Genomic DNA, 57,671 nt, shown 5'->3' on the forward strand with positions numbered 1-57,671 from the left:
TTTAATCATATTTGCATCGGTATTCTCCAATTGATTATAGACCATTCGAGAATGACTATTTGTAACATTGATAAGTTTCATCGCGAAACACCTTCTTCCAACAGAATACGTTATAAGATAATTATATAAAAATTATTAAAAAAAAAGAAGGAAATTGCTCGAAATAGATGAATAAATTAAAAAAATTTACAGAGAGAAAAGGGATCCCCACGTTTTGCGGGAATCCTTTTTTCACAGTTACTTATCTTCTTTAGCCAATCGTTCAGGCTTTGATGTAATGACGATATGATCTTCTTTATCCAGTTTCGCTTTTAATTCAGTAATGGTTGGATGATCAAGATAGAATTCGGCAACGCCGTCCTCAATTGTTTCTTGGATCGTCCGACGAAGTGGGCGAGCTCCCATTGCTGGATCGTAGCCTAAGTCAACCAATTTTGCTTTGACATTGTCTGGTACATCGATGGTAATTTTTTGTGAAGCTAACATTTCATTCACATCGTCTAACATCAATGATACGATCTTCATCAAGTTTTCTTTCGACAATGAACTGAACTCGACAATTGCATCGAAACGGTTCAAGAATTCTGGTGCAAAGAAATCTTTTAGTTGACCTAAGACCGAACGGGTTACGCCGTCACGAGCAGCACCAAAACCAACATTGGCTTCGATTTTACCAGTTCCAGCATTACTTGTCATAATAATGATTGTGTCCTTAAAGCTGACTGTCCGACCTTGAGAATCGGTCAAGCGGCCATCGTCAAGGATTTGCAAGAACATATGCAGCACATCCGGATGGGCTTTTTCGATTTCGTCTAACAAAATCAAGCTGTATGGATGACGACGGACTTGCTCAGTTAATTGACCGGCTTCTTCATAGCCAACATAGCCCGGAGGTGAACCAATCAATTTAGAGACGCTGTGTTTTTCCATGTATTCACTCATGTCAAAACGAATCATTGAATCACTTGAGCCAAATAATTCTTCGGCTAACTGACGAGCTAATTCTGTTTTACCAACACCCGTAGGTCCCACGAATAGGAAGGAACCGATTGGACGATTTTTCTTATTTAAACCAACCCGATTACGGCGAATGGCTTTCGCGACCTTTTCAACTGCTTCATCTTGTCCGATGACGTGATGCTTCAAATCTTCAGATAGATTCTTCAATTGTGTTTGTTCTTTTTCTTTTAATTCGCCAACTGGAATACCTGTCCGTTTTTCAACGATTTGTTCCATATCTTTTTCAGTGATGACCGGTGTTTCTTCATCGGTTAATTGGCGATCTTTCATTGTTTGTAATTTATTAATTTGATCACGGTAGTAAGCAGCTTTTTCAAAATCTTCTTCTTTAGAAGCTTGAGACTTTTGTTGTTCTGCTTCAGCTAATTTCTTTTCGATCGTTTTTGGATCGACGATTTGGATCGTTAAATTCTTCTTCGAACCTGTTTCATCTAATAAGTCGATGGCTTTGTCGGGTAAGAAGCGATCTTGGATGTAACGATTTGAAAGTTCAGCCGCTGCTTTGATGGCATCATCAGTGTATTTTACATGATGATAATCTTCATAGCGAGGTTGCAAGCCTTTCAAAATCTCGATTGTTTCTTGAACAGAAGGTTCTTCGACGCGAACAGGTTGCATCCGACGTTCTAAAGCGGCATCTTTTTCAATGATCCGGTACTCATTTAAAGTCGTAGCGCCAACCATTTGTAATTCGCCTCGAGCTAACGCTGGCTTTAGAATATTTCCAGCATCCATGTTGCCATCACCGGCAGCACCAGCGCCGACAATTTCATGCACTTCGTCAATGAAAAGAATAATGTTTTCAGCTTGGCGAATTTCGTCGATTAGTTTTTGCATCCGTTCTTCAAATTGTCCGCGGATTCCGGTCCCTTGAACGAGCGAAGCGACGTCTAAACGAATGACTTCTTTGTCCATTAATTTCTGTGGTACATCGCCGTTGACGATTTTTTGAGCTAAACCTTCAACTACAGCTGTTTTACCAACACCAGGTTCACCGATTAAAACGGGATTGTTTTTTGTCCGGCGATTTAAAATTTCAATCACTCGCTGAATCTCATCATCTCGTCCAACTACGGGATCAATATTACCTTCACGTGCTTGACCGGTGATATTAATGCCGTACTCATCAAGTAAACCACCGCCGCCATTTCCGCGAGGGGGTTGATTGTTCATTCCATTTCCACCACCAAATTGAGTCGGTGGTGTTTGATCTGCAGCGCCTTGTCGTTGTTGCATTTGTTGCGACATTGAGCGGAACAAATCGTCTAAACTTCCAAAACCAAAAGGATCATTTCCTGCCATTTGTGGCGCACCTCCAGCTTGATTCTTCAATTTTTGATAGCAACTTTGGCAATAATCTAATTGCTTTCGCTGTCCATTAACATTTGCATATAAATGAATCGTTGCTTCATTTTCGTGACAATTTTGGCAAAGCATCTTTTTCACCCTTTCTATACTTGTTGTTTCTATTGTACATCGAGTAAGCGAATCTCGTAAAAAGATACGCTGGTCAATAGTTTGACTATCACTGACCATGAATTTATTATAGCGTGATTTAAAATAAAAGCAAACAGTTTGTCTCAAAAATTAGCAATCAAGCAGAGAGAGTGCTAAAACGTTGTCTGAATGGTTTTTATGGCACCTCCGTGTTATGGAATAAAAATGAAAACAAAGAAAATCAATAGGTAGAAGAACTAGCTAAGATATTTTAAGAAAGGGCATACATTCAGCTTGAATAAATCGATTAAAATTGTTGTATCAAGTGCAAAAAAATGGTAATCTAAGAAAATGAAGGGCCCAAAATTGTCTTTGTTATCATTAAAGCCCTAACATAAAAAAACATTTTTTTTATAAAGGAGAACGGTCAATATGGAAAAAAAAGATTTTCACGTAGTAGCAGAAACAGGGATTCATGCACGTCCTGCAACTTTATTAGTGCAAGCTGCAAGCAAATTTAACTCTGATATCAATTTAGAGTATAAAGGGAAATCAGTTAACCTTAAATCAATTATGGGCGTAATGTCTCTAGGTGTTGGCCAAGGTTCTGACGTTGTTATCTCTGCTGAAGGTGCTGACGAAAAAGAAGCAATGGAAGCTATCGAAGAAACAATGAAAAAGGAAGGATTATCTGAATAATGGTTGAATTACTAAAAGGTATTGCCGCAAGTGATGGCGTAGCCGTTGCAAAAGCTTATCTGCTAGTACAACCGGATTTATCTTTCAAACAAAATACTGTAGAAGACACTGCTGCCGAAGAAAAGCGTTTAGACGACGCTTTGGCGGCTTCTTCTGCTGAATTAGAAAAAATTCGGGATAAAGCAGCGAAAAGCTTAGGTGAAGAAGAAGCACAAGTTTTTGATGCTCATTTAATGGTTCTTTCAGATCCAGAAATGATTGGTCAAATTAAACAACATATTCAAGACAACAAAGTGAACGCTGAAAGCTCACTTAAAGAAGTTACTGATATGTATATCGGCATGTTCGAGGCGATGGATGACAACGCTTATATGCAAGAACGTGCAGCGGATATCCGCGATGTTACAAAACGTGTATTGGCGCACCTTTTGGGTGTTACTTTACCTGATCCATCAATGATTGACGAAGAAGTTATCGTTGTCGCGCATGACCTTACTCCAAGTGATACCGCGCAATTAGATAAAAACTTTGTAAAAGCCTTCGTTACTGATATTGGCGGACGTACATCGCATTCAGCGATCATGGCTCGTTCATTAGAAATTCCTGCAATCGTAGGAACCAAAGAAATCACTTCTAAAGTTAAAGAAGGCGATGTTCTAGCGGTAAACGGAATCATTGGGGAAACAATTGTGAACCCAACGGATGATCAAGCAGCTGAATACAAAAAAGCCGGTGAAGCTTACGCTGCTCAAAAAGCAGAGTGGGAAAAACTTAAAAATGCTGAAACAGTGACTGCTGACGGTAAACACTTTGAATTAGCAGCGAATATCGGTACACCAAAAGATCTTGAAGGCGTTCATAACAATGGCGCTGAAGCGATCGGCTTGTATCGTACCGAGTTCCTATACATGGACTCTTCAGATTTCCCAACCGAGGACGATCAATTTGAAGCTTACAAAGCCGTTTTAGAAGGCATGGGTGACAAACCAGTCGTTGTTCGGACAATGGATATCGGTGGAGATAAAGAATTACCTTACTTGACTTTACCTCACGAAATGAATCCATTCTTGGGTTACCGTGCATTACGTATCAGCTTATCTGAATTGGGCGATGACATGTTCCGTACACAATTACGCGCATTGTTACGTGCTTCGGTTCATGGTAACTTGCGTATCATGTTCCCAATGGTCGCTACATTGAAGGAATTCCGTGCGGCGAAGAAATTGTACGAAGAAGAAAAAGAAAAATTGGTCAAAGAAGGCGTGAAGGTTTCTGACACAATCCAAGTCGGAATCATGATCGAAATTCCTGCTGCAGCTGTTTTAGCTGATAAGTTCGCGAAAGAAGTAGACTTCTTCAGCGTTGGAACCAATGATTTGATCCAATATACAATGGCAGCTGACCGTATGAACGAACGTGTTTCATACCTTTACCAACCATACAACCCATCAATCTTACGTTTGATCAAGAACGTCATTGATGCAGCGCACGCTGAAGGTAAATGGGCTGGTATGTGTGGCGAAATGGCTGGCGATCAAACTGCTGTTCCATTATTAATGGGTATGGGCTTAGATGAATTCTCAATGAGTGCGACTTCTATTCTTAGAACTCGTAGCTTGATGAAACGTCTAACTACAACTAAGATGGCTGAATTAGCTGACAAAGCATTGAAAGAATGCGATACAATGGAAGAAGTTCAAGCTTTAGTTGAAGAATACGTAAAATAGATTTTGTATAAAGAAGCCGTAAAAGGATTTGTTCCTTTTACGGCTTCTTTTTTGTATTCAGTAATTATTTGTTTCTTTGAATTCCGTAAAATCAGACCATAGGTTGAGATAAAGCGGGAAGCCTTATGATATAATTGATTTGTTTTTGAGGGGGCAGTTTATGAAAATTTTACTTTATTTTGAAGGTCAGAATGTTATCGGAAGATCCGGGATTGGTCGAGCGCTCAGTCATCAAAAAAGAGCGTTGGCATCTGCTGGGATCGAATATACCCTAGATCCTAATGCGACTGATTATGATATCTTACATATTAATACGTATGGTTTGAAAAGCTATCACTTAGCGCGAAAAGCCAAAAAAATGGGTAAAAAGGTGATTTACCATGCGCATTCGACTGAAGAGGATTTTCGGAATTCATTTGTCGGTTCTAACCAACTCGCTCCGCTAGTAAAAAAATGGCTCGTGGGCTTGTATGGAATGGCAGATCACTTGATCACTCCTACACCGTATTCAAAAAAATTATTACGTAATTATGGCTTGAGGCAGCCTATCGCAGCCATTTCAAATGGGATTGATTTAAAACGATATTATCCTGATGAATATAAAGAAGCCGCCTTTCGCAAGCATTTTCATTTAAGCGAAACGCAAAAGGTCGTTATCTGTGTCGGTCTATTTTTCGAACGTAAAGGAATCATCGACTTCGTTGAGATCGCAAAAAAAATGCCTGAATATACGTTTATCTGGTTTGGTGCTGTTCCCATGCTTTCGATTCCGGCGAATATCCGCCGCATCGTTAAAAAAGATCATCCAGCCAATGTGTTGTTCCCTGGCTATATCAATGGCGATTTGATTGAAGGAGCCTATTCTGGTGCAGATCTCTTTTTCTTTCCTTCTTATGAAGAAACGGAAGGAATCGTGGTCCTCGAAGCGTTGGCCAGCCAGCAGCAAGTCTTATTGAGAAATATTCCAGTCTATCAAGGATGGATGCAGGATCAGCAGAATTGTTATATGGGTAATAACAATCAGGAATTCAAAGAGTTGATTCGTCAGCTAGTCAATCATCGGCTGCCTAATTTAACGTTAGCTGGTTTTAAAACCGCGCAAGCTAAAAGTATTACGGAAATTGGGCAAGAATTGAAGACGGTTTATCAGGCAGTCTTGCAATTACCTTACGATCATCAAATATATTCAAAGGTCACAAAATAGTTTGGAGGTTTTGACGTGCGGATCGGTTTTTTTACAGACACTTATTTTCCCCAAGTCAGCGGGGTAGCTACTTCAATTAAAACGTTAAAAGAACAGTTAGAAAGCCAAGGACATGAAGTTTATATTTTTACTACGACTGATCCTGAAGCAGAGGATTTTGAAAAAGATATCGTACGGATGCCGAGTGTTCCCTTCGTCTCTTTTACGGATCGTAGGATCGTGGTAAGAGGGATTTGGTTCGCTTACCAAATCGCGAAAGAATTAGATTTAGAAATTATTCATACCCATACCGAATTTGGTGCTGGATTTTTAGGGAAAATGGTCGCCAATCGCTTACGTATTCCGGTCGTTCATACGTACCACACTATGTATGAGGATTATTTGCATTATATCGCTAACGGGAAAGTCGTTCGGCCTACCCATGTAAAACACTTTATTAAAATGTTCGTCAATCACTCTACAGGGGTTGTCTGTCCTAGCCAACGAGTGGTGGATACGTTAAAACGCTATGAAGTGGATGTCCCTATGAAGATTATTCCGACAGGCATCGAAGTTGGGCGCTTTATCCGGCCAGATATTACTTCTGTCGAAACCGAAGCCTTACGTGAAAAATTAGGCATTCAAAATGGAGAATTGATGATTTTATCGTTGAGTCGAATCTCTTATGAAAAAAATATTCACGTTATCGTTGAGCAATTCCCGGAAGTTCTGATGAGCTTTCCTAACGCGCGGCTAGTGATCGTCGGTAAAGGACCTTATCGTGATGAGTTAGAAGAATTAGTGGAGCAATTAGGGGTTCAAAAGTATGTTCAATTTACTGGTGAAGTGCCCCATGAGGATGTTGCTTGTTATTACCATGCGGCAGATTATTTTGTTAGCGCCTCGACTTCTGAGACACAAGGGTTAACCTACGCTGAAGCGATTGCTTCTGGCACCCAATGTGTGGTAGAAGGAAATGATTACTTGAACCAATTAATCGATCATGAAACATTAGGTGCTACTTTTGAGCAGGATGAAGATTTTAGTGATACATTGATTCATTATATTCAACAGCAGATTAAGATGGACCCGGCGATTCAGGCTAAAAAAATGATCGAGATCTCCGCCGAACGTTTTGGCTCTGAAATTTTTACCTTCTATCAAGAATTGATCCATTACTATGGAGAAAATCATGATGAAGAACGATTGCCGAAGCGAACTGTTCGGAAAATGCGGGTTCGGATTGCTTCATTAAAAAATAGCGAGGATAAGTAAAGGCGAAATCCATCTCTTGATGTATACTGGAGATGGATTTATTCTTTTATGTGGAGGTTAGTGGAATGAAAATCGGATTTATCGGAACAGGCGTGATGGGAAAATCCATCGTTAAACATTTTTTAGCAGCAGGACATGAAGTGGCCGTTTATAATCGGACGAAAAGCAAAACGGATGAATTAGTTAAACAAGGCGCAGTTTGGCAGGACACTCCTGGAGAAGTTACTGCAGTAAGTGAGATTATTTTTTCAATGGTGGGCTACCCTAGCGATGTAGAAGAAATTTATTATGGTGCAAAGGGAATTTTTTCAGTTGATAGTAATAATAAAATTTTTGTTGATTTAACGACATCTACACCGACTTTAGCGGGAAAAATTTATCAGACAGCCAAAGAACGAGGAGCGGCGGCATTAGATGCGCCGGTATCAGGTGGCGATCTTGGTGCGCAAAACGCGACTTTAACAATTATGGTCGGTGGTGATCAAGCGACCTATGATCAGGTTGTACCACTGTTTGAGATCATGGGTAAAAGTTATTCGTTGCAAGGTACAGCTGGAGCAGGGCAACATACAAAGATGGCCAATCAAATTATGATCGCGGGAACTATGACTGGAATGACCGAAATGTTGGTCTACGCGAAAGCGGCGAATTTAGAGATGGAGAAAGTTCTAGCGACATTAGGCGGTGGAGCAGCCCAAAACTGGTCGATGGCGAACTATGCGCCACGGATCCTAAAAGAAGATTACAGCGCTGGTTTCTTCGTTAAGCATTTTATTAAAGACTTAAAAATCGCTTTAGATGAAGCAGAAAAAATGCAGTTAGATTTGCCTGCAACAAAATTAGCGACGGAGCTTTATGAGCGTTTAGCCGATAAAGGATTTGAAAATGACGGGACTCAAGCTTTAATCAAACTATGGTGGTCGTAATCTTAAGTTAGATTTAGCGAAAAATTCATAAATTAATTGATGAAAATCAATGCAAGATACGATTGGATTTGATACAATAAGACAGAATTGAGAAGAAGGGGGGCATCTAGATGAAACATTCACAATTAGTTGCCATTATTAAACGCTTAGAAGCTATGACTGAATCAACTGATAATGAAGTACAATTACGTCGTTTTGAAAAAGAAGGCGTAGAGAAATGTACTGTAACTTATGATAATACGACAGAAACATTCGAATTAACCGAAAGCGACAGTAAACAATCTTATCAATTTGATAACATTGATATCGTTGCTATGGAAATTTATGACTTGATTCAATAAAACGGGGAAACCCGTTTTTTTGTTGTTTGATTTTTTCGTAAAGGTTTTCAGCTTATTTTTAATTATAAATTCATGAGGAATTCCTTTTTTTTGCCAAAACCAAGGCCATATCTTTTGAAATTATCTTCCTTTAGTCAGAAGATATCATATGGGAGGCAATGTTATGTTAGATAAAGAAGTTTATAATCAATTATTTAAACCGTCTTTTTCTCAGAAAACAGAAGTTACTTTTTGGGATGGTTCGGTAAAAGAATACGGGAGTTCTGAAGGAGAAACGGTCTTTAAAATTATTTTCAATGAGAAGATTCCGGTAAAGGAATTAATCAATAATGCTTCCTTAGCATTAGGTGAAGCATACATGGAAAAGAAGATCGAAATCGAAGGTAATCTGCAAGCGTTGATTTACGACGTTTACAATCAGGCAAATGGTTTTTTCCATAATACGAATTTTAAAAAATGGCTGCCAAAAGAAAAGCATACAAAAAAACAGTCCGCTCACGATATTCATAGCCACTATGATTTAGGCAATGATTTTTATGAGCTGTGGTTGGATCGGACGCTAACTTATTCTTGCGCTTATTTTGAAACACCAGAGGATAGCTTAGAGCAAGCGCAAATCAATAAAGTGCATCACATTTTGGATAAATTATTTATCCAGCCTGGAGAAACATTATTAGATATTGGTTGTGGTTGGGGAACACTGATTTTTACTGCTGCGAAGGAATACAAAGTAAAAGCTAAAGGGATCACTTTGAGTGAAGAGCAGTACCTGCATATCCAAGCAATTATCAAAGAAGAGCAGCTAGAAGATAGTGTCTCAGTTGAATTGATGGATTATCGTGATTTGAATGGAAGCTTTGACCATATCACTAGTGTTGGGATGTTCGAGCATGTTGGCGGAGAGAATCTGCAAGAATATTTCAAAGTAGTGGAAAATCATTTAGCACCGAATGGGACCGCGCTGATTCATGGAATCAGTCGCCAACAAGGTGGGGCAACGAATGCCTGGATCAACCAATACATTTTCCCAGGGGGCTATATTCCCGGTGTGACAGAACTCGTTGGGCATATTACTGAAAATAATCTGCAATTGATCGATCTAGAAAGTTTGCGCCGTGATTATCAATTGACTTTGGAACATTGGACACAAAATTTCCATCAAGTCGCTGAACAAGTGATGGAACAAAAGGATGAAGCCTTTTACCGAATGTGGGATTTGTACTTACAAGCCTGTGCCGCTTCATTCCAAGCTAGTAATATTGATGTCATTCAGTATTTACTGGTTCATCCAAATAATAATAACGTTCCGATGCATCGGAATGTTTAAATTAAAAAAGAAGAGTTAGCTGTATTTCAACAGTTAACTCTTCTTTTTTTGGGGAAAGCGGGGATATCGCTCAATAAAGCTAAAAATTCCTATCAATATACTTTGATTGCCAAAGTATTATAATAAAGGACAAGTGATTGATCTTTTGCGTCAATCATTAATTTTTAATTAATTGAAAAAATTTTGTTGCATTCAGAAAAAAAATAAGATATAGTTTGAACATCAAATGATTTGATAATCAAACTAATTAGGTGATGACATGGAAAGAAACTGGGAAGAACTGAATACCTATTTAGTTTCAATTTTCAACGACGTCTTGTCGATTGAAGAAAACGAACTAAAGAAATCGCAATTTAGTGATTTGACGATTACTGAGATGCACACCATCGACGCGATCGGGATGTATAAGAAGAAAACCACCACTGAAGTCGCTAGAGAATTATTGGTGACAGTCGGTACACTTACAACCTCGATCAATCGTTTAGTGAAAAAAGGCTACGTTGAACGAATCCGTAGTGAAGATGATCGCCGGGTAGTGAAGTTGGGCTTGACTAAAAAGGGCAGACTCGTATTTCGGATTCATCAGCATTTTCATCATGAGATGGTAAAACGTGCCATTAAGGATTTGGATACGGATGAGCAGGAAGTATTCCTAAAAGCGTTAGTCAATCTATTTAGTTATTTAGAGGAGATAAAATGATGAGCTTCGGAAAAATTCGTGCGACAGCCCGTTATCTACCTGAAAAAATTGTCACTAATGACGACTTAGCTGAATGGATGGACACCTCAGATGAATGGATTCAATCACGTACAGGAATCAGACAACGCCATATAGCAGAGGCTGAAAATACTTCTGATTTGTGTTTCAAAGTGGCGGAAAAGTTGATTGCCAAAACCGAAATTGATCCGTTGAGTTTAGACTTTATTATTGTGGCTACGATGTCACCGGATTACACCTCGCCTTCAGTTGCTTGTCAGGTGCAAGGTCAGCTGGGCGCGAACAACGCGATGGCTTTTGATGTAGCAGCGGCTTGTGCAGGATTTGTCTATGCGTTAGCGACTGCGGAGAATTTTATGCGTGGCGGGATGCAGCGAGGAATCGTCATCGGCGGCGAGAAAACATCGAAGCTCTTAGACTGGCAGGATCGGTCTTCAGCCGTTCTTTTCGGCGACGGAGCCGCAGGTGTTTTATTGGAAGCTAGTGAAGAAGCTTCTATTATAAAGCAAATGCTGCGAGCAGACGGGGAAAGAGCGAATGCGTTGACTGCTGGTTTTCGGCTGAACAGTAATGTTTTCCATGATGGTCCTGAAATTAGTACAGCTTTAGCCATGGATGGCCGTGGAATTTGGAATTTCGCTTTAAATGACGTGACTAAAAGTTTGAAAGAATTTATCGGTGAAGAATCTGCAGATTATTATTTACTGCATCAAGCCAATAAACGAATCATTGAGAAAATCGCTCGCAAAATGAAAGAACCGATTGAAAAATTTCCGATGAATTTAATGAACTACGGGAATACTTCAGCGGCGAGTATTCCGATTTTATTGGATGAGCTCGTTGAAGCAGGGGTTCTAAGCTTAAACAGCAATCAAAAAGTGGTATTGACAGGCTACGGCGGCGGATTGGCATGGGGCAACCTATTGATCCAGCTGTAAGTTTGTTAAAAAATATAAAACTAAAACTTAAAATTATCGGAGGAAACAACTTATGACATTCGAAAAAATTCAAGACATCATCGTGGAAGAACTAGGAGTAGAGAAAGACGAAGTGAAATTGGAAACGAACATCCAAGAGGACTTAGAAGCAGATAGCTTAGATTTATTCCAAATCATCAACGAAATCGAAGACGAATTTGACGTGAAGATCGAAACAGAAGACGGCATTAAAACAGTAAAAGATTTAGTTGAATACGTTGAAAAACAACAAAACGCTTAATTAATAAAATTTCGGGAAAAGGCTAGGCGTAAGGCCTGGCCTTTCCTGCTATTAGGAGACGATCATGAAAACAGCATTCTTGTTCAGCGGGCAAGGCGCGCAATATGTCGGCATGGGTAAAGAGTTATATCAGCAAGAAAAAAGCGTAAAGGAAACGTTTGAAGAGGCTAGTGATTTTTTAGGCTTTTCGATGGAAGAATTGTGCTTTGAAGAGAATGATCAGCTAAATGAAACCAAGTATACGCAGCCAGCGATCTTGACAGTCAGCACCGCCTTTTTACGAGTGTTGAAGGAAAAAGGTTTTCAAGCGGATGTCGTTGCGGGACTGAGCTTAGGGGAGTACACGGCCTTAGTTGCCTCAGGCGCATTAGTTTTTAGCGACGCTGTTCAGTTAGTTCATCAACGGGGACAATTTATGAGTGAAGCAGCCCCGACTGGTAGCGGGAAAATGGTAGCGGTCATGAATACAGACGCTGAAGTGATTGAAGCGTGTTGCCGTGAAGCCTCGGCTTTAGGAATTGTTTCACCAGCAAACTATAATACTCCGCAACAGATCGTGATTGGCGGCGAAGTCGCCGCAGTCGAAAAGGCGGAAGAATTATTGCAAGCGGCGGGAACAAAACGGATGATCCCGCTAAATGTCAGCGGTCCATTCCACACGGCATTGTTGGAACCAGCCAGCAAGCGATTAAACAAAGTCTTGCAGACAATTTCTTTTAAAGAAATGGAGCTTCCAGTCATTTCAAACACTACCGCAAAAATAATGCCGCAAGCAGAAATCGTTTCGTTGCTGACGAAGCAAGTGATGTCGCCAGTGCGCTTTAGTGATAGTGTCATTACCTTGAAAGAGCTTGGTGTGACGCAATTGGTTGAGATTGGTCCAGGGAAAACATTAACTGGCTTTATCAAAAAAATTGACCGCAGCTTAGCTACTAGTCGAGTGGAAGACGCCAAAACCTTGGCTGAGACGATTGACTTTTTAACTGAATGATTGATCCGAATGATGAGATGAACAACCGAATGAATTAGGAGGTCCGAATGGAATTAACAAATAAAACTGTCTTTATTACCGGCAGCAGTCGCGGAATCGGCTGGGGCATCGCGAAAGCTTTCGCCAAAGCCGGCGCAAATATCGTTTTGAATGGTCGGAAAGAGATTCCGGCAGAAAAAATTGCTGAGATCGAAGCCTTTGGGGTAAAATGTACGACTATTTGCGGCGACATCAGTTCTTTTGAAGACGCAGGGAAAATGATCAAAGACTGTGAAACCAATTTAGGCACGATCGATGTCTTGATCAACAATGCGGGGATCACAAAAGACCAGCTGCTTTTACGAATGAAGCCGGAAGATTTTGACGCGGTATTAGACATCAACTTGAAGGGGACATTTAACATGACCCAACAAGTATTGAAACAAATGATGAAAAAACGTGCGGGCGTCATTATCAATCTCTCCAGCGTTGTCGGCTTGATCGGCAATGTTGGTCAAAGCAACTATGCCGCCAGTAAGGCCGGTGTGATTGGTTTTACTAAAGCGGTCGCTAGAGAAGTCGCGCCCCGTGGGATCACGTGCAACGCGATCGCTCCAGGATTTATCAAAACAGATATGACAGATGAATTAAATGATAAAGTCAAAGAACAAATGGAAGGTCAAATTCCGCTGAAATGCTTCGGCAGTGTGGAAGACGTGGCAAATGCCGCGTTGTTCTTAGCGCAAAACAGCTACATCACCGGTCAAGTCTTGAACGTTGATGGCGGAATGGTCATGTAAAGAAAGGACGGAAGAAAATGAATCGTGTCGTAATTACAGGCTTTGGTGTTGCCTCACCAATTGGTAATGATGAAGAAACATTTTTAAAGAATTTAAAAGCAGGAAATCATGGTTTTGGACCAATCACACGCTTTGATGCTAGTGAAACTGGCATTACTTTAGCTGGTGAAGTCAAAGAATTTCCTTTAGAAAAATATTTTGTTAAAAAAGATACGAAACGCATGGAAACATACTCACTGTATGCGATCTATTCAGCGCTTGAAGCGTTAGAAATGAGCGGGATTAACACGGAAGAAGAAGATATGCAACGTTTCGGCGTGATGATCGGTTCTGGTGTTGGAGGCTTAGGAACGATTCAAGACCAAGTCATCAAAATGGATGCTAAAGGACCGGGTCGTGTTTCACCAATGTTCGTCCCACTTGCTATCGTGAATATGGCGGCTGGAAATGTCGCGCTACGAATTGGAGCAAAGGGAATTTGTACGAGTACCGTAACGGCTTGTGCCAGCGGAACGCATTCTATCGGTGAAGCCTTCCGTAATATTAAACACGGTTATTCCGATGTGATTATTGCCGGCGGGGCAGAGTCTTGTATCAATAAAATTGGGATTTCTGGCTTTGCGGCTTTAACGGCTTTAAGCACTTCAGAAGATCCGACACGCGCGTCAATTCCTTTTGATAAAGAGCGTGATGGCTTTGTAATGGGTGAAGGTGCTGGCGTTTTAGTGCTTGAATCGTTAGAACATGCCCAAAAACGCGGCGCGACTATTTTAGGCGAGATCGTTGGTTATGGCGCAACTTGTGACGCTTACCATATGACGGCACCGTCACCAGATGGTGAAGGCGCGGCTCGGGCAATTAAAGAAGCAGTCAAAGAAGCGGGGATTGAACCAGCAGAAGTCAATTACGTGAACGCTCATGGTACGAGTACCCAAGCAAATGACAAAGCAGAAAGTAAAGCAATTGAAGCGGCTTTGACAGAAAATGCTTATGTCAGCAGTACAAAATCATTGACCGGACATTTATTAGGCGGAGCCGGCGGTGTGGAAGCCGTAGCATCACTGATGGCCTTGCAACATCAATTTATTCCACCAACTGCAAATATCCAAGAAGTCGATCCAGAAGTCAAAGCCAATGTTGTGATCAATGAAGCTAAAGAAACAGCTGTCAATTACGCAGTAAGCAATTCTCTAGGCTTTGGCGGACACAACGCTGTGATCTGCTTGAAACGCTGGGAGGCATAAGCATGGAAATCAATGAAGTCAAAGAACTGCTGAATCAGTTTAACGAGTCAAACTTAACCGAGTTTGATTTGCGAGAAGGCAGCTTTGAATTGTATATGAATAAAAACCAAACGAGTCGTCAAACAGTGGCACCTGCACAACCGGAGCCGGTCACTGAGACAGCGGCACCAGTTCCAGCGGCTAACACAGAGGCAGAAAGTGCGCCGACTGTTACAAGCACTGGCGAAGGTCAAGTGATTACATCGCCGATCGTCGGAATCGTCTATTTACAGCCCTCACCAGAGCAACCAGCTTTTAAATCGGTGGGTGAGACGGTCAAACAAGGCGAGACGGTTTGTATCATTGAAGCAATGAAATTATTGAATGAGATCACTAGTGAATTCGATGGAACGATCACTGAAATCTTGGTTGAAAACGAAGATGTAGTTGAATACGGGCAGCCTTTGTTCCGTATTAATTAATTCAGATTGGAGCAAATAAGATATGTTAACGATTGAAGAAATTAAAGAAATCATCCCACATCGCTATCCGATGTTATTGATTGATCGTGTAGAAGAATTAGAAGCAGGAAAAAGCATCAAAGCGAAGAAAAATGTTTCCGTCAATGAACCATTTTTCCAAGGACATTTTCCTCATGAACCTGTAATGCCGGGTGTATTAATTGTTGAAGCGATGGCCCAAGCCGGTGCGGTCGCATTATTATCAATGGAAGATTTTAAAGGGAAAACAGCTTACTTTGGCGGGATCGATAAAGCGAAGTTCCGTAAAAAAGTAGTGCCTGGTGACACTTTAATCTTAGAAGTTGAATTAACAAAAGTCCGTTCTTCAGCTGGCTGCGGCAAAGGCATCGCCTATGTCGATGGTAAAAAAGTAGCCGAAGCAGAACTGACTTTCATGATTGGATAGATGCCGATGTTTTCAAAAATTTTGATCGCCAACCGTGGCGAGATCGCTGTCCGAATTATCCGTGCCTGTCGTGAATTAGGAATTCAGACAGTAGCGGTTTATTCTGAAGCGGATAAAGAAGCGTTACATACGGAAATGGCTGATGAAGCAATTTGTATCGGCCCTGCCCGTTCCAGTGAATCTTATTTGAATATGCAAGAGATTTTAAGTGCTGCGATCGTGACCAATGCTGAAGCGATCCATCCAGGCTTTGGGTTCTTGTCCGAAAATAGTTTATTTGCGACGATGTGCGCCGAGTGCAATATTAAATTTATCGGACCTAGCGAAAAAACGATCGACGCGATGGGAAATAAAATCCATGCTCGTCAATTAATGCAAAAAGCCGGCGTCCCAGTGATTCCCGGTAGCGACGGCGCGATCGCCACATTGGCAGAAGCCGAAGCGTTAGCTGAAAAAATCGGTTATCCAGTGATGCTGAAAGCGGCAGCAGGCGGTGGCGGAAAGGGGATTCGTAAAGTTCCGACCAAAAGCGAACTGGAAAAGAATTTCTTATCTGCAAAATCCGAAGCGAAAGCGGCTTTTGGTGACGACTCAATGTATATGGAAAAAATTATTTATCCAGCACGTCATATCGAGGTCCAAATTTTAGGTGATCAACAAGGCGACGTGATTCATTTAGGAGAACGGGATTGTTCATTGCAACGGAACAATCAAAAAGTCTTGGAAGAAGCACCCTCGGTAGTCATTGGCGAAGAAACTCGTAAAATGCTGGGGGATATCGCCGTCAAAGCGGGAAAAGCCGTCAATTATGAAAGTGCCGGAACGATTGAATTTCTAAGAGATGAAGACGGAAGTTTTTATTTTATGGAAATGAACACGCGGATTCAAGTCGAACATCCGATTACGGAAATGGTGACTGGGATCGATATTGTCAAAAAACAAATCAAGATCGCGGCTGGTGAACCATTGGGCTTGAAGCAGTCTGATGTGACATTCCAGGGCCATTCTATTGAGTGCCGCATCAACGCGGAGAATCCGGCCTTCAATTTTGCGCCGTCTCCCGGCAAGATCAAAACCTTATTGTTGCCAAGCGGCGGGTTAGGTCTGCGAGTAGATAGCGCGATGTACAGTGGGGTGACAATCCCGCCGTATTATGATTCAATGATTGCAAAGATCATCGTTCATGGTGAAGACCGTTTTGATGCATTGATGAAGATGCAGCGGGCATTAGGGGAATTCGTTTCAGACGGAGTGATCACCAACGTTGAGTTTCAAATGGATCTAATCAGTCATCCAAGTGTCTTGTTTGGCGATTATGATACCAGCTTTTTACAAAAAACATTTTTACCTGAGTGGCAACAAAGCGAGTAGGAGGAATTTAGGTGGGACTTTTTAATAAGAAAAAAAACTACATTCGGATCAATCCTAACCGCGACAGTGCGCCGACAACGAAGCCAACTGTACCAGACGATATGTGGGCGAAGTGCCCGAATTGTAAACGAACATTGTACAAAAAAGAAATGGGCGCTGAAAAAGTTTGCCCGCATTGCGGCTACAGCTTTCGGATCAGTGCTTGGGAACGATTGGCGCTAACGATTGATGAAAAAAGCTTGATTGATTGGAACAACGATTTACCTCAGAAAAATCCCATTGATTTTCCGGATTATTTAACGAAGATCGAAAAGACTCGTGAGACAACCGGTTTGGATGAGGCGGTTCTGACAGGAAAAGCCACGATCAATGGTGAAACTGTTGCTATCGGTGTGATGGATGCCAACTTTATTATGGGAAGTATGGGAACCGTCGTAGGGGAGAAAATTACTCGTCTATTTGAACAAGCTGTCAGCGAAAAATTACCAGTTGTACTGTTTACTGCTTCTGGTGGTGCTCGGATGCAAGAAGGGATCTTTTCTTTGATGCAGATGGCAAAAATCTCTGCGGCTGTGAAACGGCACAGCAATGCTGGGCTTTTATACATCACGGTCCTAACTGACCCAACGACTGGTGGGGTAACAGCCAGCTTCGCGATGGAAGGGGATATTATTCTAGCTGAACCGCAAACCTTAGTCGGTTTTGCTGGACGTCGGGTTATTGAACAGACGATTCGTCAACAATTACCAGATGATTTCCAAAAAGCAGAATTTTTATTGCAGCATGGATTTATTGATCAAATCGTTCCTCGTTTAGAGCTGCGGGAACGTTTAACACAATTATTAGCGCTTCATCAACAGAAAGGCTGGGGTGAGAAATGAGTCTGACTGCTGGAGAAATTGTAAAATTAGCTCGACACCAAGAGCGCTTAACCAGCCTTGATTATTTCGAAAAAATCTTTACTGATTTTCAGGAATTTCACGGGGATCGTTCGTTTGGTGATGATCCTGCAATCGTTGGCGGGATCGCCAAGCTTGCGGGAAACCCAGTCACGGTCGTCGGCATCCAAAAAGGCGCAAATCTGAAAGAAAATATGGATCGCAATTTTGGTCAACCGAATCCCGAAGGCTATCGCAAGGCATTACGCTTAATGAAGCAGGCGGAGAAATTCAATCGTCCGGTGATTTGTTTTGTAAACACGCCCGGTGCTTTTTGTGGGGTTGAAGCCGAAGAACGGGGAGAAGGCGAAGCGATTGCACGTAATTTGATGGAAATGTCGGATTTAAGTGTACCAATCATTTCGATTGTGACTGGTGAAGGCGGCAGTGGTGGAGCATTAGCTTTAGCTGTTGCTGACGAAGTTTGGATGATGGAATACAGTATTTATGCGATTTTATCGCCAGAAGGCTTTGCCTCGATCCTTTGGAAGGATGGAAAGCGAGCTGATGAAGCAGCCGAGCTGATGAAAATCACCGCTGCTGAATTATTGGAGCTTGATGTGATCGATCGAGTGATTCCCGAAACGCTAAAAGGAAAAAAACTTAGCGAAGACAAAATCATTCGCATGATGCAAAAGGCTTTAATTGAAAAGCTAACCGAGTTAGCAAGCTATTCAAAAGAAGAATTAATCGAGAAACGTTACCAACGTTTCCGTAAATTTTAAGCGACGGCAGAAGCCACCGCTTTTTTTATGCGTCAAAATGAATATAAATCTAATAGATACCATTTTTTCGCACAAATTTAAATAAATATTCATTTATATCTAGAAATTATGAAATAATATGCTATACTATTTTCAATATAGTAAACGGAGGTATGTAAATGAAAAAGATGATGAAGGTTGTTTTAGCGGGAGTAATTTTATTGTCATTAGCGGCATGCGGCAGCAAAGAAGAAGCGGATAAATTGGATACGATTAAAGATAAAGGTGTCATTAAGGTCGCCACGTCCCCGGATTATGCGCCTTTTGGTTTTCATACGACGATTGACGGGAAAGACAAGATTGTCGGGGCAGATATAGAAATGGTTGAAGCAATCGCCAAAAAAATGGATGTCAAAGTGGATTGGGTCGATATGAGTTTTAATGCAGTTTTGGCGGCGGCCAAAGAAGGTAAAGCTGATATTGCCGTCTCAGCGATATCGGTAACTAGTGAGCGGGAAAAGAGCTTTGATTTCACGACAGATTATTATACCTCTCCACAAGTAATCGTGATTAATAAACAAAATGCTGACAAACTAAACTCAATCGAAAGTTTTGCGGGGAAACAAGTTGGGGCGCAAAAAGGAACAATTCAAGAAAATATCGTAAAACAGCAAATGAAAGATGCAAAATTAGTCTCAATCGAAAAGCTGCCAAATATTTTTCTTGAAGTTAAAAATGGTTCGCTAGATGGACTAGTTGTAGAAAAAACCGTAGCTGATGCGTATGTGAATCAAAATCCAGAGCTGATGATTGCTGAAATCCCATTAAAAAGTATGAAGGAAGACTCTTTGTGCATTGCAGTGCCAAAAGGAAACGAGAAATTGGTGAAGGAGCTAGATAAACATATCAAAGAAATGAAGGCGGATGGAACGATCGACAAAATGGTAGAAGAAAACAATCAGTTAGCGCAAAAAGGCGGAGAATAAAAATATTTATTCATTCAAACGTTGCATATATACACTAAAAATCAATTAATTTCACTGTGTATCGATATTTATACACTTTTTACTTGTTTTATGAAAATTTCATGCTATAATAAATTCATTGAAATAAGCTTTCAAAAATAATGACCTACATTAGGAGGAACCAGGATGAAAAAGATTACCGGCATAGTTATGACATTATTAGCATTATTTACTTTAGCAGCATGTGGTGGAGGCAGCGATAAGACTGCAGATTCCTCATCAAATACAAAATCAGAAGACCAATTAGCAGCAATCAAAAAAGCGGGCGTCTTAAAAGTCGCTACTTCAGCTGACTACGCCCCATTTGAATTCCATACAATGGTAGATGGCAAAGATAAAATTGTTGGGGCAGATATTGACTTAGTCAATGCGATCGCCAAAGAACTAGGCGTGAAAGCGGAAGTTTCTGATATGAGTTTTAATACGGTCTTGGCTTCATTAAAAGAAGGTAAATCAGATATCGCGATTTCAGCCATCTCAGCAACGAAGGAACGGAAAGAACAATTTAACTTTACAGATAACTACTACAATCCACCACAAGTTTTGATCATCAACAAAAAAAATCAAGACAAGTTTACGAGTGTTGATGCATTGAAAGATAAAAATGTCGGCGCCCAAAAAGGCTCGATTCAAGAAGACATCGTGAAGACACAGCTTAAAGATTCAAAACTTGTTTCAATCGAAAAAGTACCGAACATGGTGATTGAAGTAAACAGCGGATCATTAGACGCAATGGTTGTTGAAAAAACAATCGCTGAGTCTTATGTAGAACAAAATCCAGATTTAATGATCGCTAACATTGATTTAAAAGCCTCTGATGATGAAGCTTTTGCAATTGCATTACCAAAAGGTAGCGATCAATTCCAAACTGAATTAAATAAAATTATCAAAAAATTAAGTGACGAAGGCAAGATTGATGAATTTGTAAAACAAAACCATGAACTAGCCGAAAAATCAGCGAAAGAATAGAGGGTATCTGTTTTGGATTTTTCATTTTTAAATAAATACTTATCTTATTTCATTTCCGGCGCGGGAATTACTGTGGGTATCTCGCTGGTAACAGTCTGTTTAGGGACACTGATCGGCTTAGCGATGGCTTTGTTAAAATTATCAAAACATAAACCTTTAAATTGGTTAGCAAATATTTACATCGAAGTGCTACGTGGCACTCCGATGTTATTACAAATTACAATCGGTTTTTTGATCCTACAAGGTTTCTTTCCTTCGAAGGATTTAGACGTCGGTGTTCTATCGGTTGGTGTCAATCGGTTGTTTCCTGGGATGATTATTTTATCCTTAAACTCAGGAGCCTACGTGGCGGAGATCATTCGTGGCGGGATTACCGCCGTCAATTTTGGTCAAACGGAAGCGGCCCATTCTTTAGGGCTACGTCCAGCTCAAACAATGCGGTATGTGATTTTACCACAAGCGCTAAGAAATATTTTACCACCTTTAGGCAATGAATTTGTTACTTTGATCAAGGACTCTTCTTTACTAGCAACGATCGGAATCAATGAATTGATGGGTTCAGCTCAAATTGTTGTATCGAACTCTTATATTCCATTAGAACCTTTGATTGTGGCGGCGGGACTTTATTTTGTGATGACCTTCATCACCTCGCGTCTGCTGAACCTATGGGAGAAAAAACTTGGCAAAGGCTACCAACGATAAGCGTAGAGGTGAAAAATAATGACAGAAGCATTGATTCAAATTGAACATTTAAATAAAAAATTTGGTGACAACGAAGTATTGAAAGATATTTCAGCAGAAATTACACCAGGTGAAGTGGTTGTAATCATTGGCCCATCCGGTTCGGGTAAAAGTACCTTTTTACGTTGTGTCAATTTATTAGAGGTTCCAACCTCTGGAACGATTAAATTTGAAGGTACCGATATTACAGATAAGAAAAATGATATTTTTAAGACACGGGAAAAAATGGGAATGGTTTTCCAACAGTTCAATCTATTTCCTAATATGACGGTGTTGGACAATATTATGTTGTCACCAATAAAGGTTAAAGGCTTGGCGAAAGCAGAAGCAGAAATCATTGCCAAAGAACTATTGGAAAAAGTCGGCTTATCAGAAAAAGCGGATGCTTATCCGCAATCGTTATCCGGCGGACAGCAACAACGGATCGCAATCGCACGAGCATTAGCGATGCAGCCAGACGTAATGCTCTTTGATGAACCTACATCAGCACTCGATCCTGAAATGGTTGGGGACGTTCTAGAAGTTATGCAGCAGTTGGCCAAAGAAGGCATGACCATGATGATCGTGACTCATGAAATGGGTTTTGCCAAAGAAGTCGGCGACCGTGTGATCTTTATGGACGGTGGCGTGATCGTTGAAGAAGGTACTCCAGAAGAAGTCTTCGACCATACAAAAAATTCACGAACCATCGACTTTTTATCCAAAGTATTATAAAACCCTCGAGACTAGGCAAACAAAGCCTAGTCTTTTTTTGCGAGTTCCACTTCGCGCTTTAGCGGGACTAGTGGAATCGTATGCGTACGAAGATAGAGAATTTTTTTGGTATTTAAAAAATTCAATTTTATTTATGAGCTAGCTGTCAGTTCTGCTTTTCGCAGTTTATTTTGAGTAAAAAGAACTAAACGAATACGAACTATATGTAGAGTTAACTGTTTAGCAGAATGATAGAGCGACAAAAATAAGCGGGAATTGTTGCGAATCTAAAAAATCTGTTCTTCAAGGTAATTTTTCTTTGATAATAAGCTCAAATTTCTGTTTAATACTTAAAAAGTTCGAAGGTTCATAAAGTCTTTCTAAAACCTTTATAGTCAAATGTAGAGTTTTCTGAAAAATTGCGTTATAATCAGGTTTTGTAGATGTATAAAAAAAGTGATAGGAGTTGCCATGTTAGATAAATTCAAACCAACGTGGATGGTCGAAGCCATTTATCAAATTACCCCAGAACAATTGAAGGCTCATGGCTTTAAAGCTGTGTTGACAGATTTGGATAATACTTTGATTGCTTGGAACAATCCTAACGGGACCAAAGAGCTGATTGATTGGCTGAAAATGATGGATGACGCGGGAATTCCAGTTGTCGTTGTCTCAAATAATAAGGCGAGTCGAGTGGCCAAAGCGCTGGAAAGTTTTCAGTTGGACTTTGTTTCACGGGCGATGAAACCTTTCTCTGTAGGAATAAAAAATGCGCAACAGCAACTAGGTGTTTCAAAGGATGAGATCGTTATGATCGGTGACCAAGTCATGACGGATATCCGTGGTGCCAGTGCCGCTGGCATTCGCAGCATTCTAGTTCGTCCAATTCTTGACACGGATGGCTGGAATACGCGAATCAATCGATTTTTTGAACGTCGTGTGATGCATATTTTATTACGTAATGACCCTGAGATGAAATGGAAGAGTGAATTATAAATGGAAGAAGAATTATATTGTATCGGCTGCGGTGCGAAGATTCAAACGGATCATCCCAATGAATTAGGCTATACTCCGCAATCCGCTTTAGAAAAAGGCTTGGAAAACGGCGAAGTGTATTGTCAACGTTGTTTCCGCCTGCGTCATTACAATGAGATTCAAGATGTCTCATTGACGGATGACGATTTTTTACGCTTGTTAAATGAATTAGGAAAAGCAGATGCGTTAATCGTAAATGTCGTGGATATTTTTGACTTTAACGGTTCGTTGATTCCCGGCTTGCATCGTTTTGTTGGTGACAATCCGGTCTTATTAGTCGGTAATAAAGTAGATCTATTGCCAAAATCGTTGAAACGCGGTCGCTTGACTCAATGGATGCGTGAACGTGCTCATGAGGAAGGCTTGCGGCCAGTGGATATTTTATTGACTAGCGCTCGCAAACCCCATGAAATGGAAGAGCTATTAGCGAAAATCGAGGAATATCGCGAAGGTCGCGATGTGTATGTAGTTGGGGTAACCAACGTTGGGAAATCCACGTTAATCAACCAAATCATTAAGCAAACGGCTGGCGTTCAAGATTTGATTACGACGTCGCAGTTTCCTGGAACAACTTTAGATAAGATCGAGATTCCATTAGATGATGGCCATTATCTATTTGATACACCAGGGATTATTCATCGCCATCAGATGGCGCATTATCTTGGTAAAAAAGATTTGAAGATCATCGCACCTCATAAAGAAATCAAGCCGAAAGTCTATCAGCTGAATGAAGGACAAACCTTGTTTTTAGGTGGCTTGGCTCGTTTTGATTTTATTCAAGGGGAACGGGCATCTTTTGTCGCTTATGTCTCCAATGATATCGAGCCACATCGGACGAAACTTGAAAAGGCTGATGCATTTTATGAGAAGCATGTGGGAGGCTTATTGCAGCCGCCACGGCCTGATGAAGTCCCAGATTTTCCTGAATTGGTGCGTTTTGAATTTTCAATTAAAGAAAAAACTGATATCGTATTCGCCGGATTAGGCTGGGTGACGGTATCAAAACCGGCTGTTGTGGCTGGTTGGGCACCAAAAGGAGTCGATGTTTTGACTCGTAAGGCACTAGTTTAAGACATAAAAATACTAAGATCCAAATAAGGGGAATATAATGGAATTAAGAGGAAAACAAAAACGTTTCTTACGCAGTCAGGCACATCATTTACAACCGATTTTTCAAATCGGCAAGAATGGTCTGAATGAAGCGGTGATGGTTCAAATCAATGAAGCGTTAGAAAAAAGAGAGTTGATCAAAGTCAATTTGCTGCAAAATACCGATGAAGTGGCTGATGAAGTGGCCCATGTTTTAGAAGCGAAAATCAACTGCGAAATTGTTCAAATCATTGGACGAGTATTGGTATTATACAAAGCATCAAGCAAAGAAAAATACCAAAAAATCTCAAAAGAAGTTCAAGCAATTTAATGCTAAATACGTTCAAATACTAAGGAGGAATGACGGTTGTATTCAGATGTCTTAACGATTCCAAAGGTTGAACCGCTAACGGTTTCCACGATGCCAAAAAAACAAGTGGGCCTATTAGGCGGAAATTTTAATCCGATCCATCAGGCGCATTTAATGATTGCGGAACAGGTGGGCCAAAAAATGGGATTTGATGAAGTACATTTGTTGCCGAGTTATTTACCGCCTCATGTGGATGAAAAGAAAACGATCGATAGTAAGCATCGATTGGCGATGGTGAAGCTGGCAGTTGAAGATAATTCTTTTTTGTCGGTGGATACGAGAGAATTGGCACGTAAGGGAAAGAGTTACACCATCGATACGATGTTGGAAATGACCGCTGAAAATCCAGATACGGAATATTATTTCATTATCGGCGGCGATGAAGTGGCTTATTTACCGAAATGGCATCGCATCGATGAATTAATTCAGCTGGTGAATTTTGTCGGCGTGAAGCGGGCAGGGTTTACACCAGAAAGTCCTTATCCGATTATTTGGGTAGATGTTCCTGAGATTCAGCTTTCCTCGTCTTACATTCGTAAACAAGTAAAGCAAGGGTGTTCAATTCGTTATTTGGTCCCTGATCGGGTACGAGAATATATCGCGGAAGAAGGTTTATATCTTGATGAAGTATAGTGATGAGTATACGGCGATGGATCGTGAAGCTTTGATGCAGGCTGTTCAAATGCGAATGAGCGAACGACGCTTCAAGCATGTACTTGGAGTAGAAGAAACCGCGGTCGCTTTAGCTGAACGTTTCGGCGAGTCACCGGAAAAAGCTAGTGTCGCAGCTTTAACTCATGATTATGCCAAAGAACGTTCAGATGAAGAATTTCAATTAGCCATCGATCAAGGAAATTTTGAAAATAAAACGGAATTATTAAAATATGGCAACGCCATTTGGCACGGACTTGTAGGTGCAGATTTCGTAGCGCGGGAGTTAAGTATTACTGATGAGGAAATCTTAAATGCAATTCGACTGCATACGACTGGAGCGGCGGAGATGACGCTTTTAGATAAAATTATTTATGTGGCAGACTATATCGAGCCGGGTCGAAATTTTCCTAGTGTAGAAGATGCTCGCGTGATCGCTTTTAGTGATTTAGATCAAGCGGTGGCCTTTGAAACGAAACATACTTTGGCGCATTTAGTCGAAGGTGAAAATCCGATTTATCCCAAAACAATCGAAACCTATAATCGCTGGGTTGCAGGAATAAAATAAAAAGCAAGTTGTATAATTATAAGGAGGAGAATTATCATAGATAGTAAAAAAATGTTAGAAATTGCAGTAAAAGCAGCTGATTCAAAACGGGCGGTGGATATAGTTGCCTTGGATGTTACACAAGTCTCTTTATTAGCCGATTATTTTATGATTTGTTCCGCTAATTCAGATCGTCAAATCAATGCAATCGTTGATGAGATCCTTGACAAAGAAGAAGAAGCGCAAGTAGAAGTAAAACGAGTAGAAGGAAAAGATGGCGGGAAATGGGTCTTGATCGACTTAGGTGATTTGATCGTTCACGTGTTCAGTCCTTCAGAACGAGAATTTTATAACTTAGAAAAACTATGGTCCGATGCACCACTAGAAAACATTGAGGCTTGGATCGACTAATGGCATACGAAACATTTGCTTTTGTTTATGATGAAGTGATGGATGATTCGCTGTATCAGCAATGGTTAGACTTCTCACTGAAACATTTACCTCAAGGGACCAAGCAGATTTTAGAGTTGGCTTGTGGAACGGGTGCGTTAGCTGTTGAGTTTGCTAAGGCGGATTTTGAGGTAACGGGTCTAGATCTATCGGAGGAAATGCTGACGCTGGCTAGCGATCGGGCAATTCAAGAAGAGGTCTCGATCAACTGGATTGCCGGAGATATGCTGGATTTGACCGATATCGGTAACTATCAAGCTGTGACCTGTTTCTCTGATTCTCTTTGCTATATGCAAGACGCGACGCAAGTTCAACAAGTTTTTAGCGGCGTATACCAGTTGTTGAAAGAAAAGGGCAGTTTTATTTTCGATGTCCATTCAACGTACCAAGTGGATGAAGTCTTTCCTAATTATAGCTTTCATGATCAGACAGAAGATTTTGCGTTTTTATGGGATAGTTATCCTGGTGAGGTTCCTCATAGCATTGAACATTTTTTAACCTTTTTCGTCAAAGAGACAGGAGAAAAATTTGAACGCTTCGATGAACTCCATCAAGAGCGGACCTATCCGCTGGAAATGTATCAAAACATGCTGACAGCAGTGGGCTTTAGCAAAGTCGAAGTCTTTGCGGACTTTACGGATGAACAACCAAACAAGACAAGCAAACGCTGGTTTTTTGTTTGTCAAAAATAGCCGAGAGCAATCTCGGCTTTTTTGCCCTTATAAAGAAAGTATCAATTTTTCATATGGATAAATCGCTTTACAGTAGGTATATCCATGTCCGGCTTCACGAACCAGTTTTATCGGCAATGAGCTAGGTGAGTTCGCTAAAGCCTTTCTTATTGAAGACGGACTTTTTTGATTAAAGGAGGAATGGCTTTGCGAAGCTGCGGGATAGTCGTTGAATATAATCCGTTTCACAATGGGCATAAATATCACGCTCAAAAAGCGCGGGAACTAAGTGGTGCAGATGTAGTTGTAGCGGTGATGAGCGGGAATTTTTTACAGCGTGGAGAGCCGGCGATTACGGATAAATGGTCGCGGGCCGAAGCGGCATTGAAAAATGGCGTCGATCTTGTTGTGGAATTGCCTTTTGCTTGGGCCGTTCAATCAGCGGATTATTTCGCGAAGGGCAGCATCAAGCTGCTACAAGCGTTGAATTGCGATGCTCTATGTTTCGGGACGGACAATCAGGCGACGTTTGATTACACAGATTATGGCCGCTTTTTTATGGAAGAGCAAGCAGCGATCGATCAGTTATTTCATGAATTGCCGGTTGGCTGGAGTTACCCGGAAAAAATGGCGGAGGCCGTGTCTCGGCTTTATCCTAAGGCGAAAGCTTTCCCACCAAATCATATTTTAGGGTTAAGTTATGCTAAGGAAAATGCCTCTTATAATCATCCGATGGAAATCTTTCCGTTGCCTCGCAAAGATCAAGGCTATCACGATGAGTCGTTGGTGAATAATCAGTTTGCTAGTGCTACCGGTATTCGGCAAGCGTTCTTAGCGGGAAATCAGGTGTCAGACTTTGTCCCTGTTGAAACACTACACGCATTGCAAAAAACACACATTGCTTGGTCCAATTTTTGGCCCTTTCTGCAGTATCAGCTGCGAGCTACTTCGTTGGAAGGGATGCAAGAGCTGTATCAAATGAATGAAGGCTTGGAGCATCGCTTGACCAGTCAAAAGGCGGCTAATTTTTCCGATTATTTGCAAGCAATCAGTACCAAACGTTATACGCAGCCGCGGCTGCAACGCCTGCTTACCTATGTCTTGCTACAAGTTCGCGAAGCCGAAATAAAAGCCGAACAAGCAGATTCACTGCTGCACATTTTAGGTTTCACACAAAAAGGTCAAGCCTATCTAAACCAAAAGAAAAAGCAGTTTACACTGCCAGTTGCCGCGAAAATTGGTCAAAAGGAACGAGAACAGCATTTTCTGACGTATCGTGCCGATCAAATTTATCAATTGATTTGTCCAGCTGAACAGACCAGCGGGCGATTTCCGATTCAAGTTTAAAAAAGACTTTCCAAAGCACAGGTGAGTCGTTATAATGAGAAAGTAAAAAATTAACGGAAGTGAAGTGAAAACATGGGACGTAAGTGGGCGAACATCGTAGCGAAGAAGACTGCGAAGGATGCAAACAATAGTAAAATTTACGCAAAATTTGGGATCGAAATTTATGCAGCAGCAAAATCAGGAGACCCTGATCCGCATGCCAACCAAAAATTGCGTTTCGTTATTGAACGGGCGAAAACTTATAATGTACCAAAACATATCATTGATCGTGCGATCGAAAAAGCGAAAGGCTCCGGCGACGAAACGTTCCAAGAACTACGCTATGAAGGCTTCGGCCCGAACGGTTCAATGGTCATCGTTGATGCCTTGACGAATAATGTCAATCGGACTGCGTCTGATGTCCGTGCGGCCTTTGGTAAAAACGGCGGAAACATGGGCGTTTCTGGCGCGGTTGCTTATATGTTCGACAATACTGCTTTATTCGGCTTTACTGGTGCTGATGCGGATGAAGTCTTGGAATATCTGATGGAAAAAGAAATTGATGTTCGCGATGTTGTTGACGAAGATGGACAAATCATCGTTTATGGTGAACCAGAAGATTTCAATGAGATCCAAGCAGCTTTGAAGGAAAAGGGCATTACAGAATTTTCGATGGCTGAAATGCAAATGATTCCGCAAAACGAAGTAACGTTGACCGGTGATGACTTAGAAAAATTTGAAAAAATGATCGACGTGTTAGATGAATTAGAAGATGTTCAACAAATCTATCATAACGTTGAGTTAGACGATTAAAAAAATAAAGGAGACGAGGAAATTATTTTTCCCCGCCTCCTTCTTTTTTTTTACTTAAATCGCTTTTTCTTGATAAAGTGTTTCTGGTATTTGTTCTAGTAACGGACTCTTTTGATCAACCACCAGCAGATTCAATTCATGCATCGCACGGGTGCAGACGGTGTATAAAATCAGCTTGTCTTGTTCCGTGTGATAATTTTCCGGTGAGACGTTCCAAGCAAAGACGCGATCAAATTCTAACCCCTTGGCTAAGTAAGTAGGAATAATAATCAGACTCTTCTTCATGAAGTCTTCGCCATCTGTCAGCAGCTGGACTTGGTCTTTTTGTTCTGGCGTCAATTGGTTATAAAGGTCTTGGCATTCTTCCACGGTCTTCGCAATGATCGCGGTGCGCCAATATTTTGCCAGTTCTTTTGTTTCCTCGATTTGTTGAACCAACCCGTCGATCATTTGACGTTTTTCATTGGCATAATAAATATTCGGCAAATCGCCCACGCGAGCAGTAAGTTCTACCCGATTTTCTTGGGTCAAAAATTGATTGGCAAAATTAGTGATCTCTTCAGTGGAACGATAACTTGTGGTCAGCTCAAAATGCGTCAATTCTTGCTCAGGAAAAATCTCCGCCAATGAATGAACCATACTTTCATTGCCAAAAACTTTTTGATTCAAGTCACCGCATAATGTGTAGGTTGCTTTGGGATACAAATGTTTCAACAAAGCGACTTGTGCCGGTGAAAAGTCCTGCATCTCATCAATGAAGATAAAACGCGCCTTTTGTCTAACATCCAGTGGATGGATCGCCTTCATTAATAGAAACAATAAGGTGCCATCTTCCAAGCTGATGTCCTTGCGTTTGAAATCTTGCAGTAATTCCGTTTGCATCGTTTTCCAATTTTCTTCCGTCAATTGATAGTGTTCCAATAAACTACTTGGGACCTGTTGCAGAAAATGCAGATATTGTTTCGCATAATTGATAAAACCGAAACGATTGATTTGGCGGCGTAAAGGACGGAATTTCTTTCGGACAATTTTTTGTGTCATTTGGCGACGCAATCGACGCTCCGCCTTTTCAGAATCTTCCATATCGGGATTATTGACAAAGACCGCATCGACTAATTCGTCGGCCGCTTTCTTTGCCCAATCCTTTTTCATCTCATCCTTTTCCAAGCCACCCAATTTCTTCAAAAGCTTCGTTTGTAGCAGTTGCATTCGTTGATACATCGGCAAACTAGGGTTGGCTTCTTGATACCAGTTGCGGATTTGCTGCTTAGAAATCAGCACATCTTGCTTTAGCTTCAAATCACGGAACAAAGGACCAAAATCAGAAATTTGCTCCACGTAACGATACAGTGATTGAACAATGGCAAAACTACTTTTCGCTCTTAAGACGCGATCATCTTGACCAGAAAGGAAGACTTCTTCATGACTTTCCTCCGTATGGATCTGATAGGTCGGCAATAACGCGGCTAAGAAGGTTTTGAAAGTTTCCGTCGGTATCCCGCTTTCACCAAGAGAAGGCAGGACAGTTGAAATGTAATCTGAAAAAATATGGTTTGGCGAGAACAGCAATACTTGTTCGTTATCTAGCCATTTGCGATTATGATAAAGCAGATAGGCAACTCGCTGCAGCAAAGCAGAAGTTTTTCCGCTGCCGGCAATTCCTTCTACAACTAAGACTTTGCTTCTAGTGTCGCGGATGATCTCATTTTGCGAACGTTGGATCGTTGCCACGATATTTTTCATATGGTTCGAAGAGGCTTCGTCTAAAATTTCTAATAAGAAATCATCATTGATTGCTTCGGACGTATCCACCATTGATAAAATCTGACCTTCACGAATCTTGAATTGTCGCTTCAATAATAATTCAATGGGAATGATCGCATCATGAGCTTCATAATGGGTTTGACCTAGTGTGCCTTCATAATAAAGATTGGCGATGGGGGCCCGCCAGTCAATGACGATCGTTTCTTCTTTTGTATCTCTTAAAGAAGCGATTCCTAAATAAAGTGTCTCCGCTTCTTGGTCTTCTTTAAAATCAATCCGAGCAAAGTAAGGATTTTGCCCCATTAGCTTAAGCACTTTTTGACGTTTTTCTTGTGAAGCGAAAGTTTGATAGCGTACTAACAACTCCTGCTCATGTTGGCGCGTCTCTGCCATCGTATCAGCTAGTGCTTCAAAGGAACCGGCTTGGATTTTTTGACCGGCATTTTCCAACATGTCGGTATCAAATTTTGATTTTGTTTCCTTTTTTTGATTGTCCAAAAAAGCAATTTCTTGTTGGATTAAGGTGCTTGTCTGTTGGACGTGCTCTTGTTCGTACTCTCTAGCGTTCATTGAGCATCCTCCTTTGTTTTTTCCATCAAACTGTTTTTAACAGCATAATAGTATAGCACAGAAGGGCGGAGAGAAGCAAAAGGCTGAATTTGACAGAAATCAGCAAAAAGGAGCTAGGACATTAATATAATCCTAGCTCCTATTCATGTGTAAACAGTGGTCCAGAAGTAGCTTCTTCGGAAATAAACCGAAATTTTACAAAAATTTGCGGAGCACCAAGTAGGAACACTCAACATCAACGCTAGAAGTGTTGCGTTTCCTAGCTATTTTTGAAAATCCCGTCTTATTGTTGTGAAACAGTCCCTCCTTGGTGCTCGAAACTGAAGACTTCGGTCCTAACCTTGATTCATCGCTCCTATTCAACACAATTCAACGCTATTCAATGCCATCATGGGCTCGCTGCATCTTAGCGAGATCAATTTTTTTCATTTCATACATTGCTAATGTCGCACGCTTGGCTTTTTCCTGATCAGGATCACGAAGCATGTCGTCTAGCTGGCTACTGGCTGTTTGCCAATAAACGCCGTATTTATCTTCCATCCAGCCACAGGGCCATTCTTTGCCTTCTTTCGTAATCGCCTCCCAAGCTTCATCAATATCTGCTTGGCCTTTGTAATACAAATAGAATGAATTCGCCATTGAGAAATCAAAAGGCTGTTTCTCCGGTCTATCCATAATAATCAAATCTTGCCCTCGAAGCTGAAAGCCAGCTGCTCGTAAACGTTCTTCCTTTCCTTTGATCATAAAGTTTAGTTTGCCGCCAAAAATTTCGATCCATTCATCAATTGCGGCCTGCGCTAGGCCATAGTTTTGATTGGCGAACATGATACAAGGGAGGATCGTTTGCAAATTATCCCACAGCCGAACTTGCCAAGAAAAACCGAAGCGGTCAGTTGTCCAGCCGAATTTTCCAAGTTCAGGATAATCGGTTAAGGGCATCAACGTTTCGCCTTGACTATTCAACTGATCCCAGACAAATTGTAATTGTTGCTCATTCTCACAATTGACAACATAGGAAATCGCTGGTGTTGGTTTGAACGTATCGTCACCGTTCAATAGCATGATCTCACAGCCAGCTAACTCCAAAGTAATAGTCAACGTATCCCCAATTTTCCCATGATCATCGGTTACATAATAAAAGGTTTCTTTTCTGTGACTATCTTCAAAGGTTTCTAAGTAAAAGTTTGCAGCTGCCTCAGCATTGTGATCAAACCAAAGACAGCAGCCAAATTGATGTTCCATGATCGTTCATCCTTTCTCTAATAGAGATTGATATGCCACATGACACCATATTGATCCTTGACCATTCCATATAATTTTGCCCAAAAAGTTTTCTCTAACGGCAACAAAATTGCTCCTTCTTCAGTGAGACGACGGAAGATTTTCGTTGCTTCTTCAACAGTGAGGGCGTTAAAAACTAAAGCGACATTATTTCCAACGACGATTGGTGGAGCCAGACCCTCTGGACTATCTGAAATCATGACATTTGTATCATTCAATTTAAGGCTAGCGTTCAGAACTAAATCTTTGAACTTGTCATTCAGCGGATGCTGTTCATCTTGAGGCATTTGACCGAAAGTCATCACCTGCGCTGGCTCGGTTTCGAAAACTTCTTCATAAAATGCGATGGCTTCTCTGGCTTGGTCAGCAAAATGTAAATAGATATCCATGTGAACTCCTCCGTTCTTATTGCTTCACTTTACCACGAAGAAAGGGCTATCAATAACATTTTGCTCTGTCAGAATTTTTATTTTGACGAATAGAAATGAAATCAGTATGCTGAAGGTAACAGGAGAGGAGCGCAAAGTATTGGATGCATTCAGACTTGGTGAAGGAGTCACGGTGACGACTGGACCTTTACAGGGAATCTATGGCGTAATTGTCTTTTATGATCAGCAGCAAAAACGCTACTTGGTCCGGTTTACAGGACAGCAGCAGTTATATTTTAGTCCCGAGGAGATTATTTTATGGTCTAAAAAATAGGGGATACGATTGATCCCTTATTTTTTATTTAATTGTGTTAAAATTAGGCGAAGTAATAAAAATAAGAGGAGTGATTCATCATGCCATTTGTACACATCGAATTAGTAGAAGGCAGAACACAAGAACAGTTAACAAAAATGGTGGAAGAAGTAACAGAGGCGGTATCAAGAACAGCTGGTGCACCAAAGGAAAACATCCACGTCATTATTAATGAAATGCAAAAAGATCGCTATGCGCAAGGCGGCAAATGGAAATAATAAATGTTGTACTTGCTTTTTAAATCAATAAGTGTTTATAATGTGTTTGTAATTGATTGATGAAGAAAGACACCTGAACTTGAAGGCTGTTTAGCAGAGAGGAAAAGCACGGCTGAAACTTTTCCAGACAAGCGCGAGGGATGACCACTTTCAAAGACTCCTGTTAAATGCAGGGGCGGACAGCGCCGTTATCGCTTGTGAGGGACAGAAATTCTGTCCAAAGATTAGGTGGAACCACGTTTATTCGTCCTAGTACCGTTACGGTACTAGGACTTTTTTTGTTAGTTCTACTTTCAGCTTTAGTTGAATTAGTAGGATGATAGGCGTACGAGAATCTGTTGAATGGTATCTAAACTTCACTTGCCTAACAAGAAAACAAACGTGTTCAAGCTTCTTTTTTCTATCAATCAAAACTAATAAGGGGGAACTACAGGATGGTAAAAATTTCATTTCCAGATGGATCAGCAAAAGAATTTGACAACGGTGTAACTGGTTTAGAAATCGCAAAAAGTATTTCTAGCTCATTAGCCAAAAAAGCCTTAGCCGTTGTAGTGAACGGTCAATTAGAAGATTTGAATCGTGCAATTGAAGAAGACGCGGAATTAAAAATCGTGACTGAAAGTGATGAAGAAGCCTTACCATTAATGCGTCATTCAAGCGCTCATTTAATGGCACAAGCAATCCGTCGTTTATTTCCTAACATGCACTTTGGCGTAGGACCAGCCATCGATTCTGGTTTCTACTATGATACAGATAATGGAGAAGGCGACCAAATCAGCGAAGAAGACTTCCCGGCAATCGAAAAAGAAATGAAGAAGATCGTCAAAGAAAACTTACCGATCGAACGTAAAGTCATGAGCCGTCAAGAAGCGCTAGATTTCTTCAGCTATGATCCTTACAAAGTAGAATTGATTACTGATCTACCAGAAGATGAAGTGATTACAGCCTATACACAAGGTGAATTCACTGACTTATGTCGTGGACCACACGTTCCTTCAACTGGAAAAATCAAAGTCTTCAAATTATTATCAGTAGCGGGCGCTTACTGGCGTGGAAATTCTGATAACCAAATGATGCAACGAATCTATGGAACAGCGTTCTTCAATCAAGCGGATCTAGATCATTTCTTGAAAATGCGTGAAGAAGCCAAAGAACGTGACCACCGTAAATTAGGGAAAGAATTAGACCTATTTATGATCTCACAAGAAGTGGGTTCAGGCTTGCCATTCTGGTTACCAAAAGGCGCAACAATCCGCCGCGTGATCGAACGTTATATCGTTGATAAAGAAATTTCAATGGGCTATGAACACGTTTATACGCCAGTTCTTGCGGACACTGGCTTGTACAAAACTTCTGGTCACTGGGATCACTATAAAGACGATATGTTCCCAATCATGGATATGGGAGACGGTGAGGAATCATTAGTCTTACGTCCAATGAACTGTCCACATCACATGATGATTTATAAAAATCACATTCACTCATACCGTGAGTTGCCAATTCGTTTAGCTGAACTTGGGATGGATCACCGTTATGAAAAATCTGGTGCTTTGTCTGGGTTGCAACGTGTTCGTGAAATGACGATGAACGATGCCCACATCTTTGTTCGTCCCGATCAAATTAAAGAGGAATTCCGCCGTACATTAGACTTGATCTTGGAAGTGTATAAAGACTTTGGCTTTGAAGATTATCGTTTCCGTTTAAGCTACCGTGATCCTGAAAATACGGAAAAATACTTCGACGATGATGCGATGTGGGAAAATTCACAACGGTTATTGAAAGAAGTTATGGATGAATCAGGCTTTGATTACTTTGAAGCTGATGGTGAAGCAGCCTTTTACGGTCCTAAATTGGATGTCCAAGTCCAAACTGCTTTAGGAACAGAAGAAACGTTATCTACGATCCAATTTGACTTCCTATTACCAGAACGTTTTGAATTGTCTTACATTGGTGAAGATGGTAAAGAACATCGCCCAGTTGTCGTTCACCGCAGCGTCGTTTCAACAATGGAACGCTTCACTGCTTACTTGATCGAACAATACAAAGGTGCGTTTCCAACTTGGTTGGCTCCAGAACAAGTGGCCATCTTACCGGTATCTCCAGAACACCATGGTGATTATGCCTATGAAGTGAAGGACCGTTTGATGCGCGAAGGCGTTCGAGTGGAAGTGGATGACCGTAATGAAAAACTTGGTTACAAGATTCGTCAAGCACAGACACAAAAAATTCCTTATCTATTAGTCATTGGCGATAAAGAAGTGGAAAGTGCGACAGTCAACGTCCGTCGCTATGGTAGCGAAGACCAAGAAGTTCAAGAGTTAAATCTATTCGTTGATGCAATCAAAGACGATATCGACAATATGAGTCGTAACCAAGATTAATCGCATATACGATACATTTGATCCGGTGAGGAAACTCACCGGATTTTTTATTTAGTTATCAAAAGATCATAAAGATTGTTTTTAATAGAAGAAAAAAGCAGAAATTCATGGTGATAATTCATTTGTGGAAAACTTTTTAAAGAAAATGCGTCAAACCCGCTTTTTGAAATTTTGAGTTTTCCACAGAAAGAGTAAGTTGAGAATGTTTCACGGAAAATGAATTTTTTGTTAAGTGGAAACGATGAATTTTCGCGGATTAATTTGTCAAATAAAAAAATTATCATATCAGTGTGAAACACTCTCTGCTTTTCTATTATAAAAAAGTGACTGAAGTTTTTAAACTATGGTAAAGGTCATACGATTAATCCTTTTTAAAAAACATATTTTCGGCTACAATAAGACAAGTAACTGTCGAAATGGAAGGAACGTATGAATGAAACCAACGAATCCATTAAAGAAATTTTTTGAGAAACTAAAACTTGGAGACGAAAAAGGCCGTAATCAAAATAGAAGTCACATTCCTTTTAGATTGAATTTTTTATTTTTTGTCATCTTTGGCCTTTTTGTAATTCTAGTCACCCGACTAGGATATTTACAAATCGTCAATGGCGATAAAATGAAGGCAGAGATAAAGTCTTCTACAACTATTACCGTCAAAGAAAATGCACCTCGTGGAGTAATCTATGATGCAAAAGGAGTTGCTTTGGTCAATAATCAGGCAAATCCAGCGATTACATTTACCCGAGGAAACATGATGGAAGGCAAGGATATTCGTGACTTGGCGGATAAGCTAAACACATTGATCAATGTCCCCGCAGATGAAGGGTTGACGACCCGAGATAAAAAAGATTATTGGTTAGCAAATCAGAAAAACTTGGAGGCCGCCGAGGAGCGTCTTTCATTTAAAGAGAAAAATCTAGATACGTCAAATGAATATTCAAAGCTGGTTGATAAAGTAAAAGATAGTGAGATTCAGTTTGACGAGAATCAATTAAAGGCAGCAACGATCTTTAAACGAATGAATGCAGCATCGGCTCTTAGCACAGTTTTTGTGAAGAACGAAGGTGTTACTGATGAAGAATTAGCAGTTGTTGCCGAACATGCTGCTGATTTGCCAGGCGTTTCCACTGGTACTGACTGGGATCGGTCCTATAATGATGACTTAGATGGCTCGTTACGAAGCATTTTAGGGGACATTACGACTGAAAAACAAGGCTTACCAGCCGAAGAAGCAGAAGCTTTGTTGAAAAAAGGTTACGCTCGTAATGACCGAGTGGGTAAGAGTTATTTAGAGAAACAATACGAAGAACAGCTGCAAGGGAAAAAAGGCGAATACAAGGTAACCTTGAATCAACAAGGAAACATCGAGAAGCAGCAAGAGGTTAAAAAAGGCGAGAAGGGTTCAAATCTTGTCTTGACTATTAATACGGAGTTCCAGAAAAAAGTTGAAGATATTTTACGGAAACATTTTCAAAGTTTAGTCGATAGCGGTGTCGCTAAGTATTCACCAGGTGCGTATGCGGTGGCGATGAATCCAAATACTGGTGAAGTTTATGCCATGACCGGTTTTAAACATGATGTAAATAGCAAGACATTGACGGAAAATACTTTAGGGACGATTACGAATGCTTTTGTACCAGGTTCTGTGGTTAAAGGCGGAACCATTACAGCTGGTTATGAATCAGGAGCAATCAGCGGCAATGATACGTTGATCGATCAACCAATCAAGTTGGGTGGAACAGCTCAAAAAAGTTCTATATATAATAAAGTGTTGGGAAATCAAATTCCCTTGAACACTGTCCAAGCTTTGGAAATTTCTTCTAATGCTTACATGATGCAGATTGTTTTGCGGATGTTAGGTGTACAATATCAATACGATATGACGTTGCCGGAAATTGCCTCATCTAAAGAAATGTATGAAAAATTACGAAAAGGGCTTGCGGAATATGGCATGGGCGTGAAGACTCAGATTGACTTGCCGAATGAATCACCTGGTCTAGTGAATGATCAATTTGGTACGGATCAAGCTCCTGGTGCTGGTAATCTGTTAGATTTATCATTTGGTCAGTATGATACTTATACACCAATGCAATTAGCCCAATATGCGGCGACAGTCGCTAATGGTGGGACGCGAATCTCACCTCACGTAGTCAAAGGAATTTATGGAAACAATGACAGTGGTGGCTTAGGTTCACTACAACAAGAGATTACAGGTAAGAAATTGAATCAAGTAAATATCACGCCTGAGCAAATGAGTATTATTCGAGAAGGCTTTTATCAAGCGGTCCATGGCACAAATCCTTATACCACTGCGAGAGATCTGGCTTCAGCTAAGTTAGATCCCGCAGCAAAGACAGGGACAGCTGAGACAGTTCCAGATGGACATCCAGATGTTAATACAATCAACAGCAATCTTGTCGCTTACGCACCTCATGATAAACCGCAGATCGCGATTAGTGTGATGCTGCCTAACTTAGACGAAGACCACGATGATACCAATAAAGCAATTGCGAAAGACATAATAGATGCGTTTGCTGATACTTATGGCGTACAATAAACTAAGAAGCTTAGCTTCTTAGTTTTTTTTTTGACGAATGAACCAATCTTATAAACATAATAGTTAGGAGTGGAAATAATGTCAGTATATGACTTTGAGGTAAAACAAACAGATGGAACAGAAAAAGAACTTTCAGATTATCAAGGAGATGTCTTGTTGATCGTTAATACAGCGACAGGCTGCGGCTTTACACCGCAATATGAAGGATTACAAAATTTATACGACGATTATAAAGAACGCGGCTTTGAAATTTTAGACTTTCCTTGCAATCAATTCGGCAATCAAGCTCCCGGCAGCAATGTGGAAGTTGCAGAATTTTGCCAATTAAAATACCATACGACTTTTCAAACTTTTGGTAAGATCGATGTCAATGGTGAAAACGAAGCACCATTATACGCCTATTTAAAGAGCGCGCAAGGTGGTTTACTTAACAAAGCAATCAAATGGAATTTCACCAAATTTTTAGTAGATCGTCAAGGAAACGTGGTAAAACGCTACGGATCGCAAACAAAGCCAGAAAGCATCGCGGCTGATATTGAGGCGCTGTTGTAAAAACGTCAAGTAGAACTACTTAACAAAATTGGCAAAAAGACTAGTCAAAGAATTCAAAACATGATATGATATCAAAGTCTGAGAAATATCTTGGAAAACTGGTTATATTAGGGAGGGAAAATCATGCGCGTAAACATCACTTTAGAATGTACTTCTTGTAAAGAACGTAACTACCTAACAAACAAAAACAAACGTAACAACCCTGATCGTTTGGAAAAAATGAAATATTGCCCACGCGAACGTAAAGTTACTTTGCATAAAGAAGTAAAATAATCGCCTTATAAAGTCAGTGATCATACAACGATCACTGGCTTTTTTTGTCAGTTATGTTTTCTGCGGTGTTTGTAGTTTAAAAACTAAAAATTGCTGATTTTACTATTAGGAATAGGGCTGTTTAGCATAATGATATGCCGAGGAGAATAAGAATAAATTTTGTCAAAAATTTATAGTTCCTTTTAATTGGAGTCTGCGATCAGTTTTTCTTCCTACTCAGCAGTTTAGAAAAATCGTATAAGAAATGAGGATGACATCAATTTTTTGGGGTAAAAAATGATTCCTTTTAATCGCATCAATCCTGATTTTTTCTACTTTATTGATCAGCTTGAAAATCTACATAAAAACTTCATAGAATCCTAAATAAAAGCTAACTTTCTAGTGGTAAAACTAGTTATTAAATAGAATTAGAATAGAAAGGAAGGTTCAGATGCGTAAAGTTCCACCAATTTTAAAACCAATTGCTTTGCTGACATTATCCATTTTGATTGCGACAACGACAGGGATTTTAAATAATTCCAGTTACCGTCAGACGAAAGCAACACCAACCACTGAATCGACCACACAAGAACCAACTGCCAGTTCTTCGGAGAATCAGACAACGACGACTCCTGAAACAAGTTCTACTATCCAACAGGCACCTAATACGATAGAAGAACATTCAGCAGAAACTAGTCAAGGCGAAAACAGTCCGGCCACTAGCGAGATTTCTTCATCAACGGCTTCATCATCGACAGAAGCTTCGCAAACCGAACCAACGCAACAGCAACCAGCAGAGGCACCAGCTGCTGTGCCAGAAACGAGTGATGATCAATGACCTTACTTTTAGATATTATTAATGGATTGAATAAATTTTTAGGCTTTTTAGATATTAGTCCCAAATATTCAAATCGTGCTTATACGCTTTTGAGTATTCTTCCGACGGTGTATATTTTGCGAATTGTTTATGGTCTGTGGCTAAACCATAATTATTTGCAACTAGCTATTTACAGTTTGGTTTTTCTGATATTGGTCTATTTCTTTGTTTTGAATTTCTTTTATTATTTTTTGGACAAAAATTTAAAGGCGGATGTCACCCAATTATTTGTCAAATACTTGCCAGATGATGCTTTTAATATTCAAAATGAACAGCCTAAAAAGGCAAAAAAAGTCTTTGAGCAAGCCGAGGAAGTTACTGTGGATTTCATAGAAGATTATCAGTTGAAGTTGGCGGAAGACATTCAAGAATTGATTACTGGAGGAGAACTGACGACACGAGATTTGACTCAAGAGGAAGGTTTTTTGATTGATGAAAATACATTGTACCCTTATTACTATGTGAAGCAAATCGCTCCTCAGCGCTATCAGTTGCAAATTGGAAAAAATTATCGTGAGTTAGAAAGCATTGGAACAATTCAGTCAAAAGAAGCATTGAAGCCAATTGGATTGTTTATTGTTGGCGGTGATTTTGTTAAAGAGGGGGTTCGTTATCACGAGCCTTATCGATTAAAATTTTTGGTCAAAACAGAAGAGGCGACCACCCGAAGTCGCCGCAGTAAAAAATAAATGCCGACTGATTGGGGATTTCGCCAAACAAGCGAAGTCTCCAATCAGATCGGCATTTTTATTATTTTAAGACGTCACGGATATTTTCGACCATTTTGGTATAGGCGATTGGTCCGTTGTATAGCCAGCTTGATTGATTATCAAATTCAAATAGATGATTGTTTTTCACAGCTGGAATATTGCTCCATAGTGGATCTTTAAACATAGCAGCACCAGTGTCGCTATTAACTAAGAAAATGTAATCCGCATCAAGCTGTGACAGACTTTCTAAAGAGACTTGTGAGAAGTCAGCGGTTGCTTTTTTGCTGATGTCTTTAGTTAACTGCGGTACTTCGAAACCTAGTTCGTGGTAAAGCAACTGGCCGCTAGAACGATTGTCCGCTACCATAAAGGCTGAGTTGTTAGTTACCCATAAAACAACGGCAGATTTGCCATCGATCTTGTCTTTATATTCTTTTTTAGTTTGATCAACTAATTGGTCGTAATCTTTTTCAACTTTTTTTGCTTGATCTTCTTTGTCGAAAACCTTACCGATGTCTTCTAGTTGGTCACGCCAAGTCACGTTTTCACCGTTTTTAACAACATAAGTCGGAGCAATTTTTTCGTATTCTTTATACTTTCCGCCTTCAAGTGTGCCGTTCGAACCAATTAGTAATAGATCCGGTTCAAATTTTAACACGTCTTCGTAAGGTAGGTCATAATTGATTGTTGGAACGCCTTTTAATTCAGCTTGCAAATAGTGTTGAATTTTGCCTTCGCCAACAGTCCATTGAGCCACGGGCTTTTCATCTAGAGCAACTAGATAATCCTCTAAATAAGAAGCGATGATCCGTTTTGGCTTTTGGGGGATCTCGACTTTGTGATCTTGCGCGTCGGTCAAGGTCCGCACATCTTTATTTGTATCGTTACTTGCACTGCTTTGCCCACAAGCAGCCAAGCTGAATAATGCCAACATTGAAGCGGTGCCTAAAATAATTTTTTTGAACATAAAAAAACTCCTTCAAGTTTAATTGAGAAATATTCTCAATTGCTATTATTACCGAAAGATGTGAAGGTGTCAACAATGATTTTTCTCTCATAGACAGTTGACGTTGATGAAAAAGAGCGTCATAATTGAGAACGATTATCAAAGAAATGAGGAAGGTCAATGACCAAATTAAATACGACTGATCTTTCAATCGGCTACGAAAAAAAAATAGTTGTGAATGATATAACGGTGGAGATCCCTGCTGGAAAAATTACTAGCTTGATTGGACCAAATGGCAGCGGTAAGTCTACTTTTCTAAAGGCCTTGGCGCGTATCCTTGAACCCGCCAAAGGTGAAGTGTTAATTGATGGCGAAAATGTACAGCGCTTAGATACAAAAGCTGTTGCACAAAAAATTGCTTCTTTGTCGCAGGGCAGTTCACCAGTCAATGGATTGACTGTGGCGGAAATTGTCGCTTATGGTCGTTATCCGTATCAAAAAGGTTTCTCTGGCTTGAAAGAGCCGGACCATCAGCTGATTCGCTGGGCGTTGGAGGCGACAAACTTAATGAAGCTGCAAGATCGGACGTTGGCTACCTTGTCAGGCGGGCAGCAACAACGGGTTTGGATCGCGATGGCTTTGGCGCAAGACACGGATATTTTGATTTTGGATGAGCCAATCACTTTTTTAGATCCGGCCCATCAATTAGAAATTTTGGAATTATTACAAGCAATCAATCGACAAGGCAAGACGATCTTGATGACGATCCATGATTTGAATCACGCTTCACGCTTTTCTGATTATTTATTAGGAATGAAGCAAGGTGAGCTGATTTTCCAAGGCCCGCCAAAAGAAATTTTTACCGCGGAGAAGCTGTTGAATCTTTTTGATATCCAAGCGACTTTTGCGACGCTGCCGAATAGTGATAAACCAATCGTCATGGCTTATGATTTAGTGAAGGAGCATTAAGAGATGAGAAAACGGAGAATTTTTTTCGTGTTTGTGATTGTTTTGCTTTTCATTGCGATGCTCTTTTCTTTGCGCTATGGTGCGGTGACCAGTAAATGGTCAGATGTTACGCAGGCGTTGTTGCAGTTTGATCCTAGTAACCAAGGAGAGCAGTTAGTTCGCTACTTGCGGGTTCCGCGAATGTTTAGTGCAGTGCTTGTCGGTGCCGGCTTTGCGATTTCTGGAGCATTGATGCAAGGAATCACGTCGAATCCAATCGCGGATTCCGGACTATTAGGGATCAACTCGGGTGCTGGTTTAGGATTGGCCTTAGTTTTTGCGCTGAATGGTAATCCTTCACCAACTGCTGGGATAATTGGTTCTTTATTAGGTGCGCTAGTTGCAATTCTTTTGATCTATCTCGTTTCGACTAGAGTTTCATTTGGGCTCTCACCTGTTCGAATTGTTTTGCTGGGGGCGGCGTTAAGCGCCTTCTTTGCATCTATTAGTCAAAGTATCAGCTTGATCTTCAATTTGAATCAAAATATCACTTTTTGGTTTATCGGGGGCACCGGGAATGTTTCAATGGAACAGTTACAAACCGTTTTTCCTTTGATTTTGGTTGGTATTTTAGGAGCTTGTTTAATTAGTCCTCAGGTGACGTTGTTGAGCTTGGGAGATGAAACGGCGATTGCATTGGGGAAAAAACCAAACCGGATTCGTCAATGGAGTATGCTGTTTGTCTTGCTTTTGGCTGGCACATCAGTAGCCTTAGTTGGTACGATTGGTTTTGTCGGGTTGATTGTTCCTCATGTGGTTCGTTTTTTTGTTGGGCATGATTATCGTTATGTGATTCCGGCTTCGGGTCTTTTTGGCGCCTTGTTCTTTTCGGTGGCTGATATTGCATCTCGCTTGATAGCGCCACCTTTGGAAACACCAGCTGGAGTTATTATTACCATTATTGGTGTACCATTTTTACTTTTACAAATTAGGAAGGGAAGCTTATGAGAAAAAAAATCGGCTGGTTCAGCTTGCTTTTCTTACTTATAATTGGGATTACGTTGAGCTTGACGGTAGGAACGATTCCACTTTCGCTCAGAGATCTAATGGATGTTTTCCAACAAAATGCTAGTGCCAGTAAAGAATTGATTGTCTTTAATTTTCGCTTTCCCCGACTACTCGTCTCATTGTTGGCAGGAGCAGGATTAGCTGTGTCAGGTTATTTGTTCCAAACCGTTACTCACAATGATTTGGCTGATCCAGGAATTCTCGGCATCAACGCCGGCGCCGGACTAACAGTATTGATCTATTTAGGTTTCTTCGCTCGCGGAGAAAACAGTTGGTACTTACCATTGATCGCGTGTGTCGGTAGTTGTGGGGCGACTTGTTTAGTTTATTATTTTGGCCGTCAAGCAGAGCGGATCACGCCGAATCGTTTATTACTAGCCGGCGTGGCAGTCAATGCAGGTATCTCGGCCTTGACCTTGATCGCGACGATTCGTGTGTCAAAGGATAATTACCAATTTGTGACGGCTTGGCTTGCCGGGACGATTTGGGGAACAACGTGGCAACATGTCTTTCTATTATTGCCTTGGCTCATCTGTTTGATTCCGGCCGTCTTATTGCGCGGTCGTGCGTTAGAAGTGTTGGAGCTGGGGGATGAGATAGCTGTTGGTTTAGGAGTGAGGTTGAAACGCACGCAATTATTTGTATTGATTTGTGCGGTTTGTTTAGCGGCAGCTAGCGTTTCAATCGCCGGCAGTATCAGTTTTGTCGGATTGATTGCACCGCACATCGCACGCCAGTTCACAGGGAAAAAGAACAATCAGACGTTGGTGATGACGGCTCTAATCGGCGGTATTTTATTGTTATTCAGTGATATTTTGGCTCGAGTAATTTTACCTAGCGGCGAAATGGCGGCAGGGATCATCGTCTCATTGATCGGTGCGCCGTATTTTATCTTACAGTTATTGAAAAAGAGTTAGGAGATTATTCTAATTTTTTTGCGGTACCATAGGTTCATTAGGATGAATAGGGGGGAAAGCCAATGGTTTGGACAACGATTTGGAGTCATGGGCAGCGGGGGATTGCGCGCTATGCTTCTTCAACAAGCGGAACAATCCAATTAACGATGCGGAAAATTGTGCCAGTAAGAAAAATTCGTTTCGTTTTTGCGAATGAGTATGGTGAAAAAATTCAACACATCCAAAATTTTTCCTTTAACACAAAGGATCAGACACACCGTTTTTCCGATTTTTCTATCCAGCCAGCGGAAGTTTTTAAAACGGCGGCAATTGCGATTGATCCATCGGCCAAAAAATGGCAACTTTCCTTTCAAGCAGATCCATGTGAAAGTGGCTTTGCCTTTAATGATGCGGATTTTTTTCCGAATACTCAAGCTGGCGATTTTTGCTCTGGCTTAGCGGCGATCGAAGCTGAAATTGATGGAAAGTGTATGATCGCTTTAGGCGATTCGTTGACCGAAGGGGCTACTTGGACTACGCCAATGCAACGTCAGCTGCGAAAACAATCGCTTTTTTTAGTCAATCAAGGGATCAATGGCAGCTGCTTGCTTCATGCCAGTAGTGACCAGCCAGCCTCGAAGTCAGTTGACTATTTCTACGGCTTTGACGCCTTGACACGCTTAAGACATTGTTTGAAAAGTCATAGTAACGTTAGTAGGGTGATTTTGTTTTTTGGCGCCAACGATTTGGTCGACGGTCAGCTGACGTTAGAATATTTTCAAGTGAAGATTAAGGAATTGATCACTGTTTGTCAGGATCAAAACATCGGCTATCAATTGTGTACTCTAACACCTTGTTTAGGGTATCCGGGAATGGATGAAGAAAAAGAATGCTTGCGACAAAAAATTAATCATTGGCTGCGAAATGAATATACGGAGCTGTGGGATTTTGCCGCCATGGTGGAGGATCAAGGACGATTAAAGCCGGTCTTCGATAGTGGTGATCATTTACATTTTAATGCCGCGGCTGGTTTGACGATTGCACGTCAAATTTCTAGTGATTTTGTTAAAGGGGAGTAATCCTCTTTTTATTTTGGGTGGATTTTGTTAGTATTTCTGATAAGAAGGTGAAGGAATGGAGAAAAAGAAATTACGTCAGCTTGCAATTAAGCGTCTAACAGCGTTAGTCAATAGTGACGAGCGACAAACGCAGGTGAATAGTATTTTGAATGAATTTTATCAAAGCTCTTTTTGGAAGGAAGCAAAGAGCATCGGAGTAACTATGGCAACCGATTTTGAATTTCCAACATCTGAATTGATTCAAGCGGCATTAACAGCTGGAAAAAAAGTCGCGGTGCCTAAATCGTTACCAAAAGGTGAAATGGTTTTTCATTGGATCGACCCGGAGACCCCTTTTTACACGACGAAGTTTGGCGTGGAAGAACCAGCTATTGAAAATATTGCTGTCTCGAAGGAACTTGATCTTTTGATCGTTCCCGGGTTAATCTATAATCACGCAGGCTATCGTATCGGTTTTGGTGGTGGCTATTATGATCGCTATTTGGCGAGTTATCAAGGGAAAACAGCTAGTTTAGTTTTCAAGGAACAATTGGTAGAAGAGTGGGCGATTGAACCCTTTGATCAACCGATTCAGCAATTATTTCTTGCTTAGAAAAGAATCTATTAAAGATGAGAGAGGTATCAAATGAGAAAAGACAAGCCTTATGTGACCTATGCTTTTTTTGCCATCAATACGGTGGTTTTCGTGCTGCAATATGTATTGCCTAGTTTAGGAATTGAAAATCAATTAGGGATGTTCTCGCCAGCTGTGATTTTGCAGCATCAATATTGGCGTTTTATTACACCGATGTTCATTCATTTCGGGTTGATGCACTTTGCCTTGAACAGTGTCGTGCTTTACTACATGGGTCAGCAATGTGAAGCAATCTTTGGTCATTGGCGTTTTGGTGTAATTTATTTACTTGGCGGTATCATGGGGAATTTCGCCAGTTTTGCTTTTAATCAGCCGACGACTTTATCAGGAGGAGCCAGCACGGCAATCTTTGGTTTATTCGGAGCCTTTCTAGTGGTCGGGCTCCATTATCGGGATAACGGTGCGATCCAAGCATTGACACGGCAATTTGCTTTGTTCATCTTAATGAATTTAGTTTTTGGTGTGTTTGATTCTACCATTGATATTTGGGGGCATTTAGGCGGTCTGATCGGTGGTGCTTTAGCAGGTTGGACGTTAGCAGTTCCATTTGGTCAAGAACGATTTACAGTGCGGGCGCGAGTCACTGCAGGGCTGGTTTTCATTTTTGCCCTCGTACTGATGGTTTTCTTCGGCTTAAGAAAATTTGGCTTGTACCTTTAATTTATACTAGGAGCTGTGACGAAAAGATTGTCACAGCTCCTTCGTCTGAAGAAAGGATGTCGCAGTAGCCGCTTTTATCACGGACTCCTTTGATAATCAGCAAAATAATGTTTCATGCAATCTGATTTTGTTATAAGATAAGGAATGTTCAGTACCTGACGGATAATGAAATAAAAGTTTTAAAAGGAAATCGCGATTGGGCTATAAAAAAATCAATTTTTTCTGTATAATACTGGGGATGTGGTTTAATGGAAAGTTTGTATGATGTACAGCAGCTGCTGAAGCAATTTGGCATTTATGTCTATGTGGGAAAGCGTATTTATGACATCGAATTGATGCAAATTGAGTTGAAGAATTTGTACGAGGGACGTGTGATCGATCGCGATACCTATCTGCAGGGCTGGCATATTTTAAGACGAGAGCATCACATTGAAGAAAGTCGAGAAGGTGACTAGGATGGATAAAAAATTATTAGGAATTGACCTAGGCGGTACAACAGTAAAATTTGCAATTTTAACTGAGTCTGGTGAGATCCAACAAAAATGGAGCATTGAAACAAATATTTTGGATGATGGGTCCCACATCGTACCGGATATTATTGATTCGATCAATCATCATTTATCTTTGTATAATATGACACCGGAACAATTTATCGGTATTGGAATGGGTACGCCTGGGAGTGTCGATATTGAAGCTGGGACTGTGATCGGTGCGTACAATTTAAATTGGACGACCTTGCAGCAGGTTAAAAAGGAAATCGAAGCAGGAACGAAGATTAAATTTACGATCGACAATGACGCGAATGTGGCGGCTTTAGGTGAACGCTGGATGGGCGCTGGTGAGAATGAACCGGACGTCGTCTTCATGACCTTAGGAACTGGTGTTGGCGGCGGGATTGTCATGAATGGCGAATTACTTCATGGTGTTGCTGGCTGTGCGGGTGAAATTGGTCATGTGACGGTGGACCCTAACGGCTTTGAGTGTACTTGTGGGAAACGCGGCTGTCTTGAGACTGTTGCCAGCGCGACGGGTGTTGTACGGGTGGCACGTCAGCTAGCGGAAGAATACGCAGGCGGCTCAATTTTGAAGGCACGCTTAGATAATGGCGAAGATATCACTAGTAAAGATGTGTTTGAACTAGCTGAAAAAGAAAATGACGATTTGGCCTTGATGGTCGTGGACAAAGTGACTTTCTATTTAGGTCTGGCTTGCGGGAATCTTGGAAACACACTGAACCCTTCAACAATCGTAATCGGTGGCGGAGTGTCAGCGGCGGGTGAATTTTTACGTAGTCGGATCGAAACGTATTTCAAAGAATTTACGTTCCCACAAGTTCGTGAAAGTACAAAAATCAAACTTGCAGAATTAGGCAATGAAGCTGGCGTCATTGGCGCTGCTTCACTAGCAAAATAGAAAAGGTAAGAGAGGAATCTAACAGATGTCAATTTGGTGGAAAATAAATATTGTTCTGATTTCATTAATCGCTTTGTATGCTCTATATGAGTTGTATGTGCGGATCATGATGAAACGTTCAGCAAAAGTTATCTCACAGGAAGAATTTCAAGCAGGAATGCGTAAAGCACAAATTATCGATGTTCGTGAACGAGATGAATTCAACGCAAAACACATTTTAGGTGCTCGCAGCTTCCCTTACAGCATGTTAAAAGAATCAATGGGGTCTTTACGTAAAGATCAACCAATCTATATCTATGATCAAAACAAAACGATTAGTGCCCGTGCCGCTAATTTATTGCGGAAAAACGGCTACCAAAACTTGTTCATTCTTAAAGGCGGCATGCAAGACTGGACAGGTAAAATCAAACAGAAAAAAGTCGATTAAATCGAAGCTGTGACAGAAGCTACTTCTGGAACGACGTTTATTCACAAACAGAAACTGTGACAAGAGACTTTTGTCATAGTTTCTGTTTTTTTTTAGCAGACAGACAGCGATGTTCGATTGACGGGACACTAGATTCCCTTTATGATGGACGTTGAGAACTTTTTTTGGAGGTAAGTATGAGTATAAAACTAGTCGCCATCGATTTAGATGGAACATTGTTAAATGATCATCATGAAATCAATCAACCGGTCGTTGATTGTATCAAAGAAGCGCGTAAGCAGGGCGTCTATGTGGTTCTTTCTACCGGACGGCCCTTATCTGGAACAAAGGCACAACTAGAGACACTAGGGTTGAATCAGCTGGACGATTATATCATTACCTATAATGGCGCTCTTGTACTAAACACAAATACGTGGGAAATCATTGCTGAACATGGCTTAACCCGGGAAAATTATTTGGAGATCGATCATTTGGCACGTTTGCTGGACGTTCATTTACACGTTGCGGACAAAGAGGCGATGTATACAGCCAATCGTGATATTAGTCCTTATACTATTTTGGAATCTTATTTGGTGAATTTGCCGCTGCATTATCGGACACCAGAAGAAATCGCGAAAGAAGTGTTACCGACTAAGATGATGATGATCGATGATCCGGAGCTTTTAAGTGAAGCTTTCAAAAAAATTCCAGCTGAGTTTTTTGAGAAATATACCATCGTCCGCAGTACACCGTTTTTCATTGAAGTATTGAATCCAAATACTAGTAAAGGTTTGGCATTGAAGGAATTAAGCGAGCATTTAGGCATCCAGCAGAGTGAAGTTATGGCGATTGGCGATGCTGAAAATGATCTTTCGATGATCGAATTTGCCGGTACAGGTGTAGCAATGGGAAATGCGAGTGAAACAATCAAAGCTGCCGCTGATTATACAGTGGCTACGAATTTAGAAGATGGTGTTAAAGAAGCGTTTGAAAACTGGGTACTTTAAAAATTTGAACTTCCGTTAGCTTTTTTGCTGCGGAAGTTTTTTTATAATTGCATATTCCACGATTTTTCTCTACTCTTAAATATAAAGATAAGAAGTTATCAGAATCTTAGAATAATGGAGAATATATATGAAAAAAATTGCGATTATTGGCGCCGGTCCCTATGGCTTGATCGCTTTGGAGCGGCTGATCAAGCAAGCTCCGGCAGATGAAGAAACAAATATCCTGCTTTTCGATCCCTTAGGTCCTGGCGGTGAAGTCTGGCGTAGCGAACAAAGCAGTCAAGTGATCATGAACACGGTCATGCAGCACGTGACGGTGTTTGCAGAAGACCAAGGACCTAATCTAGCTGAGTGGAGTCGAAACTATGCTAAAGATTATTTAACCACAATTGGGGTTCCATCCTCTTCGGACCTCTTTGCCGAAACGAATTTAGGAAAAAATGAGTATTGTCAACGGCGATATTATGGGATTTATCAGCAATGGTTTTATCAAGAGCTGGTCAAAAATTTACCCACCCACATAACGGTTTCTTTGATTAAAGAATATGTCGATGATTTGACGTTAGAAACTAATCAGATCATTCTTTCTGCGGGTAAACCCTATGTCGTGACGGATCTGATCTTAGCCACTGGTCATGGTGGCAATTTTCTCAGTAGCACAGAAGAAGAAAATCAACAATTCGCTAACGCTCATAAGCTCTTCTATCAAGGCCCGATTAATCCAGCAGATACGCCACTAGAAGTTATAAAAAATAATGAGACAGTCATCTTGCGAGGGTTAGGTTTGAGTTTTTATGATTATATTGGGTTGTTCGTCGATAAGTGGGGCGGGGCATTTAGTGAAGTAGACAGTCACTTGACTTATCAAAAAACGGGCAAAGAAAATACCTTAGTCGTCGGTTCTGGCCGAGGGTTGCCTTATCACACTAGACCTAAAAATCAAAAAGATGCTGGAGAAGACGCTGAACCGAAAATTCTGACGAAAAAATTTATGGAAGTTTTTGGTGGGAGTGCGGAAGAACTAATTGACTTATTAAAAAAGGAAGCGGAATTGGTTTATTACCAGCATCAATTAGTAAACAGCCCAATTCGGGAGGCTTTTTTACGAGACTATCAGTTGGGGGATCGGCAAAAAGTGTTAACGAAGTATCAAATTCTAGTTGCGGACCAATTCGATTGGGAAAAATTATTCGATCCCGCGAAGGATATCACGCCACAGGATTTTCCCAGCTTTATCAAAACCTATCTTGCCAATGATATTGCGGAAGCGGAGCAAGGCAATCGCAACGGAGCAATCGCGGCTGCTTTGGATACGTATAAGGAACTACAAGAACCTTTTAATTATATGCTGGACCATGAAAAGTTTAAGCCAAAAGAATATTTCGAAGATTTTTTCGGCAACTTCAATCGCAATTATAGCTTTCTAACGATTGGTGCACCAGTGATCCGTCAAAAGCAATTATTAGCGTTAGCAGAGGCGGGAATCATTGAATTTTTGGCCCCTAATATGAAAGTCGAGAAAGAAAAAGGGCAGTTTCGTACTTATAGTAAGCAGCTGCCGGAGCGGCAATTTTCAGCGAGTTATTTGATTGAAGCCCGCTTGCCAGCAACGAGTTTTAAGCGAACAAAAAACAAATTATTGATCCAGATGCGTAAGAAGGGGTATTTGAAAGCTCACGGTGTTTTTTATGACGGAGAGTTCCACGAGACGGGGGCGCTGCAAGTAAAACGCGAGACGCATCAAGTAATTGATAAAAATGGACAAGTTTTGCCACATGTTTTTTGCTATGGCATTCCTCTTGAAGGATTGGACTGGCTGAATGCAGCTTCACCACGGCCAAAAAGTCACGACCGAGTCTTTCAATTGGCAGAACAGATTGCAAGTAATTTATTTATATAAGCCAATAGGCAAGCTACCTCCTATCAAGGAATTTATTTTTCGAACCCCACGAAAAATAAATTTGATCCACATTACGCCTATCATTATGCTAAACTGTTCCAACATTATTAAAGCAGAAAATATTTTTCACTCTTCAACTATACAAACTGCGAAAAGCATAAGTGACAAAAAAAAGAAAGCCAAGGCTTTCTTTTTTTATCGAGCGATTCTTTTCCGACGAGCTTTTTTACGATTTTCGTCGATCTTTGATTCTTTTTCTTCGATGGGATCAATAACTTTCTTTTTAACGCCCATCACCACACCAGCAACGACGGCAGCTGCCGTTAATGTACCGGTAAAAAATCCTGAAGCAAATTTACGCATAATCCTCACTCCTTTACCTGATACCTTCATTATGAAGCAAAAGTAAAAAAATAGAAAGTTTTACGAACGGAAAAGCCCTTGCAATTATTTAGTAAACAAACTATAATTTGTTTACTAAATAAAATTAAAATGATTGGAGTCGATCAAATGGCAATTTTAGTTCTTGGAGGAGCTGGCTATATTGGTTCTCATACTGTCGATAAGCTCGTATCGCAAAATTATGATGTAGTAGTGGTAGATAATTTATTAACAGGACACCGTGGCGCGATTCATCCGAAGGCGCGGTTTTATGAAGGCGATTGTCGTGACAAAGAATTTTTAGCGGGCGTGTTCAAAAAAGAAACCATCGAAGGTGTTGTTCATTTTGCGGCCAGCTCATTAGTCGGCGAGTCGGTAGAAAAGCCCTTAAAATATTTCAACAACAATGTGATCGGCATGGAAGTTTTACTGGAAGTAATGGAAGAATTCGGCGTGAAAAATATCGTCTTTTCATCAACCGCAGCGACCTACGGTGAGCCTGGGGTTTCTCCAATCAGTGAAGAGGTTCCAACCAATCCGAAGAATCCTTACGGCGAAAGCAAGTTAATGATGGAAAAAATGATGAAGTGGTGTGACAACGCCTACGGAATGCGCTATGTTGCGTTACGTTACTTCAATGTAGCAGGAGCCAAGTCTGATGCTAGCATTGGGGAAGATCATGATCCAGAGACTCATTTAGTACCGATTATCTTACAAGTCGCCTTAGGTCAAAGAGATCATTTGACGATTTTTGGTGAAGATTATGACACACCAGACGGGACATGCATCCGTGACTACGTTCAAGTTGAAGACTTGGCAGCGGCCCATATTTTGGCCTTAGAATATTTGAAGGCCGGCAATCCAAGTAATTTCTTTAATCTTGGATCAAATAACGGTTATTCTGTAAAAGAAATGTTAGATGCGGCAAGAGAAGTGACTGGAAAAGATATTCCAGCGGAGATAGGCCCCCGTCGTGCCGGCGATCCCAGCCGTTTAGTGGCGTCTAGTGACAAGGTCAAAGAAACATTAGGCTGGAAGCCAGAATACACTGATGTAAAAGCGATTATTGAAACCGCGTGGAATTGGCACGTTAGTCATCCCCACGGCTATGAGGACTAGGAGGAAGTATGAATGTCAATCAGTCAAACGGTCAGAGACTTTATTACTTTGGCTATTCAATCCGGCGGTTGGATGGAAATGGATCGGATTTATTTAGAAAATCGGGTAATCGCCCTAATTGGTGAAGATTCCCTTGAAACGTCAGAGCTTCGCCCAGTCACAGCTAGTTCAGTTGAATTGGCGGATCAATTATTAGATCAAGCTCAAAAGAATGGCCTGATTACGGAAATGCAAGCAGAGCGAGATATTTTAGAAGGCCAACTAATGGACTTAATGACGCCGCCGCCCTCTGTGGTGAATGCGTATTTTGCCCAATACTATTCGAAGGACCCTGTCCAAGCGACGGATTATTTCTTCAAACTAAGTAAAGACAATGATTATATCAAAACCAGAGACATCGCTCGTAATATTATTTTCCCAGCTGAGACAGCTTATGGAACATTAGAGATTACGATCAATTTGTCAAAACCAGAAAAAGATCCGAAACAAATCGCGGCTGAACGGACTGCGGTAAAAGTCGATTATCCCAAATGCATGCTATGTATGGAAAATGAAGGCTACAAAGGCCGGATGAATTATCCTGCCCGCACCAATCATCGAATCATTCGCATGAATTTAGATGGTGAAAGCTGGGGCATGCAATACTCGCCTTATGCTTATTACAATGAGCACTGCATCGTTTTATCGGAAGAACATCGCCCAATGAAGATCACGCGTGACTCTTTCCAACGCTTGCTGAAGATCACTGAAGTATTGCCCCATTATTTTGTTGGCTCGAATGCTGATTTGCCGATCGTGGGGGGCTCGATTCTCTCTCATGACCACTATCAAGGTGGGCGTCATACTTTCCCAATGGCGGTGGCTGAGATGGAACGTACCTTTGAATTGCAAGATTTTCCAATGATCAAAGCAGGCATCGTAAAGTGGCCGTTATCGGTGATTCGACTGCAAAGTAAGAATGCAAACGAATTGGTAGATGCAGCAACAATGATTTTAGAAAAATGGAAAAACTACTCTGATGAAGCCGTACAAGTGGTGGCCGTGACCGAGGATGATACGCTACATCATACGATTACACCAATCGCCCGCCGAAATGGTGAGCTGTTTGAACTGGATCTAGTCTTGCGGGATAACAATGTTTCTGAAGAATTTCCTGATGGGATTTTCCATCCGCACCCAGATGTTCAACACATTAAAAAGGAAAATATTGGTTTGATCGAAGTGATGGGCTTGGCGGTGTTGCCGCCACGCTTAGCGACTGAATTAAAAGAAGTCGAAAACTATTTATTAGACGAAAAAAATGAGATTGCAGATTACCATGTTGAATGGGCTGATCAGCTTAAAACAACGGAAACGATCACGGCAGAAAATGTGACCGAAGTCGTCCAAAAAGCCGTCGGTGCCGTCTTTGCACGTGTGCTAGAAGACGCAGGCGTCTTTAAGCGGGACGTGGAAGGTCAAGAAGCCTTCACTCGTTTCATTACGACGTTGTAGAAAGGAATTGCCATGGCGACGATACGAGATATTGCAAAACAAGCAGGCGTTTCACCGGCGACCGTTTCTCGCGTTTTGAATTACGATCAAGAGTTATCCGTGGCGCAAGAAACGCGACAACGCATCTTTGAAGTGGCGGAAAAATTAAATTATACGAAGCACAAACGCTCACCTAAAATGGGGCGAGCGTTGATTCGTTTAGTCCAGTGGTATGACGAGGCTGAAGAATTAGCAGATTTGTATTATTTATCGATTCGCTTAGGGATTGAGAAAAAGGCCGAAGAATTAAATCTTCAAGTCCGCCGCGAAACCTTAAATGAACTGTCTGAATCGCAAGTGACTGGAACGATTGCATTAGGCAAGTTCGATGCAGCGCAGATTCGACAATTGAAACAATTAGATGATAATTTATTATTTGTTGATTTTGATGCCATGCAGTTGGGATTAAATTCACTAGTCGTCGATTTTGATCAAAGCATGGATTTGGTGATCGATCATTTTATCCAACAAGGGCATCAGAAAATCGGGATTCTCTCTGGAGAAGAAGTGACAAAACATAATTTACAGCCAATTGAAGACCCTCGTATGTTGTCTTTCAAAAAAAAGCTGGAGCAGCTAAACCTTTTTCGTCCAGATTTGGTGGTAACCGCACCTTTTTCAATGGAAGCCGGAAAAGCTGCTGTGAATGAATTTATTGCTGAGAGCAACGATCTTCCGACAGCCTTATTCGCTTCTAGTGATGCTCTAGCGATTGGTGGCATGCAGGCAATTCAAGCTGCTGGACTGCGGATTCCAGAAGATATCTCCGTAATTGGTTTCAATGATGTCAGTGTCGCAAAATATGTCTCGCCCGCCTTGTCTACAGTTAAAGTCGAGACCGAATGGATGGGGGAATTAGCTGTCACCACGCTTTTAGAATTAGCGAAAGAATATTCCCCGGTTCCTCGAAAAATCATGCTAGGTACGGAACTGATCCAACGAGCGTCAACCAATTAATTTCAAGCAATAGACAAAACAGGTTTTCTTCTCAAAAGAGCGGAAGGCCTTTTTTGTAATCGGAGGTTTAAACCAAAAATAATGGAGCGAGCCAGCCAGAACAAGAAAAAGATAATTATCTAGCCAGCTAGTAGGAAAGCATTTGTGGTTTATGTTAAAATATGGCTATCTTAAATGCGAGGAAATGACTTTTATGAAATTATTAGCGATGGATACATCCAATCAAACATTAGCCGTAGCGGTTTTAGAGGATGCCAAACTGTTGGCGCAGTTTCAATTGAATCGGAAAATGAATCATAGCTTGACTTTGATGCCGGCGATTGAATCGGTGATGCAGGCAAGTGGCCTAACACCTAACGAGTTGGATCGCATCGTAGTAGCCCAAGGTCCTGGCTCGTATACAGGCATTCGGATTGCGGTCACGACTGCGAAAACATTAGCCGAAACTTTGCAGCTTGAGCTAACCACTGTTTCAAGTTTGGCAGTGCTGGCAGCCAATAGTCAAACGGATAAATTAATCGTTCCACTAATGGACGCTCGTAGAAACAATGTTTATGGGGCTGCTTATCGTTGGGAAGAACAACGATTAGTTAATGTGATCGCAGACCAGCACATTCCTTTAGCAGATTTGCTCAAAAAAATTAACGAACCGGCAATTTTTGTGGGTGAGACTGAAAAATTCCGGGCAGAGATCGCTGAAACATTAGCGACTGCGAAAATTAGCGAATCGGACCGTTTAAACTTACCTAATGGACTTGTTTTAGGCCAGCTTGGTCTTTTAGCTGATCCGATTGAAAATATTCATGGACTTGTGCCAGAATATTTGAAACGGGTGGAGGCAGAAGAGAAGTGGCTAGAGACGCATCAACCAGGGGACGAGAACTATGTTGAAAAGATTTAGCGGCCTAGTCAAAACAATCTTGTATGGAAAGCAATATCCTTTCAATACCAAGACGGTGACGCTGGGGGACCAACAGTTTTTACTGCGAAAAATCGTCGATCAGGATATTAAAGAACTGATTGCATTGGAGCGGGATGTCTATTTTGGAGAGGCACCTTGGACCAAGAGCGCTTTTTTGTCAGAAATTCATTCGCCGATTCCTCATCTGTATTTGTGTATCGTCACGCTGGAGAACGAGATCGCGGGTTTTATCGGCAGTCGATTGATTGGAGACGATACGCATATTACGAATATTGCGGTCGGTACCTATTTCCAAGGTCAAGGAATCGGTAGCCTATTGATTGACGAAGTTGAAAAATTCGCTATAATGAACGATTGTGAAACCCTCTCCCTAGAAGTCCGGTTAAGTAATACCGATGCGCAAAGGCTTTATCGCCGTTTAGGGTTTTCATCGCGGAATATTCGGAAAAATTATTATACCGAAAATAGCGAGGACGCATTAGACATGAATAAACATTTGGATGTGGAACTAGGTGGACAATAGTTGGATAAATCAGTGGATAAAGAGTTAGCACAAAAGTTTTGGGAGATTAGTCAAGAGGCATATGTCTATGATTCCCCTTGGACAGCGGAACAATTTGCCAGTGATTTGGCCCAATCCCACAGCCATTATTTTATGGAGTCAGAAGAAATCGCCGCCTTTCTTGGTTTCCATCAAGTCTGTGATGAAATTGAG

At 41.0% G+C, this 57,671-nt stretch carries 63 protein-coding genes (2 of these 63 only partly in view); 56 read left to right on the forward strand and 7 right to left on the reverse strand.

The window, feature by feature from the left end; translation table 11 throughout:
- Positions 1-81, reverse strand: the 5' end (the start) of a protein-coding gene (locus tag RV00_RS02100) for a DUF1827 family protein (protein ID WP_071860944.1). 216 nt of this gene lie to the left of the window's left edge; the window shows 81 of its 297 coding nt (coding positions 1-81); the start codon lies at positions 79-81; the stop codon falls past the left edge of the window.
- 156 nt (positions 82-237) lie between these two features.
- Positions 238-2,457 (reverse strand): ATP-dependent Clp protease ATP-binding subunit, encoded by a 2,220-nt coding sequence (locus RV00_RS02105; RefSeq protein WP_071860945.1) that lies wholly within the window; start codon positions 2,455-2,457, stop codon positions 238-240.
- A gap of 432 nt (positions 2,458-2,889) precedes the next feature.
- Here RV00_RS02105 and RV00_RS02110 point away from each other — a divergent pair, with 432 nt between their 5' ends.
- From RV00_RS02110 to RV00_RS02260, 31 genes are all read left to right on the forward strand, one after another.
- The gene (locus RV00_RS02110; RefSeq protein ID WP_067623808.1) at positions 2,890-3,156 is read left to right on the forward strand and encodes a phosphocarrier protein HPr; all 267 of its coding nucleotides are present in this window, start codon (positions 2,890-2,892) and stop codon (positions 3,154-3,156) included.
- Positions 3,156-4,883: a phosphoenolpyruvate--protein phosphotransferase gene (gene ptsP, locus RV00_RS02115; RefSeq protein ID WP_071860946.1), complete on the forward strand. Its 1,728-nt coding sequence runs from the start codon at positions 3,156-3,158 to the stop codon at positions 4,881-4,883. Before RV00_RS02110 ends, ptsP begins: the two co-directional genes overlap by 1 nt.
- A 160-nt stretch (positions 4,884-5,043) precedes the next feature.
- The gene (locus RV00_RS02120; RefSeq protein ID WP_071860947.1) at positions 5,044-6,087 is read left to right on the forward strand and encodes an LTA glycolipid anchor biosynthesis glycosyltransferase, IagA/BgsA family; all 1,044 of its coding nucleotides are present in this window, start codon (positions 5,044-5,046) and stop codon (positions 6,085-6,087) included.
- A gap of 15 nt (positions 6,088-6,102) precedes the next feature.
- Positions 6,103-7,341 (forward strand): glycosyltransferase family 4 protein, encoded by a 1,239-nt coding sequence (locus tag RV00_RS02125; RefSeq protein ID WP_071860948.1) that lies wholly within the window; start codon positions 6,103-6,105, stop codon positions 7,339-7,341.
- A 32-nt stretch (positions 7,342-7,373) separates the two neighbouring features.
- Positions 7,374-8,267 carry an NAD(P)-dependent oxidoreductase gene (locus RV00_RS02130; RefSeq protein WP_071860949.1) on the forward strand — a complete coding sequence of 298 codons (894 nt, stop codon included), beginning with the start codon at positions 7,374-7,376 and terminating at the stop codon, positions 8,265-8,267.
- Between the two features lie 110 nt (positions 8,268-8,377).
- Positions 8,378-8,608 (forward strand): YkuJ family protein, encoded by a 231-nt coding sequence (locus RV00_RS02135; protein ID WP_010740403.1) that lies wholly within the window; start codon positions 8,378-8,380, stop codon positions 8,606-8,608.
- 163 nt (positions 8,609-8,771) lie between these two features.
- A complete protein-coding gene (locus RV00_RS02140; protein WP_071860950.1) occupies positions 8,772-9,935 on the forward strand; it encodes an SAM-dependent methyltransferase in 1,164 nt (387 codons plus the stop codon).
- Between the two features lie 259 nt (positions 9,936-10,194).
- Positions 10,195-10,635, forward strand: a complete 441-nt coding sequence (gene fabT / locus RV00_RS02145; RefSeq protein WP_071860951.1) for a fatty acid biosynthesis transcriptional regulator FabT — start codon at positions 10,195-10,197, stop codon at positions 10,633-10,635.
- A complete protein-coding gene (locus tag RV00_RS02150) occupies positions 10,632-11,591 on the forward strand; it encodes a beta-ketoacyl-ACP synthase III (RefSeq protein ID WP_071860952.1) in 960 nt (319 codons plus the stop codon). Before fabT ends, RV00_RS02150 begins: the two co-directional genes overlap by 4 nt.
- Before the next feature lie 52 nt (positions 11,592-11,643).
- Positions 11,644-11,871 carry an acyl carrier protein gene (locus tag RV00_RS02155; RefSeq protein ID WP_071860953.1) on the forward strand — a complete coding sequence of 76 codons (228 nt, stop codon included), beginning with the start codon at positions 11,644-11,646 and terminating at the stop codon, positions 11,869-11,871.
- Positions 11,872-11,935: 64 nt separating this feature from the next.
- On the forward strand, positions 11,936-12,862 hold the full coding sequence (gene fabD, locus RV00_RS02160) for an ACP S-malonyltransferase (protein WP_071860954.1): 927 nt from the start codon (positions 11,936-11,938) through the stop codon (positions 12,860-12,862).
- Between the two features lie 47 nt (positions 12,863-12,909).
- Positions 12,910-13,641 carry a 3-oxoacyl-[acyl-carrier-protein] reductase gene (gene fabG / locus RV00_RS02165; RefSeq protein WP_071860955.1) on the forward strand — a complete coding sequence of 244 codons (732 nt, stop codon included), beginning with the start codon at positions 12,910-12,912 and terminating at the stop codon, positions 13,639-13,641.
- A gap of 17 nt (positions 13,642-13,658) precedes the next feature.
- Positions 13,659-14,885, forward strand: coding sequence for a beta-ketoacyl-ACP synthase II (fabF, locus tag RV00_RS02170; protein WP_071860956.1), 1,227 nt, complete (start codon positions 13,659-13,661; stop codon positions 14,883-14,885).
- Positions 14,886-14,887: 2 nt separating this feature from the next.
- The gene (gene accB, locus RV00_RS02175) at positions 14,888-15,346 is read left to right on the forward strand and encodes an acetyl-CoA carboxylase biotin carboxyl carrier protein (RefSeq protein WP_071860957.1); all 459 of its coding nucleotides are present in this window, start codon (positions 14,888-14,890) and stop codon (positions 15,344-15,346) included.
- A 22-nt stretch (positions 15,347-15,368) separates the two neighbouring features.
- The gene (fabZ, locus tag RV00_RS02180) at positions 15,369-15,791 is read left to right on the forward strand and encodes a 3-hydroxyacyl-ACP dehydratase FabZ (protein WP_071860958.1); all 423 of its coding nucleotides are present in this window, start codon (positions 15,369-15,371) and stop codon (positions 15,789-15,791) included.
- A 6-nt stretch (positions 15,792-15,797) separates the two neighbouring features.
- The gene (locus tag RV00_RS02185; RefSeq protein WP_071861043.1) at positions 15,798-17,162 is read left to right on the forward strand and encodes an acetyl-CoA carboxylase biotin carboxylase subunit; all 1,365 of its coding nucleotides are present in this window, start codon (positions 15,798-15,800) and stop codon (positions 17,160-17,162) included.
- An 11-nt stretch (positions 17,163-17,173) separates the two neighbouring features.
- The gene (gene accD / locus RV00_RS02190) at positions 17,174-18,043 is read left to right on the forward strand and encodes an acetyl-CoA carboxylase, carboxyltransferase subunit beta (protein WP_071860959.1); all 870 of its coding nucleotides are present in this window, start codon (positions 17,174-17,176) and stop codon (positions 18,041-18,043) included.
- Entirely contained in the window at positions 18,040-18,825 is a 786-nt protein-coding gene (locus RV00_RS02195; protein ID WP_071860960.1) for an acetyl-CoA carboxylase carboxyl transferase subunit alpha, read from the forward strand. Before accD ends, RV00_RS02195 begins: the two co-directional genes overlap by 4 nt.
- Before the next feature lie 158 nt (positions 18,826-18,983).
- On the forward strand, positions 18,984-19,790 hold the full coding sequence (locus RV00_RS02200) for a transporter substrate-binding domain-containing protein (RefSeq protein WP_071860961.1): 807 nt from the start codon (positions 18,984-18,986) through the stop codon (positions 19,788-19,790).
- Positions 19,791-19,955: 165 nt separating this feature from the next.
- Positions 19,956-20,798 carry a transporter substrate-binding domain-containing protein gene (locus RV00_RS02205; RefSeq protein ID WP_071860962.1) on the forward strand — a complete coding sequence of 281 codons (843 nt, stop codon included), beginning with the start codon at positions 19,956-19,958 and terminating at the stop codon, positions 20,796-20,798.
- Positions 20,799-20,810: 12 nt separating this feature from the next.
- Positions 20,811-21,500 (forward strand): amino acid ABC transporter permease, encoded by a 690-nt coding sequence (locus tag RV00_RS02210; RefSeq protein ID WP_071860963.1) that lies wholly within the window; start codon positions 20,811-20,813, stop codon positions 21,498-21,500.
- 18 nt (positions 21,501-21,518) lie between these two features.
- Complete coding sequence (locus tag RV00_RS02215; RefSeq protein ID WP_071860964.1) at positions 21,519-22,253, forward strand: amino acid ABC transporter ATP-binding protein; 735 nt, start codon at positions 21,519-21,521, stop codon at positions 22,251-22,253.
- A gap of 450 nt (positions 22,254-22,703) precedes the next feature.
- Positions 22,704-23,228: a YqeG family HAD IIIA-type phosphatase gene (locus tag RV00_RS02220; protein ID WP_071860965.1), complete on the forward strand. Its 525-nt coding sequence runs from the start codon at positions 22,704-22,706 to the stop codon at positions 23,226-23,228.
- Complete coding sequence (gene yqeH / locus RV00_RS02225; protein ID WP_071860966.1) at positions 23,229-24,338, forward strand: ribosome biogenesis GTPase YqeH; 1,110 nt, start codon at positions 23,229-23,231, stop codon at positions 24,336-24,338.
- 37 nt (positions 24,339-24,375) lie between these two features.
- Positions 24,376-24,687, forward strand: a complete 312-nt coding sequence (gene yhbY / locus RV00_RS02230; protein WP_071860967.1) for a ribosome assembly RNA-binding protein YhbY — start codon at positions 24,376-24,378, stop codon at positions 24,685-24,687.
- A gap of 90 nt (positions 24,688-24,777) precedes the next feature.
- Positions 24,778-25,359 carry a nicotinate-nucleotide adenylyltransferase gene (locus RV00_RS02235; protein WP_249024047.1) on the forward strand — a complete coding sequence of 194 codons (582 nt, stop codon included), beginning with the start codon at positions 24,778-24,780 and terminating at the stop codon, positions 25,357-25,359.
- Positions 25,349-25,945 (forward strand): bis(5'-nucleosyl)-tetraphosphatase (symmetrical) YqeK, encoded by a 597-nt coding sequence (gene yqeK / locus RV00_RS02240; protein WP_071860969.1) that lies wholly within the window; start codon positions 25,349-25,351, stop codon positions 25,943-25,945. The genes RV00_RS02235 and yqeK overlap by 11 nt, the downstream gene beginning before the upstream one ends.
- A 33-nt stretch (positions 25,946-25,978) precedes the next feature.
- Entirely contained in the window at positions 25,979-26,335 is a 357-nt protein-coding gene (rsfS, locus tag RV00_RS02245; RefSeq protein ID WP_311900086.1) for a ribosome silencing factor, read from the forward strand.
- A complete protein-coding gene (locus RV00_RS02250) occupies positions 26,335-27,066 on the forward strand; it encodes a class I SAM-dependent DNA methyltransferase (protein ID WP_071860971.1) in 732 nt (243 codons plus the stop codon). The genes rsfS and RV00_RS02250 overlap by 1 nt, the downstream gene beginning before the upstream one ends.
- Before the next feature lie 180 nt (positions 27,067-27,246).
- Positions 27,247-28,392 (forward strand): nucleotidyltransferase, encoded by a 1,146-nt coding sequence (locus tag RV00_RS02255; protein WP_071860972.1) that lies wholly within the window; start codon positions 27,247-27,249, stop codon positions 28,390-28,392.
- 72 nt (positions 28,393-28,464) lie between these two features.
- The gene (locus RV00_RS02260; RefSeq protein WP_071860973.1) at positions 28,465-29,184 is read left to right on the forward strand and encodes a YebC/PmpR family DNA-binding transcriptional regulator; all 720 of its coding nucleotides are present in this window, start codon (positions 28,465-28,467) and stop codon (positions 29,182-29,184) included.
- 54 nt (positions 29,185-29,238) lie between these two features.
- Here RV00_RS02260 and helD read toward each other — a convergent pair whose 3' ends face one another.
- The 3 genes from helD to RV00_RS02275 all read right to left on the reverse strand — a co-directional run bounded on the left by helD (position 29,239) and on the right by RV00_RS02275 (position 33,188).
- Positions 29,239-31,518 (reverse strand): RNA polymerase recycling motor HelD, encoded by a 2,280-nt coding sequence (gene helD, locus RV00_RS02265; protein ID WP_071860974.1) that lies wholly within the window; start codon positions 31,516-31,518, stop codon positions 29,239-29,241.
- A gap of 375 nt (positions 31,519-31,893) precedes the next feature.
- Entirely contained in the window at positions 31,894-32,760 is an 867-nt protein-coding gene (locus RV00_RS02270) for a VOC family protein (RefSeq protein ID WP_071860975.1), read from the reverse strand.
- 17 nt (positions 32,761-32,777) lie between these two features.
- Positions 32,778-33,188: a VOC family protein gene (locus RV00_RS02275; RefSeq protein ID WP_071860976.1), complete on the reverse strand. Its 411-nt coding sequence runs from the start codon at positions 33,186-33,188 to the stop codon at positions 32,778-32,780.
- 139 nt (positions 33,189-33,327) lie between these two features.
- Here RV00_RS02275 and RV00_RS16345 point away from each other — a divergent pair, with 139 nt between their 5' ends.
- The 8 genes from RV00_RS16345 (at position 33,328) to RV00_RS02310 (ending at position 41,066) form a co-directional block, all read left to right on the forward strand.
- Positions 33,328-33,501 (forward strand): hypothetical protein, encoded by a 174-nt coding sequence (locus RV00_RS16345; RefSeq protein ID WP_169818919.1) that lies wholly within the window; start codon positions 33,328-33,330, stop codon positions 33,499-33,501.
- Between the two features lie 80 nt (positions 33,502-33,581).
- A complete protein-coding gene (locus RV00_RS02280; protein WP_071860977.1) occupies positions 33,582-33,758 on the forward strand; it encodes a 2-hydroxymuconate tautomerase in 177 nt (58 codons plus the stop codon).
- 434 nt (positions 33,759-34,192) lie between these two features.
- On the forward strand, positions 34,193-36,139 hold the full coding sequence (gene thrS / locus RV00_RS02285) for a threonine--tRNA ligase (RefSeq protein WP_071860978.1): 1,947 nt from the start codon (positions 34,193-34,195) through the stop codon (positions 36,137-36,139).
- 433 nt (positions 36,140-36,572) lie between these two features.
- Positions 36,573-38,696 carry a penicillin-binding transpeptidase domain-containing protein gene (locus tag RV00_RS02290; protein WP_071860979.1) on the forward strand — a complete coding sequence of 708 codons (2,124 nt, stop codon included), beginning with the start codon at positions 36,573-36,575 and terminating at the stop codon, positions 38,694-38,696.
- A gap of 78 nt (positions 38,697-38,774) precedes the next feature.
- Positions 38,775-39,248: a glutathione peroxidase gene (locus RV00_RS02295; RefSeq protein WP_071860980.1), complete on the forward strand. Its 474-nt coding sequence runs from the start codon at positions 38,775-38,777 to the stop codon at positions 39,246-39,248.
- Positions 39,249-39,371: 123 nt separating this feature from the next.
- Positions 39,372-39,521 (forward strand): 50S ribosomal protein L33, encoded by a 150-nt coding sequence (gene rpmG / locus RV00_RS02300; RefSeq protein WP_010740369.1) that lies wholly within the window; start codon positions 39,372-39,374, stop codon positions 39,519-39,521.
- Positions 39,522-39,951: 430 nt separating this feature from the next.
- Entirely contained in the window at positions 39,952-40,338 is a 387-nt protein-coding gene (locus RV00_RS02305) for a hypothetical protein (RefSeq protein WP_071860981.1), read from the forward strand.
- The gene (locus tag RV00_RS02310; protein WP_071860982.1) at positions 40,335-41,066 is read left to right on the forward strand and encodes a DUF6681 family protein; all 732 of its coding nucleotides are present in this window, start codon (positions 40,335-40,337) and stop codon (positions 41,064-41,066) included. Before RV00_RS02305 ends, RV00_RS02310 begins: the two co-directional genes overlap by 4 nt.
- Positions 41,067-41,127: 61 nt before the next feature.
- On the opposite strand, the gene RV00_RS02315 is transcribed toward RV00_RS02310, so the two are convergent.
- Positions 41,128-42,054 (reverse strand): ABC transporter substrate-binding protein, encoded by a 927-nt coding sequence (locus tag RV00_RS02315; protein ID WP_071860983.1) that lies wholly within the window; start codon positions 42,052-42,054, stop codon positions 41,128-41,130.
- 159 nt (positions 42,055-42,213) lie between these two features.
- Between RV00_RS02315 and RV00_RS02320 the strand changes: the two genes are divergently transcribed.
- The 11 genes from RV00_RS02320 to RV00_RS02370 all read left to right on the forward strand — a co-directional run bounded on the left by RV00_RS02320 (position 42,214) and on the right by RV00_RS02370 (position 52,044).
- Entirely contained in the window at positions 42,214-43,002 is a 789-nt protein-coding gene (locus RV00_RS02320) for an ABC transporter ATP-binding protein (RefSeq protein ID WP_071860984.1), read from the forward strand.
- Positions 43,003-43,005: 3 nt separating this feature from the next.
- Positions 43,006-43,989: a FecCD family ABC transporter permease gene (locus RV00_RS02325; RefSeq protein WP_071860985.1), complete on the forward strand. Its 984-nt coding sequence runs from the start codon at positions 43,006-43,008 to the stop codon at positions 43,987-43,989.
- Positions 43,986-44,966 carry a FecCD family ABC transporter permease gene (locus RV00_RS02330; protein WP_071860986.1) on the forward strand — a complete coding sequence of 327 codons (981 nt, stop codon included), beginning with the start codon at positions 43,986-43,988 and terminating at the stop codon, positions 44,964-44,966. The genes RV00_RS02325 and RV00_RS02330 overlap by 4 nt, the downstream gene beginning before the upstream one ends.
- Before the next feature lie 62 nt (positions 44,967-45,028).
- On the forward strand, positions 45,029-46,024 hold the full coding sequence (locus tag RV00_RS02335) for a GDSL-type esterase/lipase family protein (protein WP_071860987.1): 996 nt from the start codon (positions 45,029-45,031) through the stop codon (positions 46,022-46,024).
- A gap of 55 nt (positions 46,025-46,079) precedes the next feature.
- Positions 46,080-46,616 carry a 5-formyltetrahydrofolate cyclo-ligase gene (locus tag RV00_RS02340; protein WP_071860988.1) on the forward strand — a complete coding sequence of 179 codons (537 nt, stop codon included), beginning with the start codon at positions 46,080-46,082 and terminating at the stop codon, positions 46,614-46,616.
- Between the two features lie 33 nt (positions 46,617-46,649).
- Positions 46,650-47,318, forward strand: a complete 669-nt coding sequence (locus RV00_RS02345; RefSeq protein ID WP_071860989.1) for a rhomboid family intramembrane serine protease — start codon at positions 46,650-46,652, stop codon at positions 47,316-47,318.
- Between the two features lie 248 nt (positions 47,319-47,566).
- Positions 47,567-47,773, forward strand: a complete 207-nt coding sequence (locus tag RV00_RS02350) for a YqgQ family protein (protein WP_071860990.1) — start codon at positions 47,567-47,569, stop codon at positions 47,771-47,773.
- 1 nt (position 47,774) lies between these two features.
- On the forward strand, positions 47,775-48,731 hold the full coding sequence (locus RV00_RS02355; RefSeq protein ID WP_071860991.1) for an ROK family glucokinase: 957 nt from the start codon (positions 47,775-47,777) through the stop codon (positions 48,729-48,731).
- A 25-nt stretch (positions 48,732-48,756) separates the two neighbouring features.
- Complete coding sequence (locus tag RV00_RS02360) at positions 48,757-49,158, forward strand: rhodanese-like domain-containing protein (protein WP_071860992.1); 402 nt, start codon at positions 48,757-48,759, stop codon at positions 49,156-49,158.
- A 176-nt stretch (positions 49,159-49,334) separates the two neighbouring features.
- A complete protein-coding gene (yidA, locus tag RV00_RS02365; RefSeq protein ID WP_071860993.1) occupies positions 49,335-50,144 on the forward strand; it encodes a sugar-phosphatase in 810 nt (269 codons plus the stop codon).
- Between the two features lie 127 nt (positions 50,145-50,271).
- Positions 50,272-52,044, forward strand: a complete 1,773-nt coding sequence (locus RV00_RS02370; protein WP_071860994.1) for an FAD/NAD(P)-binding protein — start codon at positions 50,272-50,274, stop codon at positions 52,042-52,044.
- Positions 52,045-52,239: 195 nt separating this feature from the next.
- Here RV00_RS02370 and RV00_RS02375 read toward each other — a convergent pair whose 3' ends face one another.
- Complete coding sequence (locus RV00_RS02375; RefSeq protein WP_071860995.1) at positions 52,240-52,407, reverse strand: DUF3042 family protein; 168 nt, start codon at positions 52,405-52,407, stop codon at positions 52,240-52,242.
- Positions 52,408-52,554: 147 nt separating this feature from the next.
- Between RV00_RS02375 and galE the strand changes: the two genes are divergently transcribed.
- From galE to rimI (RV00_RS02405), 6 genes are all read left to right on the forward strand, one after another.
- Positions 52,555-53,544: a UDP-glucose 4-epimerase GalE gene (gene galE / locus RV00_RS02380; RefSeq protein ID WP_071860996.1), complete on the forward strand. Its 990-nt coding sequence runs from the start codon at positions 52,555-52,557 to the stop codon at positions 53,542-53,544.
- A gap of 12 nt (positions 53,545-53,556) precedes the next feature.
- Positions 53,557-55,038, forward strand: coding sequence for a UDP-glucose--hexose-1-phosphate uridylyltransferase (gene galT / locus RV00_RS02385; RefSeq protein ID WP_071860997.1), 1,482 nt, complete (start codon positions 53,557-53,559; stop codon positions 55,036-55,038).
- Between the two features lie 12 nt (positions 55,039-55,050).
- A complete protein-coding gene (locus tag RV00_RS02390) occupies positions 55,051-56,034 on the forward strand; it encodes a LacI family DNA-binding transcriptional regulator (protein WP_071860998.1) in 984 nt (327 codons plus the stop codon).
- A gap of 193 nt (positions 56,035-56,227) precedes the next feature.
- A complete protein-coding gene (tsaB, locus tag RV00_RS02395; RefSeq protein ID WP_071860999.1) occupies positions 56,228-56,935 on the forward strand; it encodes a tRNA (adenosine(37)-N6)-threonylcarbamoyltransferase complex dimerization subunit type 1 TsaB in 708 nt (235 codons plus the stop codon).
- Entirely contained in the window at positions 56,919-57,479 is a 561-nt protein-coding gene (gene rimI / locus RV00_RS02400; protein ID WP_071861000.1) for a ribosomal protein S18-alanine N-acetyltransferase, read from the forward strand. The genes tsaB and rimI (RV00_RS02400) overlap by 17 nt, the downstream gene beginning before the upstream one ends.
- On the forward strand, positions 57,480-57,671 hold the 5' portion of the coding sequence (rimI, locus tag RV00_RS02405) for a ribosomal protein S18-alanine N-acetyltransferase (RefSeq protein ID WP_143141764.1). Its footprint extends 249 nt past the window's final position; 192 of the gene's 441 nt are visible here — the first part of the coding sequence; it begins with the start codon at positions 57,480-57,482; its stop codon lies beyond the right edge, outside the window.

The sequence above is a fragment of the Enterococcus devriesei genome, assembly GCF_001885905.1.
Lineage (GTDB): Bacteria > Bacillota > Bacilli > Lactobacillales > Enterococcaceae > Enterococcus_A > Enterococcus_A devriesei.

Coding starts and splice junctions, on each gene's coding strand:
- tsaB (WP_071860999.1), top strand. CDS start 56,228: ATGAAATTATTAGCGATGGATACATCCAATCAAACATTAGCCGTAGCG.
- fabD (WP_071860954.1), top strand. CDS start 11,936: ATGAAAACAGCATTCTTGTTCAGCGGGCAAGGCGCGCAATATGTCGGC.
- fabF (WP_071860956.1), top strand. CDS start 13,659: ATGAATCGTGTCGTAATTACAGGCTTTGGTGTTGCCTCACCAATTGGT.
- RV00_RS02250 (WP_071860971.1), top strand. CDS start 26,335: ATGGCATACGAAACATTTGCTTTTGTTTATGATGAAGTGATGGATGAT.
- RV00_RS02275 (WP_071860976.1), bottom strand. CDS start 33,188: ATGGATATCTATTTACATTTTGCTGACCAAGCCAGAGAAGCCATCGCA.
- RV00_RS02360 (WP_071860992.1), top strand. CDS start 48,757: ATGTCAATTTGGTGGAAAATAAATATTGTTCTGATTTCATTAATCGCT.
- RV00_RS02110 (WP_067623808.1), top strand. CDS start 2,890: ATGGAAAAAAAAGATTTTCACGTAGTAGCAGAAACAGGGATTCATGCA.
- RV00_RS02370 (WP_071860994.1), top strand. CDS start 50,272: ATGAAAAAAATTGCGATTATTGGCGCCGGTCCCTATGGCTTGATCGCT.
- RV00_RS02260 (WP_071860973.1), top strand. CDS start 28,465: ATGGGACGTAAGTGGGCGAACATCGTAGCGAAGAAGACTGCGAAGGAT.
- RV00_RS02345 (WP_071860989.1), top strand. CDS start 46,650: ATGAGAAAAGACAAGCCTTATGTGACCTATGCTTTTTTTGCCATCAAT.
- RV00_RS02315 (WP_071860983.1), bottom strand. CDS start 42,054: ATGTTCAAAAAAATTATTTTAGGCACCGCTTCAATGTTGGCATTATTC.
- RV00_RS02290 (WP_071860979.1), top strand. CDS start 36,573: ATGAAACCAACGAATCCATTAAAGAAATTTTTTGAGAAACTAAAACTT.
- RV00_RS02335 (WP_071860987.1), top strand. CDS start 45,029: ATGGTTTGGACAACGATTTGGAGTCATGGGCAGCGGGGGATTGCGCGC.
- RV00_RS02105 (WP_071860945.1), bottom strand. CDS start 2,457: ATGCTTTGCCAAAATTGTCACGAAAATGAAGCAACGATTCATTTATAT.
- fabG (WP_071860955.1), top strand. CDS start 12,910: ATGGAATTAACAAATAAAACTGTCTTTATTACCGGCAGCAGTCGCGGA.
- yqeK (WP_071860969.1), top strand. CDS start 25,349: ATGAAGTATAGTGATGAGTATACGGCGATGGATCGTGAAGCTTTGATG.
- RV00_RS02325 (WP_071860985.1), top strand. CDS start 43,006: ATGAGAAAACGGAGAATTTTTTTCGTGTTTGTGATTGTTTTGCTTTTC.
- RV00_RS02120 (WP_071860947.1), top strand. CDS start 5,044: ATGAAAATTTTACTTTATTTTGAAGGTCAGAATGTTATCGGAAGATCC.
- RV00_RS02205 (WP_071860962.1), top strand. CDS start 19,956: ATGAAAAAGATTACCGGCATAGTTATGACATTATTAGCATTATTTACT.
- RV00_RS02140 (WP_071860950.1), top strand. CDS start 8,772: ATGTTAGATAAAGAAGTTTATAATCAATTATTTAAACCGTCTTTTTCT.
- RV00_RS02310 (WP_071860982.1), top strand. CDS start 40,335: ATGACCTTACTTTTAGATATTATTAATGGATTGAATAAATTTTTAGGC.
- RV00_RS02150 (WP_071860952.1), top strand. CDS start 10,632: ATGATGAGCTTCGGAAAAATTCGTGCGACAGCCCGTTATCTACCTGAA.
- yqeH (WP_071860966.1), top strand. CDS start 23,229: ATGGAAGAAGAATTATATTGTATCGGCTGCGGTGCGAAGATTCAAACG.
- RV00_RS02295 (WP_071860980.1), top strand. CDS start 38,775: ATGTCAGTATATGACTTTGAGGTAAAACAAACAGATGGAACAGAAAAA.
- ptsP (WP_071860946.1), top strand. CDS start 3,156: ATGGTTGAATTACTAAAAGGTATTGCCGCAAGTGATGGCGTAGCCGTT.
- yidA (WP_071860993.1), top strand. CDS start 49,335: ATGAGTATAAAACTAGTCGCCATCGATTTAGATGGAACATTGTTAAAT.
- RV00_RS02200 (WP_071860961.1), top strand. CDS start 18,984: ATGAAAAAGATGATGAAGGTTGTTTTAGCGGGAGTAATTTTATTGTCA.
- galT (WP_071860997.1), top strand. CDS start 53,557: ATGTCAATCAGTCAAACGGTCAGAGACTTTATTACTTTGGCTATTCAA.
- rimI (WP_071861000.1), top strand. CDS start 56,919: ATGTTGAAAAGATTTAGCGGCCTAGTCAAAACAATCTTGTATGGAAAG.
- RV00_RS02195 (WP_071860960.1), top strand. CDS start 18,040: ATGAGTCTGACTGCTGGAGAAATTGTAAAATTAGCTCGACACCAAGAG.
- RV00_RS02270 (WP_071860975.1), bottom strand. CDS start 32,760: ATGGAACATCAATTTGGCTGCTGTCTTTGGTTTGATCACAATGCTGAG.
- RV00_RS02305 (WP_071860981.1), top strand. CDS start 39,952: ATGCGTAAAGTTCCACCAATTTTAAAACCAATTGCTTTGCTGACATTA.
- RV00_RS02215 (WP_071860964.1), top strand. CDS start 21,519: ATGACAGAAGCATTGATTCAAATTGAACATTTAAATAAAAAATTTGGT.
- RV00_RS02320 (WP_071860984.1), top strand. CDS start 42,214: ATGACCAAATTAAATACGACTGATCTTTCAATCGGCTACGAAAAAAAA.
- RV00_RS02350 (WP_071860990.1), top strand. CDS start 47,567: ATGGAAAGTTTGTATGATGTACAGCAGCTGCTGAAGCAATTTGGCATT.
- rpmG (WP_010740369.1), top strand. CDS start 39,372: ATGCGCGTAAACATCACTTTAGAATGTACTTCTTGTAAAGAACGTAAC.
- RV00_RS02330 (WP_071860986.1), top strand. CDS start 43,986: ATGAGAAAAAAAATCGGCTGGTTCAGCTTGCTTTTCTTACTTATAATT.
- RV00_RS02130 (WP_071860949.1), top strand. CDS start 7,374: ATGGATTTATTCTTTTATGTGGAGGTTAGTGGAATGAAAATCGGATTT.
- RV00_RS02355 (WP_071860991.1), top strand. CDS start 47,775: ATGGATAAAAAATTATTAGGAATTGACCTAGGCGGTACAACAGTAAAA.
- RV00_RS02280 (WP_071860977.1), top strand. CDS start 33,582: ATGCCATTTGTACACATCGAATTAGTAGAAGGCAGAACACAAGAACAG.
- RV00_RS02340 (WP_071860988.1), top strand. CDS start 46,080: ATGGAGAAAAAGAAATTACGTCAGCTTGCAATTAAGCGTCTAACAGCG.
- RV00_RS02390 (WP_071860998.1), top strand. CDS start 55,051: ATGGCGACGATACGAGATATTGCAAAACAAGCAGGCGTTTCACCGGCG.
- helD (WP_071860974.1), bottom strand. CDS start 31,518: ATGAACGCTAGAGAGTACGAACAAGAGCACGTCCAACAGACAAGCACC.
- RV00_RS02220 (WP_071860965.1), top strand. CDS start 22,704: ATGTTAGATAAATTCAAACCAACGTGGATGGTCGAAGCCATTTATCAA.
- thrS (WP_071860978.1), top strand. CDS start 34,193: ATGGTAAAAATTTCATTTCCAGATGGATCAGCAAAAGAATTTGACAAC.
- RV00_RS02255 (WP_071860972.1), top strand. CDS start 27,247: ATGGCTTTGCGAAGCTGCGGGATAGTCGTTGAATATAATCCGTTTCAC.
- fabZ (WP_071860958.1), top strand. CDS start 15,369: ATGTTAACGATTGAAGAAATTAAAGAAATCATCCCACATCGCTATCCG.
- RV00_RS02155 (WP_071860953.1), top strand. CDS start 11,644: ATGACATTCGAAAAAATTCAAGACATCATCGTGGAAGAACTAGGAGTA.
- RV00_RS02185 (WP_071861043.1), top strand. CDS start 15,798: ATGTTTTCAAAAATTTTGATCGCCAACCGTGGCGAGATCGCTGTCCGA.
- RV00_RS02375 (WP_071860995.1), bottom strand. CDS start 52,407: ATGCGTAAATTTGCTTCAGGATTTTTTACCGGTACATTAACGGCAGCT.
- yhbY (WP_071860967.1), top strand. CDS start 24,376: ATGGAATTAAGAGGAAAACAAAAACGTTTCTTACGCAGTCAGGCACAT.
- RV00_RS02135 (WP_010740403.1), top strand. CDS start 8,378: ATGAAACATTCACAATTAGTTGCCATTATTAAACGCTTAGAAGCTATG.
- galE (WP_071860996.1), top strand. CDS start 52,555: ATGGCAATTTTAGTTCTTGGAGGAGCTGGCTATATTGGTTCTCATACT.
- RV00_RS02235 (WP_249024047.1), top strand. CDS start 24,778: ATGCCAAAAAAACAAGTGGGCCTATTAGGCGGAAATTTTAATCCGATC.
- fabT (WP_071860951.1), top strand. CDS start 10,195: ATGGAAAGAAACTGGGAAGAACTGAATACCTATTTAGTTTCAATTTTC.
- accB (WP_071860957.1), top strand. CDS start 14,888: ATGGAAATCAATGAAGTCAAAGAACTGCTGAATCAGTTTAACGAGTCA.